Origin of the sequence: Kamptonema animale CS-326 (assembly GCF_028330895.1) — a bacterium.
Taxonomy (GTDB): Bacteria; Cyanobacteriota; Cyanobacteriia; order Cyanobacteriales; family Microcoleaceae; genus Kamptonema; species Kamptonema formosum.
Map to the genome: position 1 here is coordinate 1 of NZ_JAQMUA010000377.1, position 55,193 is coordinate 55,193.

70 protein-coding genes (1 of these 70 running past the window's edge) are annotated in these 55,193 nt (G+C 41.7%); 27 read left to right on the top strand and 43 right to left on the bottom strand.

Annotation, left to right across the window (positions count from 1 at the left end):
• Positions 1-430: 430 nt before the first annotated feature.
• The 3 genes from PN499_RS21935 to PN499_RS21945 all read left to right on the top strand — a co-directional run bounded on the left by PN499_RS21935 (position 431) and on the right by PN499_RS21945 (position 2,376).
• On the top strand, positions 431-1,291 hold the full coding sequence (locus PN499_RS21935; RefSeq protein ID WP_272034599.1) for a GAF domain-containing protein: 861 nt from the start codon (positions 431-433) through the stop codon (positions 1,289-1,291).
• A gap of 437 nt (positions 1,292-1,728) precedes the next feature.
• On the top strand, positions 1,729-2,124 hold the full coding sequence (locus PN499_RS21940) for a nuclease A inhibitor family protein (RefSeq protein ID WP_272034601.1): 396 nt from the start codon (positions 1,729-1,731) through the stop codon (positions 2,122-2,124).
• Between the two features lie 81 nt (positions 2,125-2,205).
• The gene (locus PN499_RS21945; protein ID WP_272034603.1) at positions 2,206-2,376 is read left to right on the top strand and encodes a LysM peptidoglycan-binding domain-containing protein; all 171 of its coding nucleotides are present in this window, start codon (positions 2,206-2,208) and stop codon (positions 2,374-2,376) included.
• Between the two features lie 2 nt (positions 2,377-2,378).
• On the opposite strand, the gene PN499_RS21950 is transcribed toward PN499_RS21945, so the two are convergent.
• Complete coding sequence (locus PN499_RS21950) at positions 2,379-3,251, bottom strand: DNA/RNA non-specific endonuclease (RefSeq protein WP_272034605.1); 873 nt, start codon at positions 3,249-3,251, stop codon at positions 2,379-2,381.
• A 320-nt stretch (positions 3,252-3,571) separates the two neighbouring features.
• Here PN499_RS21950 and PN499_RS21955 point away from each other — a divergent pair, with 320 nt between their 5' ends.
• From PN499_RS21955 to PN499_RS21995, 9 genes are all read left to right on the top strand, one after another.
• Positions 3,572-4,372, top strand: a complete 801-nt coding sequence (locus tag PN499_RS21955) for a ParA family protein (RefSeq protein ID WP_272034607.1) — start codon at positions 3,572-3,574, stop codon at positions 4,370-4,372.
• Positions 4,372-5,493 carry a ParB/RepB/Spo0J family partition protein gene (locus PN499_RS21960; protein ID WP_272034608.1) on the top strand — a complete coding sequence of 374 codons (1,122 nt, stop codon included), beginning with the start codon at positions 4,372-4,374 and terminating at the stop codon, positions 5,491-5,493. Before PN499_RS21955 ends, PN499_RS21960 begins: the two co-directional genes overlap by 1 nt.
• Positions 5,494-5,553: 60 nt before the next feature.
• Entirely contained in the window at positions 5,554-5,790 is a 237-nt protein-coding gene (locus tag PN499_RS21965; protein ID WP_272034610.1) for a hypothetical protein, read from the top strand.
• 219 nt (positions 5,791-6,009) lie between these two features.
• Complete coding sequence (locus tag PN499_RS21970; RefSeq protein ID WP_272034612.1) at positions 6,010-7,023, top strand: type I restriction-modification system subunit M; 1,014 nt, start codon at positions 6,010-6,012, stop codon at positions 7,021-7,023.
• Complete coding sequence (locus PN499_RS21975) at positions 7,020-7,385, top strand: hypothetical protein (RefSeq protein ID WP_272034614.1); 366 nt, start codon at positions 7,020-7,022, stop codon at positions 7,383-7,385. The genes PN499_RS21970 and PN499_RS21975 overlap by 4 nt, the downstream gene beginning before the upstream one ends.
• Positions 7,382-8,605: a restriction endonuclease subunit S gene (locus PN499_RS21980; protein ID WP_272034616.1), complete on the top strand. Its 1,224-nt coding sequence runs from the start codon at positions 7,382-7,384 to the stop codon at positions 8,603-8,605. The genes PN499_RS21975 and PN499_RS21980 overlap by 4 nt, the downstream gene beginning before the upstream one ends.
• Before the next feature lie 2 nt (positions 8,606-8,607).
• Entirely contained in the window at positions 8,608-9,441 is an 834-nt protein-coding gene (locus PN499_RS21985; protein ID WP_272034618.1) for a hypothetical protein, read from the top strand.
• Positions 9,442-9,467: 26 nt separating this feature from the next.
• The gene (locus PN499_RS21990; protein WP_272034620.1) at positions 9,468-11,558 is read left to right on the top strand and encodes a GmrSD restriction endonuclease domain-containing protein; all 2,091 of its coding nucleotides are present in this window, start codon (positions 9,468-9,470) and stop codon (positions 11,556-11,558) included.
• 4 nt (positions 11,559-11,562) lie between these two features.
• Entirely contained in the window at positions 11,563-14,991 is a 3,429-nt protein-coding gene (locus PN499_RS21995) for a DEAD/DEAH box helicase family protein (RefSeq protein ID WP_272034622.1), read from the top strand.
• Between the two features lie 354 nt (positions 14,992-15,345).
• Here PN499_RS21995 and PN499_RS22000 read toward each other — a convergent pair whose 3' ends face one another.
• The 3 genes from PN499_RS22000 to PN499_RS22010 all read right to left on the bottom strand — a co-directional run bounded on the left by PN499_RS22000 (position 15,346) and on the right by PN499_RS22010 (position 18,473).
• Positions 15,346-15,897: a hypothetical protein gene (locus tag PN499_RS22000; protein WP_272034624.1), complete on the bottom strand. Its 552-nt coding sequence runs from the start codon at positions 15,895-15,897 to the stop codon at positions 15,346-15,348.
• Between the two features lie 2 nt (positions 15,898-15,899).
• Positions 15,900-17,756, bottom strand: coding sequence for a 3'-5' exonuclease (locus PN499_RS22005; RefSeq protein ID WP_272034626.1), 1,857 nt, complete (start codon positions 17,754-17,756; stop codon positions 15,900-15,902).
• A gap of 213 nt (positions 17,757-17,969) precedes the next feature.
• Complete coding sequence (locus PN499_RS22010) at positions 17,970-18,473, bottom strand: hypothetical protein (RefSeq protein ID WP_272034628.1); 504 nt, start codon at positions 18,471-18,473, stop codon at positions 17,970-17,972.
• 732 nt (positions 18,474-19,205) lie between these two features.
• Between PN499_RS22010 and PN499_RS22015 the strand changes: the two genes are divergently transcribed.
• The 3 genes from PN499_RS22015 (at position 19,206) to PN499_RS22025 (ending at position 20,637) form a co-directional block, all read left to right on the top strand.
• On the top strand, positions 19,206-19,760 hold the full coding sequence (locus PN499_RS22015) for a hypothetical protein (protein WP_272034630.1): 555 nt from the start codon (positions 19,206-19,208) through the stop codon (positions 19,758-19,760).
• A gap of 261 nt (positions 19,761-20,021) precedes the next feature.
• Complete coding sequence (locus tag PN499_RS22020; protein WP_272034632.1) at positions 20,022-20,180, top strand: hypothetical protein; 159 nt, start codon at positions 20,022-20,024, stop codon at positions 20,178-20,180.
• On the top strand, positions 20,155-20,637 hold the full coding sequence (locus tag PN499_RS22025; RefSeq protein ID WP_272034635.1) for a CAP domain-containing protein: 483 nt from the start codon (positions 20,155-20,157) through the stop codon (positions 20,635-20,637). Before PN499_RS22020 ends, PN499_RS22025 begins: the two co-directional genes overlap by 26 nt.
• Positions 20,638-20,734: 97 nt before the next feature.
• Here PN499_RS22025 and PN499_RS22030 read toward each other — a convergent pair whose 3' ends face one another.
• Positions 20,735-20,932, bottom strand: coding sequence for a hypothetical protein (locus PN499_RS22030; RefSeq protein ID WP_272034638.1), 198 nt, complete (start codon positions 20,930-20,932; stop codon positions 20,735-20,737).
• 406 nt (positions 20,933-21,338) lie between these two features.
• Between PN499_RS22030 and arr the strand changes: the two genes are divergently transcribed.
• Positions 21,339-21,809 (top strand): NAD(+)--rifampin ADP-ribosyltransferase, encoded by a 471-nt coding sequence (gene arr / locus PN499_RS22035; protein ID WP_417063893.1) that lies wholly within the window; start codon positions 21,339-21,341, stop codon positions 21,807-21,809.
• A 150-nt stretch (positions 21,810-21,959) separates the two neighbouring features.
• Here the strand turns inward: arr and PN499_RS22040 are convergent, their stop codons facing one another.
• The 3 genes from PN499_RS22040 to PN499_RS22050 all read right to left on the bottom strand — a co-directional run bounded on the left by PN499_RS22040 (position 21,960) and on the right by PN499_RS22050 (position 25,188).
• Positions 21,960-22,805 carry a 3'-5' exonuclease gene (locus PN499_RS22040; protein WP_272034642.1) on the bottom strand — a complete coding sequence of 282 codons (846 nt, stop codon included), beginning with the start codon at positions 22,803-22,805 and terminating at the stop codon, positions 21,960-21,962.
• 113 nt (positions 22,806-22,918) lie between these two features.
• Positions 22,919-23,869: a tyrosine-type recombinase/integrase gene (locus PN499_RS22045; RefSeq protein WP_272034644.1), complete on the bottom strand. Its 951-nt coding sequence runs from the start codon at positions 23,867-23,869 to the stop codon at positions 22,919-22,921.
• A gap of 281 nt (positions 23,870-24,150) precedes the next feature.
• Positions 24,151-25,188 (bottom strand): NADP(H)-dependent aldo-keto reductase, encoded by a 1,038-nt coding sequence (locus tag PN499_RS22050; protein WP_272034645.1) that lies wholly within the window; start codon positions 25,186-25,188, stop codon positions 24,151-24,153.
• 188 nt (positions 25,189-25,376) lie between these two features.
• Between PN499_RS22050 and PN499_RS22055 the strand changes: the two genes are divergently transcribed.
• The 4 genes from PN499_RS22055 to PN499_RS22070 all read left to right on the top strand — a co-directional run bounded on the left by PN499_RS22055 (position 25,377) and on the right by PN499_RS22070 (position 28,179).
• On the top strand, positions 25,377-26,255 hold the full coding sequence (locus PN499_RS22055) for a GIY-YIG nuclease family protein (protein ID WP_272034647.1): 879 nt from the start codon (positions 25,377-25,379) through the stop codon (positions 26,253-26,255).
• Positions 26,256-26,295: 40 nt separating this feature from the next.
• Positions 26,296-26,538 (top strand): hypothetical protein, encoded by a 243-nt coding sequence (locus PN499_RS22060; RefSeq protein WP_272034650.1) that lies wholly within the window; start codon positions 26,296-26,298, stop codon positions 26,536-26,538.
• A 216-nt stretch (positions 26,539-26,754) separates the two neighbouring features.
• Positions 26,755-27,585, top strand: coding sequence for an ATP-dependent DNA ligase (locus PN499_RS22065; RefSeq protein WP_272034652.1), 831 nt, complete (start codon positions 26,755-26,757; stop codon positions 27,583-27,585).
• 90 nt (positions 27,586-27,675) lie between these two features.
• Complete coding sequence (locus PN499_RS22070; protein WP_272034654.1) at positions 27,676-28,179, top strand: hypothetical protein; 504 nt, start codon at positions 27,676-27,678, stop codon at positions 28,177-28,179.
• Between the two features lie 61 nt (positions 28,180-28,240).
• On the opposite strand, the gene PN499_RS22075 is transcribed toward PN499_RS22070, so the two are convergent.
• The 11 genes from PN499_RS22075 to PN499_RS22125 form a co-directional block, all read right to left on the bottom strand.
• A complete protein-coding gene (locus PN499_RS22075) occupies positions 28,241-28,582 on the bottom strand; it encodes a hypothetical protein (protein WP_272034656.1) in 342 nt (113 codons plus the stop codon).
• Positions 28,551-28,844 (bottom strand): hypothetical protein, encoded by a 294-nt coding sequence (locus PN499_RS22080; protein ID WP_272034657.1) that lies wholly within the window; start codon positions 28,842-28,844, stop codon positions 28,551-28,553. Before PN499_RS22080 ends, PN499_RS22075 begins: the two co-directional genes overlap by 32 nt.
• A gap of 155 nt (positions 28,845-28,999) precedes the next feature.
• On the bottom strand, positions 29,000-30,937 hold the full coding sequence (locus tag PN499_RS22085; protein ID WP_272034659.1) for a Calx-beta domain-containing protein: 1,938 nt from the start codon (positions 30,935-30,937) through the stop codon (positions 29,000-29,002).
• Positions 30,938-31,020: 83 nt separating this feature from the next.
• Complete coding sequence (locus PN499_RS22090) at positions 31,021-31,635, bottom strand: HU family DNA-binding protein (RefSeq protein WP_272034661.1); 615 nt, start codon at positions 31,633-31,635, stop codon at positions 31,021-31,023.
• Positions 31,636-31,762: 127 nt separating this feature from the next.
• Complete coding sequence (locus PN499_RS22095) at positions 31,763-34,453, bottom strand: hypothetical protein (protein ID WP_272034663.1); 2,691 nt, start codon at positions 34,451-34,453, stop codon at positions 31,763-31,765.
• Between the two features lie 87 nt (positions 34,454-34,540).
• Positions 34,541-35,872 carry a hypothetical protein gene (locus PN499_RS22100; protein ID WP_272034664.1) on the bottom strand — a complete coding sequence of 444 codons (1,332 nt, stop codon included), beginning with the start codon at positions 35,870-35,872 and terminating at the stop codon, positions 34,541-34,543.
• Between the two features lie 5 nt (positions 35,873-35,877).
• Positions 35,878-36,741, bottom strand: a complete 864-nt coding sequence (locus tag PN499_RS22105) for a DNA cytosine methyltransferase (protein ID WP_272034665.1) — start codon at positions 36,739-36,741, stop codon at positions 35,878-35,880.
• Positions 36,734-37,045: a hypothetical protein gene (locus PN499_RS22110; protein WP_272034666.1), complete on the bottom strand. Its 312-nt coding sequence runs from the start codon at positions 37,043-37,045 to the stop codon at positions 36,734-36,736. The genes PN499_RS22105 and PN499_RS22110 overlap by 8 nt, the downstream gene beginning before the upstream one ends.
• Positions 37,042-37,563, bottom strand: a complete 522-nt coding sequence (locus tag PN499_RS22115; protein WP_272034667.1) for a hypothetical protein — start codon at positions 37,561-37,563, stop codon at positions 37,042-37,044. Before PN499_RS22115 ends, PN499_RS22110 begins: the two co-directional genes overlap by 4 nt.
• A complete protein-coding gene (locus PN499_RS22120; protein WP_272034669.1) occupies positions 37,556-38,452 on the bottom strand; it encodes a hypothetical protein in 897 nt (298 codons plus the stop codon). The genes PN499_RS22115 and PN499_RS22120 overlap by 8 nt, the downstream gene beginning before the upstream one ends.
• Complete coding sequence (locus PN499_RS22125) at positions 38,449-38,676, bottom strand: hypothetical protein (RefSeq protein ID WP_272034670.1); 228 nt, start codon at positions 38,674-38,676, stop codon at positions 38,449-38,451. The genes PN499_RS22120 and PN499_RS22125 overlap by 4 nt, the downstream gene beginning before the upstream one ends.
• 260 nt (positions 38,677-38,936) lie before the next feature.
• Between PN499_RS22125 and PN499_RS22130 the strand changes: the two genes are divergently transcribed.
• Genes PN499_RS22130 through PN499_RS22140 form a run of 3 tightly spaced genes read left to right on the top strand, consistent with a single transcriptional unit; the run spans position 38,937 to position 40,013 of the window.
• Positions 38,937-39,248, top strand: coding sequence for an XRE family transcriptional regulator (locus PN499_RS22130; protein ID WP_272034671.1), 312 nt, complete (start codon positions 38,937-38,939; stop codon positions 39,246-39,248).
• 30 nt (positions 39,249-39,278) lie between these two features.
• A complete protein-coding gene (locus PN499_RS22135; protein ID WP_272034672.1) occupies positions 39,279-39,542 on the top strand; it encodes a hypothetical protein in 264 nt (87 codons plus the stop codon).
• Positions 39,543-39,545: 3 nt separating this feature from the next.
• A complete protein-coding gene (locus PN499_RS22140; RefSeq protein WP_272034674.1) occupies positions 39,546-40,013 on the top strand; it encodes a hypothetical protein in 468 nt (155 codons plus the stop codon).
• 256 nt (positions 40,014-40,269) lie between these two features.
• On the opposite strand, the gene PN499_RS22145 is transcribed toward PN499_RS22140, so the two are convergent.
• On the bottom strand, positions 40,270-40,686 hold the full coding sequence (locus PN499_RS22145; RefSeq protein ID WP_272034676.1) for a hypothetical protein: 417 nt from the start codon (positions 40,684-40,686) through the stop codon (positions 40,270-40,272).
• A gap of 262 nt (positions 40,687-40,948) precedes the next feature.
• On the opposite strand from PN499_RS22145, the gene PN499_RS22150 reads away from it, so the two are divergent.
• Entirely contained in the window at positions 40,949-41,671 is a 723-nt protein-coding gene (locus PN499_RS22150) for a caspase family protein (RefSeq protein ID WP_272034678.1), read from the top strand.
• A gap of 3 nt (positions 41,672-41,674) precedes the next feature.
• Here the strand turns inward: PN499_RS22150 and PN499_RS22155 are convergent, their stop codons facing one another.
• The 22 genes from PN499_RS22155 to PN499_RS22260 all read right to left on the bottom strand — a co-directional run bounded on the left by PN499_RS22155 (position 41,675) and on the right by PN499_RS22260 (position 52,879).
• A complete protein-coding gene (locus PN499_RS22155; RefSeq protein ID WP_272034680.1) occupies positions 41,675-42,277 on the bottom strand; it encodes a hypothetical protein in 603 nt (200 codons plus the stop codon).
• Positions 42,258-42,815 (bottom strand): thermonuclease family protein, encoded by a 558-nt coding sequence (locus PN499_RS22160; RefSeq protein WP_272034682.1) that lies wholly within the window; start codon positions 42,813-42,815, stop codon positions 42,258-42,260. The genes PN499_RS22155 and PN499_RS22160 overlap by 20 nt, the downstream gene beginning before the upstream one ends.
• A gap of 44 nt (positions 42,816-42,859) precedes the next feature.
• Positions 42,860-43,837, bottom strand: a complete 978-nt coding sequence (locus PN499_RS22165; RefSeq protein WP_272034684.1) for an AcrVA2 family anti-CRISPR protein — start codon at positions 43,835-43,837, stop codon at positions 42,860-42,862.
• Positions 43,838-43,947: 110 nt separating this feature from the next.
• Entirely contained in the window at positions 43,948-44,220 is a 273-nt protein-coding gene (locus PN499_RS22170; protein WP_272034685.1) for a hypothetical protein, read from the bottom strand.
• 79 nt (positions 44,221-44,299) lie between these two features.
• Positions 44,300-45,034, bottom strand: a complete 735-nt coding sequence (locus tag PN499_RS22175; protein ID WP_272034687.1) for a hypothetical protein — start codon at positions 45,032-45,034, stop codon at positions 44,300-44,302.
• A 130-nt stretch (positions 45,035-45,164) separates the two neighbouring features.
• On the bottom strand, positions 45,165-45,647 hold the full coding sequence (locus tag PN499_RS22180) for a hypothetical protein (protein ID WP_272034689.1): 483 nt from the start codon (positions 45,645-45,647) through the stop codon (positions 45,165-45,167).
• A 68-nt stretch (positions 45,648-45,715) separates the two neighbouring features.
• Entirely contained in the window at positions 45,716-46,039 is a 324-nt protein-coding gene (locus PN499_RS22185) for a hypothetical protein (RefSeq protein WP_272034691.1), read from the bottom strand.
• Positions 46,040-46,093: 54 nt separating this feature from the next.
• Positions 46,094-46,240 (bottom strand): hypothetical protein, encoded by a 147-nt coding sequence (locus PN499_RS22190; protein WP_272034693.1) that lies wholly within the window; start codon positions 46,238-46,240, stop codon positions 46,094-46,096.
• A 10-nt stretch (positions 46,241-46,250) separates the two neighbouring features.
• Positions 46,251-46,631 (bottom strand): hypothetical protein, encoded by a 381-nt coding sequence (locus PN499_RS22195; RefSeq protein WP_272034694.1) that lies wholly within the window; start codon positions 46,629-46,631, stop codon positions 46,251-46,253.
• A 47-nt stretch (positions 46,632-46,678) separates the two neighbouring features.
• Positions 46,679-47,185: an SLOG family protein gene (locus tag PN499_RS22200; RefSeq protein ID WP_272034696.1), complete on the bottom strand. Its 507-nt coding sequence runs from the start codon at positions 47,183-47,185 to the stop codon at positions 46,679-46,681.
• A 101-nt stretch (positions 47,186-47,286) separates the two neighbouring features.
• Positions 47,287-47,487 carry a hypothetical protein gene (locus PN499_RS22205; RefSeq protein WP_272034698.1) on the bottom strand — a complete coding sequence of 67 codons (201 nt, stop codon included), beginning with the start codon at positions 47,485-47,487 and terminating at the stop codon, positions 47,287-47,289.
• Between the two features lie 87 nt (positions 47,488-47,574).
• Positions 47,575-47,787, bottom strand: coding sequence for a hypothetical protein (locus PN499_RS22210; RefSeq protein WP_272034700.1), 213 nt, complete (start codon positions 47,785-47,787; stop codon positions 47,575-47,577).
• A 55-nt stretch (positions 47,788-47,842) separates the two neighbouring features.
• Positions 47,843-48,184, bottom strand: coding sequence for a DUF4326 domain-containing protein (locus tag PN499_RS22215; protein WP_272034702.1), 342 nt, complete (start codon positions 48,182-48,184; stop codon positions 47,843-47,845).
• 45 nt (positions 48,185-48,229) lie between these two features.
• The gene (locus PN499_RS22220) at positions 48,230-48,625 is read right to left on the bottom strand and encodes a hypothetical protein (RefSeq protein WP_272034703.1); all 396 of its coding nucleotides are present in this window, start codon (positions 48,623-48,625) and stop codon (positions 48,230-48,232) included.
• A 76-nt stretch (positions 48,626-48,701) separates the two neighbouring features.
• Complete coding sequence (locus tag PN499_RS22225; RefSeq protein ID WP_272034705.1) at positions 48,702-49,106, bottom strand: hypothetical protein; 405 nt, start codon at positions 49,104-49,106, stop codon at positions 48,702-48,704.
• Between the two features lie 248 nt (positions 49,107-49,354).
• Positions 49,355-49,624 (bottom strand): hypothetical protein, encoded by a 270-nt coding sequence (locus PN499_RS22230; RefSeq protein ID WP_272034707.1) that lies wholly within the window; start codon positions 49,622-49,624, stop codon positions 49,355-49,357.
• A gap of 54 nt (positions 49,625-49,678) precedes the next feature.
• A complete protein-coding gene (locus tag PN499_RS22235; protein WP_272034709.1) occupies positions 49,679-49,912 on the bottom strand; it encodes a hypothetical protein in 234 nt (77 codons plus the stop codon).
• An 84-nt stretch (positions 49,913-49,996) separates the two neighbouring features.
• Positions 49,997-50,419 carry a hypothetical protein gene (locus PN499_RS22240; protein ID WP_272034711.1) on the bottom strand — a complete coding sequence of 141 codons (423 nt, stop codon included), beginning with the start codon at positions 50,417-50,419 and terminating at the stop codon, positions 49,997-49,999.
• Positions 50,420-50,525: 106 nt separating this feature from the next.
• The gene (locus PN499_RS22245) at positions 50,526-51,038 is read right to left on the bottom strand and encodes a pilus assembly FimT family protein (protein ID WP_272034713.1); all 513 of its coding nucleotides are present in this window, start codon (positions 51,036-51,038) and stop codon (positions 50,526-50,528) included.
• A 228-nt stretch (positions 51,039-51,266) separates the two neighbouring features.
• On the bottom strand, positions 51,267-51,635 hold the full coding sequence (locus PN499_RS22250; protein ID WP_272034715.1) for a hypothetical protein: 369 nt from the start codon (positions 51,633-51,635) through the stop codon (positions 51,267-51,269).
• Between the two features lie 405 nt (positions 51,636-52,040).
• Entirely contained in the window at positions 52,041-52,430 is a 390-nt protein-coding gene (locus tag PN499_RS22255; protein ID WP_272034718.1) for a hypothetical protein, read from the bottom strand.
• Positions 52,431-52,522: 92 nt separating this feature from the next.
• Positions 52,523-52,879 carry a hypothetical protein gene (locus PN499_RS22260; RefSeq protein WP_272034719.1) on the bottom strand — a complete coding sequence of 119 codons (357 nt, stop codon included), beginning with the start codon at positions 52,877-52,879 and terminating at the stop codon, positions 52,523-52,525.
• A gap of 118 nt (positions 52,880-52,997) precedes the next feature.
• Here PN499_RS22260 and PN499_RS22265 point away from each other — a divergent pair, with 118 nt between their 5' ends.
• The 3 genes from PN499_RS22265 (at position 52,998) to PN499_RS22275 (ending at position 54,064) form a co-directional block, all read left to right on the top strand.
• Complete coding sequence (locus PN499_RS22265; RefSeq protein WP_272034720.1) at positions 52,998-53,324, top strand: hypothetical protein; 327 nt, start codon at positions 52,998-53,000, stop codon at positions 53,322-53,324.
• Positions 53,325-53,402: 78 nt separating this feature from the next.
• Positions 53,403-53,798: a DUF6876 family protein gene (locus PN499_RS22270; protein WP_272034722.1), complete on the top strand. Its 396-nt coding sequence runs from the start codon at positions 53,403-53,405 to the stop codon at positions 53,796-53,798.
• Positions 53,799-53,875: 77 nt separating this feature from the next.
• Complete coding sequence (locus PN499_RS22275; RefSeq protein ID WP_272034723.1) at positions 53,876-54,064, top strand: hypothetical protein; 189 nt, start codon at positions 53,876-53,878, stop codon at positions 54,062-54,064.
• Between the two features lie 226 nt (positions 54,065-54,290).
• On the opposite strand, the gene PN499_RS22280 is transcribed toward PN499_RS22275, so the two are convergent.
• Positions 54,291-55,193: the 3' portion of an AAA family ATPase gene (locus PN499_RS22280; protein WP_272034726.1), read on the bottom strand. The gene runs 69 nt beyond the window's last position; 903 of the gene's 972 nt are visible here — the last part of the coding sequence; its start codon lies off the right edge, out of view; the stop codon is at positions 54,291-54,293.

Genomic DNA, 55,193 nt, shown 5'->3' on the forward strand with positions numbered 1-55,193 from the left:
GCTTTCGACTTATTCGTAAGTCAAATTAATGGAAACAGGCTATTTGTGGCAGAAAAAGATCTAAACTCACCAGGCTTTCGACTTATTCGTAAGTCAAATTAATGGAAACTTGAACCTGTTGACCTTTTCCTTTCAACCCGAATCTTTCGACTTATTCGTAAGTCAAATTAATGGAAACTGAAAGCCGAATACCTGATCATCCCACTCCTCAACTTTCGACTTATTCGTAAGTCAATTAATTGAATAAAAACTAGAACGATCGCATAACCATAGAGCAAACTTTGGCAGCGATCGTTATTTTTTGGGAATTACAAAAATCAAGAAAATTTAGACTAAATATTTTGCTAAACTTAACAATAGTTAATGATGAAACTTAAATTAGCTCCCTTAAAGCAGTTAAACTTTTAACAAACTTCTGAAAATCTCTCAGATGAACGAGAATCCCGCACCAGAAACCAATGAAAGCTATCGAATTAACGCCACTCCCGACTCCAGCTCACCGACAGGGGTTTATATTCCTGCCACTTTTGAGGAAGCGATTACCGAGTTGGACAAAATGCTGCCAGTGGTCTTGAAACTCAAATTGCTGGAGGATTTTATTTGGGATTATCATTTTACTTTAGGATTGTGGCTGAGAAATAATTGGAATTTGTGGAAGCATCCGCCACTCGTTCAGAATTTGGTTGAGATGGGAGCCAGTGCCCACCCGGATGATTTGGGAAGCTTGTTATTGCGGGGCTATCAGAAATATCTTAAGTCCCCTCTCGGCTATATAGATTGGTTAGAGAACTTAGACGAGGCTCATATTAAGATACAAGAACGGTTGAAATTGTTACTAAACTGCGATCGCGCTATTGTCTGGGTACGGGACAATTCCCATCAGCATTTATGGACAAAAATCTTCATTTCCAATAAAATCCAAGAAGTAAGAATGCCACAGAGTTCTGGATTACCTGGGAAAATTATAGAGTCTCAAAAAACTCTTAATATTCCTTTTGATTTGTATGACCATCCCGGAAATGAAAATATGAGTGAAACAGATAAAAAGATTGGATATCGGTCTTGTAATTTATTGGGAATGCCAATTTTTAACACCGATGGAAACATGATTGGCGCTGTGTTGTTAACGAATAAAATCAAGCCGGGGCAGTTTCCACCTTACAATCCCCAAAACTGGCCGGAAGCCCCCGAATGTTGGCAAAATAGCTTTAGTGATGATGATGAGGCCTTCCTAAAGAAATTAAATCAACAAATTGCAACAGTGATTAACCGATTTACAGTAGAAGAATAAAGTACAGATCGCTAAATTATTAGAGATTTATTCCTTATTCACTAATAATTACCAATTCCCCATTAATAAACTTTGTCCCATACGGGCACCAATTGGCTTCAGCATCAAGAGAGTAGGGATTATTGTATTCTTGTAGAGATTCTGGTGTATCAACAGATTCCAACTGGTCAAGCGTAATGGAAAATGTGACTCGTTTGCATTCCTCCACGTTGGGGCATGGAATGAGGGGGCATTCAAGTTTTAGGGGGCAGGAGGTCATAATTATGGCGACATAAGGAAAAAATAAGGATGTCAAGATTAACATCTATCGCGTCTGTGCATCTATGCGATCGCACACAGATTGCTTACGGGCTAAGTCGTAGCGCTGTTGCACTTTTCATCGTTTCTATTCAGTTTGTCTGATGGACAGGTAAGCTGAAATAAAACCTTTTCCCACCATGACCGACAACATCACCACCCAACTCACCCAAGCTTCCAAAGGTCTGCTCTTCCCCAGTGAATCTGACGCGCCCTTCGAGGCGGTCTACTGGAAAGGCGACGGTCAACTCACCCCGGCGCAACTTTTACAACTGACTGACCACCCACCTAACGCCCCCGTGCAGGTGGTGGACATTGACAAATTCTTTGCGACCGCAACAAAGACGGAAGACTGGCATGAGGAAGAGGAACGGGAAACAGTGCAGCGGTTCCGGCAATTGGTCAAGGTACTCAAGGAGAACCTATCGCAGTTGCAGGTTTACCGAGTAGGTCAGCGCACTGTTGATGCTTACATTGTCGGCGTGACTCCCGCTGGCGATTTGGCGGGGCTGTCAACTCAGGTAGTAGAAACATAACAGTTTTTCAGTCTCAAGGTAGAGAAAAAAGCTTGAGCAAATAGTGAAACTTAAGCAGCTTTAATCAACCCAGAGGAATGTATGGCTCAATCTTATACAGTCAAAGAAGGCGATACGCTTTACGGTATTGCCGAACAGTTTTACGGCGACGGCAACGAATGGGAAAAGATTTACCAAGCGAATCAAGCAGTGATTGGAGACAACCCGGATTTAATTGAACCCGGACAGCAATTAACCATTCCTGACAAATAGTTTTACTGACTGTCAACCTTATTTTCAACAGATTGCTGAACCTGTGGCGGGACATTGGACAAGAAATTTAACCCCGTCTCGCGTTCGATTTGCTTCACCGAAACTCGAAAACTTTTCCACCCTTTGCCTTTGACGCTGGCATCGTTGGGCATCATCACCGCGATCGCCCGTGTGCCTGCGGTGACTCCTTTTAATCCTAATCCCGGCTGGTCTAACACTACAATCACTTTCCAAGTTTTTCCAGGCACGGCGATCTTTTGAGTTTTTCCAATACTGCCTTTACTCCCCACCGGCCCGGCAACAAGGTAAAGCTCTTTGCCTTGACTAACCAATTGACGGCAGTAATCCTCTAAGTCACCCCACACGCCGCGATTAAGTTCTGGGACTTGCGGCATCATATTCGACATAAAAAACGTGGCTGAGTTATCCACCTCGTTGCGAGTACGGTCAGCGCTTGGTGCAATGTGTCCCCGGTCGTAGCCACTGCCCGTGTAGTCGCCAGGCCGGACTCGATACCACCCAGTCGGTAAGGAATCATCAGGGCGGAAATTGTCTTGACGGTCAGCATTTCCAATCCAAGAGCGATTCAGTTGCCACGAAACCCAATTGGCAGTGTGAGTTTTGTTGTTGTAGCTCATGGTGTACTGAGACTTCACCATCAGGTAATTGTTAGCGCTGCTCGCGATATTAGGAGCGGCATTGCTGGGATTGCCCAGCAGCAAGTTAGGGTTGTTGGTTGCTGCGGCTGCGGGCTTTTGTGGTGCAACTTGAGGAGGTGGGGATGGTGGTAAAGGCTGAGGAGCTATCTGAGGTAAGCAACCACTTAGAAATCCTGCAATCAAAGCGATCGCTCCCCATTGATAATTCTTCCTCATCCTTTCCACTCCCTTGCTCATTTCTTGTCTGTCATTATGGCATTGAGCTGAGAACTGAGATGAGATAACGTTGCTGAATTACTTAAAATATTTATGTAAGGCTCGTTAAGTGCAATAAAACGCTAGCTTCATCGGCACTCACCAATAATTCGCCTTAGCCTTCCTCTTGTCGCATATCAAAATCCGACAGTCAATGTCACGGTTCTTGTTTAAGTAACCTCGTTTGTCGTATATTAAAATTCGACAGTCAATATACCAGCGTTTTTGTTGAGATGCCTCTGTTCGTCGTATATTGAAATCCGACAGTCAGTGAGTGAATAATGCGTAAACACAAAGTTGTTATAGGAATCTTAGCAAATGCAGGAGGTGTAGGCAAGTCAACGCTAGCCGTGCATTTAGCTCAAGAAGTCAGCCAGCGAGGGGTGAAAGTAGCGATTTTGGATTTAGATCCACAGCGCTCGTTAGATGTATTTTGTGGCTTGCCTGCTGCAAACGCAGAAAACAGCATCGTTCAGGTGCTTGCTAAAGACTTTGATGGCAAGTGGCCGCTGGTATCCGTTTGGGATAATCCCAGTATCGAAATGTGCCAAGGGCATCCGAGTATGGCACAACTAGCAGGCGACCTAGTGATTCGCAGACGCGGAGAGTATGTTTTAGCAGACAGATTGAAAGCCCATCCTCTCCCTCACGACCTAATAATTTTGGATTGCCCCGCCACGCTAGGAATCATCTGCGAGAATGCGATCGCAGCCAGCACAGGATTGTTAGTTCCTATTCAACTAGAGATGAAATCGGTGTCAGGAGTAGCAGACTTAGTGCAATGGCTCATTGGAACGGCTGAAGATTTAATGTTGGAACCACGCCCACCTATTTTGGGATTAGTACCCAGCTTGTACGACAAAAGCCGAGCCATCCATCGCCAGTATTTGCAAGAACTTCCTGAAATTGCAGCCAAGCTTCATGTGAAATTGTACCCACAAATTCGAGATTCAGCCGAGTTCAAAAATTGCAGCGCCAACGGCTTGCCTTTATCCAAATATCGCCCTGCTCACCCAGCTTGTAAGGATTTCAAAGCCATTGTCAATGATATTGTTACCTTAGCTCAGGAAGGACAAGCATAATGGCAAAGCTTCCTAAAATTGGCGATCGCTTCTCCGGCGCTTATCAAGCAACTGAACAAGCAGATCGCATTGCCTCATTGCAAGCAGAAGTGGAAAAGTTGCGAGTAGCTCAATCTCCAGAATTGGAGCAACAAATCGCCACTTTGCGAGAGCAGCTTTTAGCACAGTCGGGCGAACAAGAGATTGCTGTAGAGCAGATTGACCCAAATCCCTATCAACCTCGACAAACCATTACCCAAGAAAGCATCCAAACCCTGGCGCGGAGTATGGAAAAAGACGGACAAATTGTACCGCTGATAGTCATCCCCCAGGGCGATCGCTATCTCCTCTGGGACGGGCAGCGCCGCTTTGAAGCAGCCAAAATCTTAGGCTGGAAAACGCTACGGGCTGTCAGTGCGCCCATGCCCCCGGATTTGCACCGCAAAGCACTATTAACTTTCATCCACCACGAAGACCTCAACTCATTGGACAAAGCTGAGGCAATTGTCAAAGAAATTGCTGCGAATACGGGAATTGATAGTGAAGAAATTCCTACAGTGCTCTCAACAGTGTTGCGCCGTTTGGAACGTTCAGGGCTAGCTAATCAACTGACTGCCCTAGTAACGGCTGCGACAGAGGAACAGCAGGAGGGAGTGAAACGATTGGGAGTCAGTGAAACAGAGGAAAAATTGCTGTTAGCTTTATTGGATTTGGCTTTAAATCCGGCTTCAGTAAAGGCTAACTTGATGCCGATGTTGTCCATGCCCAAGGATTTGAAAGCAGCAATTCGAGAGCAAGGATTGAAAGGAGCACACGCCCTGGCGCTGACGGTTTTATCTGCTAAAACTTTAAAAACTTCAGAGCGTCAGGCCACGAAGGAGAGGATTGAAGCAACTAACCAAGTGGTTGAGAACGATTTATCGGTGGCAAAGACTCGCGAACTGATAGCTCAAATTAAAGCTAAATACCTCAAATCAGATGAATCCAAGGAATCGACGGAATCCAAACAAGTAACAGCCCTTCTCAGAGATGTAGAGAAATTATCACCAACGGTGATGGCTTCTGCTAACTCAGAACAACTTGTACAATTGCGCCAAGCTTTACAGCAGAAACTCTCACATATTAATGATATTCTTAATTAACCGTTTTTGTAACAGACTCAAACTACCAAAATCCTAAATACTGTCAAAAACTGTGGCAAAATGTATATCAAAACCATTGTCTCAAAAATTATGTGGGAAAAAGCAACTGACCTAATTTTCACAGGAGTTGTTCACTTGAAGGGAGATAGCCTCAAACATTTCTGGATAATGGACAAATCGCTCTGTGGAATCGAAGCAGAAGAGTTTAGAGTTGCCGAAGATGCGATCGTTACTTGTCCGCATTGCAGAGAGGAGCAGGGATTTTTCGAGATTCTCCCCTCCCCTAATGAGGTATAACCAAGCTTCTTTGTTAAACTTTACATCGTATTCTATTTTGTCAGTATTCCGGCTGTTCCCCTTACTTGCATAGACTCAGCAGCCTTCGATCGCAAAGATTTTAATTGAATTACAAGCAGTAGATAGATTTGGGCTGCGTATCTCCACCAAAACCATATCCAAGCTAAACTGATAATCGCCCAAATTTTTAGAATTATCTATGGGACAAGAAAGCGCAATATGATATCTGGGGAAATCAAAAGTCAAATAGATAAAATCTGGGATGCCTTCTGGTCGGGAGGTATTTCCAATCCCCTCGAAGTCATCGAGCAGATTACTTATCTGCTGTTTCTGCGTCGTCTCGACGATTTACATACTCTGGAAGAAAACAAAGCTAACCGGCTCAAGCGCCCAATGGAACGCCGGATTTTCCCAGAAGGGGAAGATATCAAAAAACGCTCCTACGATGATTTGCGTTGGTCGAGGTTCAAGCACTTTGCAGCGAAGGAGATGTTTGAGGTCGTCAACGATCATGTTTTCCCTTTCCTGCGGACTTTGGGAGGCGATGGTTCGACTTACGCGCACCACATGAAGGATGCCCGCTTCACAATTCCGACACCGGCCCTGCTTTCTAAAGTGGTGGATTTGCTGGATGGTGTACCGATGGAAGACAGGGACACTAAAGGCGACCTTTACGAATATATGTTGGGCAAGATTGCCTCGGCTGGACAAAACGGACAGTTTCGCACGCCGCGCCACATTATTCAGTTGATGGTGGAACTGACTGCACCCAGCCCAGGCGATGTGATTTGCGATCCAGCTAGTGGGACTTGCGGTTTTCTGGTGGCTGCTAATGAATATCTGCGATCGCATCACCCGGAAATTCTGCGCGATACCAAGATGAAGCAACATTTCCACCATCAGATGTTTCACGGGTTCGATTTTGACAATACCATGCTGCGGATTGGCAGTATGAATATGCTTTTGCATGGAGTAGAAAACCCGGATGTGCGCTATCAGGATTCGCTGGCACAGGAACATTCTGATGATGAAGAATCTTATAGCCTTGTCCTCGCTAATCCGCCTTTTGCTGGTTCGTTAGACTATGAGAACACGGCTAAAGATTTGCAGGCGATCGTCAAAACTAAGAAAACTGAATTGCTATTTCTGGCTCTGTTTTTGAGATTGCTCAAGCCTGGGGGACGGGCGGCGGTAATTGTGCCGGATGGGGTGCTTTTTGGTTCTACAATGTGAATGCTGACGGGTTGAGTTTGGACGATAAAAGAACCCCTTTGCTTTCTGATGAAAAATTAGGTGCTGTGCCTGCTACTCAGTTAACAGCAGAGGAACATACTAAGAATAATCTGCCGGATGTGTTGAGTCGTTGGCAACTGCGGAATACTACAGAACGAGAGCGACTCCGCACGGCTCAGAGTTTCTGTGTACCCAAGGTTGATATTGCGACTCAGGGGTATGACCTCAGTCTGAATCGTTACAAGGAAGTGGTGCATGAAGAAGTGGAACATCGCACACCTAAAGACATCCTCGCTAATTTGGTAAAGTTAGAGGCGGAAATTCAGCAGGGGATGAAGCAATTGGAGGGGCTGCTGAAGTGAGTAGATGGGAAACTGTCACATTGGAAGACGTAACCGTTAATGGGTCACATGGTCTCAAGCGAGGGCCTTTTGGTGGAGCCATAAAGAAGGATTCCTTTGTTTCTGACGGATACAAAATTTATGAGCAAAAACACGCTATTTACGGCGACTTTGACAGTGGCTCTTACTTCATTACTGAGACTCGATATAGGGAATTAAAGAGTTTCGCTGTGGAACCAGGAGATTTGATTGTGAGCTGTTCAGGAACTTTAGGTCGTGTGGCGGTCGTTCCGCCAACTGCAAAGCCAGGAATAATAAATCAGGCTCTATTGCGAATTCGCCCGAAGTCAAACCTTGTATCTCCCCGATTTCTCAAGATGTTGCTTGAGACTCCCGATCTTCAATCCCGTCTATTTGGAAGTGCGGGCGGTTCCGCCATAAAAAATGTCAAACCACTTTCTGAAATACGGCAAGTAAAGTTTCATTTACCAGACTTGCATGAACAGCAACGCATTGCAGAAATACTCGATCTCGCGGAAGAACTCAGGTCTAAACGTCGGGAGGCGATCGCACAACTCGACACCCTCACCCAAGCCGTCTTCCTAGAGATGTTCGGCAATCCAGTTACTAATCCGTTCAAGTTTCCTTTTTTACCTCTTGAAAATGTGATATCTCGCTCATTTCAAAATGGTGCTTACTTTCCAAAAGAAGCTTACTGTAATGAAGGTGGCGTTGAAATGATTCACATGAGCGACGCATTTGAGGGTATCGTTAAGCGTGGCAATTTGAAGCGTGTGGTTTGTTCTCAGCAAGATATAGAAAAATACAAGCTGTCGAACACAGACCTAATAATTGCTAGACGCTCCCTAAACTATGAGGGGTCTGTAAAACCTTGTCTAATACCCTCCTCAAATGAGCCATTAATTTTTGAATCATCGCTGATACGGATTACACCAAACCCTGAAAAAGTAAAAATTCTCTACTTGTTTTATTACATCTTGAATCCGTATGTGCGTGAACGGTTCATTTTCCCGTTTGTTACCCAATCAACCATATCAGGTATTAATCAGGGAAATCTTGCAAAAGTCCTTCTAATGCTTCCACCGATTGATTTGCAAAACGAATTTGCCCGTCGCGTCGAAGCTGTAGAAAAACTCAAAGCAGCACACCGCGCCTCACTGTCAGAACTTGATGCCCTCTTCGCCTCCCTCCAACATCGTGCATTCCGAGGAGAGTTATAGCCATGCGTGGAGAATTCATTGGAGTTTGGTCTGAATCTTGGCGGGAAATATGGAGCAAACTTGCCCGACATACCAAAGCACCTGATGACCTGTTTATCGAGCTTTACCGAGAGTTAGTTAAGGTATTCATTATCCCACCGAATCAGACGAGCGATGAAAAAGTATTGGCTGAGAAAAGATTTGCGGAAATCGTCAGTGATCCAGCACAGGCGAAAAAGGTGTTTATGAAAACAAAGTCTAGCAGCTTATGTGGCGAACGGTTTCTTGTGAAGTTCTTTGAGCGTGCCTATCAGGTCGTAGAAGATTTGGGAGGCGATTTACTTGCCAACCGCTATTTCAATTTAGTTAATGCCTTTATAAATAAGTACAGCCTGCGTTATGACTTGAGACGGCCTTGCTTTCTTCACCCAACACTTTCTGGGATATTTGCAAATCTCATGCGTGACATCAAAACAGCGACCACGCAAGATGCTCACCTCAATAGCCTTATGAAAGACTTCGAGAGCGCAATCCGCGATCTTCGGATTGAATGCTCAGATACTAGAATTAAAACTTGTATTCAGAAACAAATCAATCTGATGGAGGCGATGGGCGCACGCTATCCAGGGGTAAACAAAACAACTTTGGGCGACATCTGCGATCAGGTTGGAACTTGGCCACATGGCGCATTAAAGGAATCCTTGAAAAGGATATATGGATTTGCCTCTGACTATCCTGGAATCAGGCATGGAAGCAATTCTAAGGGTGTAATTAGGGATATTGAAATGCGTGACATGGTAGCAGTGTCTATTCTTCTTGCTGGTTTTACCCTATCTGACAGACCAAATCAACGCTGATATTGTTTACCGAGGAGAATTATAACATGAAAGCCACCGAAGCCAAGCTACTCGCCTTTATCAAGAAGTCCCCGCAGTTCGTTATCCCCATTTACCAGCGTACCTACTCGTGGACAGAAAAGGAATGCCGACAGTTGTGGGAGGACATCCTGCGTACTGGCTCCAACGATGACATTACTGCTCACTTCGTTGGCTCTATTGTCTACATCGAAAAAGGACTTTACCAAGTATCAAGCCAGTCACCACTACTGGTAATTGACGGACAGCAACGCCTCACAACAGTTACATTATTAATTACAGCACTGGCTAATGCCCTTGATGATACTGAGCCAGTAGAAGGTTTTTCACAGCGCAAATTACGAAACTATTATTTACTTAACCCTGAAGAAGATGGAGAACAGCACTTCAAACTGATTCTTTCGCAAACTGATAAAGATTCACTTATAGCCATTCTCAATAAATCCGAGCAACCCAAAGACTATTCCATCCGCGTGACAGAAAACTTAAAACTTTTCGACTCGTTGATTAAAGATTCTAAGGATAAGCTAACGACTATATGCAAAGGACTAGCAAAACTGTTAGTTGTAGATGTTGCCCTTAGCCGAGATCAGGACAATCCACAACTCATTTTCGAGAGTATGAACTCCACTGGTCGCGAGCTAAGTCAAGCCGATCTAATCCGTAACTACATCCTCATGGGACTGGAACCTCAGCTCCAGACTAAGCTTTATGAGCAATATTGGCGACCTATGGAAGTAGAGTTTGGACAAGAGGCTTATGGTACACACTTCGACAGCTTCATGCGCCATTTTTTAACAGTGAAAACTGGTAATATTCCTAATCAGGGAGAAGTTTATGAAGCATTCAAAGCTCATGCCCGATCGCCGAATGTAGCTAAGGGAGGGGTGGAGCCAATGGTAGCTGATCTTCGCACGTTTGCCCGTTACTACTGCGCCATGACATTGGGCGCTGAACCAGACCCTGACCTTAGATTAGCCTTCCAAGACCTGCGAGAGTTGAAGGTGGATGTAGCTTACCCCTTCCTCTTGGAGCTTTATCACGATTATGCTTCGGGTGATTTTCCCAAGGCGGACTTTCTGACAGCAGTACGGCTGGTTGAATCCTATATATTCCGTCGTGCCATCTGTGCCATCCCTAATAACTCGCAAAACAAAACTTACGCCACCCTCACAAAAGCTGTTAAGAAAGATCGCTACATCGAAAGCATTCAAGCTTACTTGCTTCTATTGCAATCATATCGGCGCTTTCCCAACGATGAGGAGTTTAAGCGCGAACTGCAAACCAAAGACCTCTACAAATTCCGCAGTCGCAGTTACTGGATGCGTCGCCTGGAAAATCACAAGCGCAAGGAACAAGTGTTGGTGGACGAGTACACCATCGAACACATTCTGCCCCAGAACGAAAACCTTTCTTCAGCCTGGAAGACAGCACTGGGCGTAGAGTGGCAGCGAATTCAGCAGACTTACCTACACACCATCGGCAACCTGACTCTTACTGGATACAATTCGGAATACAGTGACAAAACATTTGCTCAAAAGCGTGATATGCCAGGAGGCTTTAAAGAAAGTCCACTGAAGCTAAATCAGGGGCTTGGAATGGTAGAACAGTGGGATGAAGATGCTATCCGGCAACGGGCAGACCGACTTTCTACCATAGCTCTCGATGTCTGGGCAGCCCCTAAACTAGAAACCAGCGTGCTTGAGTGCTATAAATCCAAGCCCGCCCAACAAGGCTATACCATAGCAGATCACCCATATTTGGTTTCGGGGCCAATGGCAGAGGTGTTTAAAGTATTCAGGAAAGAAGTTCTTGCACTTGATGACTGCGTGACCGAGGAATTTCTCAAGCTTTACGTTGCCTACAAAGCAGAGTCCAACTTTGTGGATATAGTACCGCAAGCCAAACGGTTACGCATCTCGTTAAATATGCCATTTCCCGAAATCAATGATCCCAAAGGCCTTTGCAAAGATGTATCGAGTGTAGGGCGCTGGGGTAATGGTGATGTAGAGGTTGGTCTGGCATCGCTTGATGAGTTGCCTTATGTGATAGGGTTGGTGCGACAGTCACTTGAAAGACAGATGGGAGGCATAGAGTAGTCCAATGAATAACTTTGCTTTCCTCCAAGCTGAATTCCCTACAATTTATGAATCCGCCAAGAAAGCAGTTGATGCAGTACATCCCGACCCTCGTACTGCCTGCTTTTATGCCCGTCGAACTTTGGAGTTAACCGTAAATTGGTTATATAAATACGATAATTCCCTAGAACTGCCTTATCAAGATAACCTAAGCGCCTTGATTCACGAACCTACTTTTAAAAACTTAGTAGGTGAAGCAATATTTAACAAAACAAGAGTCATTATCAAACTAGGAAATCAGGCAGTCCACAGCGCCAAACCTATCTCTATTAATGATGCTATAAATGCAGTCCGGGAGTTGTTTCACGTTACATACTGGTTAGCACACACCTATGGACGCAGCAGCAAACCAAATGCGGGGCTTACCTTCAACTCTGACGCATTGCCCAAGACTGCACCAGTTCCTAAGCAAACCATTGAACAACTTCAGAAACTAGAAACTCAACTACGAGATCGCGATGAAAAGCTCTCAATACTTCTAGCAGACAAAAACGCAATTGATGAAGAACTGAAACAACTACGGGCAGAATTGGCAGCAGTCAAAAAAGCCAGTATCACCCAGCCAGATACCCACGATTATTCTGAAGCAAAAACCCGCGATATTTTTATAGACCTTTTGTTAAAAGAAGCCGGATGGAACTTAGATCAACAACGCGATCGGGAGTTTCCGGTTACAGGGATGCCCAATTTATCAGGTCAAGGTTTTGTTGATTATATCCTCTGGGGCGATGATGGTAAACCTCTGGCAGTTGTAGAAGCTAAACGTACCCGAAACGACCCCCGCACCGGGCAACAACAGGCTAAATTATATGCCGATTGTTTAGAAACGCAATTCAATCAACGTCCGATTATTTTCTACTCCAATGGTTACGAACATTGGCTGTGGGATGATACTAATTACCCACCGCGACAGGTGCAGGGATTTTATAAAAAAACTGAATTAGAATTACTTACACAGCGCCGGACTACCCGCAAATCTTTAGCAGCAGGCACCATTAACCCTAGCATTGCCGAACGCTATTATCAAACTCGTGCCATCCGTCACATTACGGAAGCCTTAGAGACTGATAAAGACCGCAAAGCCCTGATAGTCATGGCGACTGGTGCAGGCAAAACCAGAACCGCGATCGCCTTAGTCGATCTGCTGATGCGTTGTAACTGGGCTAAACGGGTTCTATTTCTAGCAGATCGTGTAGCTTTGGTAAATCAGGCAATCAATGTATTTAAGAAACATCTCCCCGATGCCGCGCCAGTAAACTTAGTCACAGAAAAAGATACTGAAGGACGAGTATTTGCTTGCACCTATCCAACCATGATGGGATTAATTAATGATACCCGCGACGGTCAGCGTCGTTTTGGCGTAGGGCATTTTGACCTAATTATTATTGATGAGGCTCACCGATCTGTTTTTCAGAAATACCGCACAATTTTCAACTACTTTGATTCTGTCCTGCTAGGGCTAACCGCTACACCAAAGGATGAAATTGACCGCAACACTTACGGACTTTTTGACTTAGAGAATGGCGTACCTACCGATGCTTACTCGCTTGAAGATGCCGTAAACGATGGTTATCTAGTCCCCCTGAAAGCAGTATCAGTGCCGCTTAAGTTTCAGCGACAAGGCATTAATTATGGTGAACTCTCTGAATCCGAAAGAGAAGAATGGGATGCGCTTGAATGGGACACAGAAGGTAATGCCCCTGAGCGCGTAGAAGCAGAAGCAGTCAACAAGTGGTTATTCAATAAAGATACCGTGGATAAGGTACTAGAGCATCTGATGACTAGGGGGTTAAAGGTTGCTGGGGGCGATCGCTTGGGCAAAACCATTATCTTTGCTAAAAACCAAGATCATGCCGATTTTATTGCTGAACGATTTAACACCAACTACCCACACTTTAAGGGTGAATTTGCCCGCGTTATTACCTTCAAAACCACCTATGCTCAAAGCTTGATTGATAACTTTTCCCAAAAAGATAAAGAACCTCATATCGCAATCTCAGTGGATATGCTCGACACAGGGATTGACGTGCCAGAGGTAGTTAATCTGGTGCTGTTCAAAATTGTTCGCTCCAAAACTAAGTTCTGGCAGATGATAGGACGAGGTACGAGGCTATGCCCTGACCTATTTGGACTGGGGCAAGATAAACAATTTTTTTACCTGTTTGATTATTGCCAAAATTTAGAGTATTTTCAACAGAACTCAGAGACTATTAATGCACCCATAACTAAATCCTTGGGTCAGCAATTGTTTACCGCTCGATTAGAATTAATCGGAGAGCTAGATAAAAAAATACCTGAAAATCAGTCAATAAGTCAAGCAAATCTGAACAAGCTTCAAGACTATCAAGCTGCCTCAGAAGAACCCACTACCGATGCAGAATTGCGCCAGGAACTAGCCAATTTACTTAATACAGAAGTTGCAGCTATGAATACTGAAAACTTCATAGTGCGACCTAAACAACGATTCGTAGAGAAATATGCTAATTCCGCAGCATGGGCATCGTTATCGCTCGATGATTTTCTGGAACTTAGTCAAGAAATAGCTGGTTTGCCCTCCCAATTGGAAACAGAAACAGAAGAAATAAAAAGATTTGATGTTCTGATGCTGAAGTTACAATTAGCAATCCTGCGCTCTGACTCTACGTTTAAGCGTTTGCAAGAACAAGTGAAGTCAATTGCTGGGTTACTAGAAGAAAAATCAGCAATCCCTTTCGTACAAGAACAGTTAGCCCTGATTCAGGATGTACAAACCGATGACTGGTGGCAAGATGTTACCTTACCAATGCTGGAGGTATTACGCAAACGCTTACGGGGGTTAATAAAGTTAATTGAGAAACAAAAACGCCAACCTATTTACACCGACTTTGAGGATGTAATGGGGGATGAGATAATAGTAGAGATGCCTGGTTTTACAGCATTAGATAACTTTGAGAAGTTCCGTGCTAAAGCCAGGGCTTTTTTGCGATCGCATCAAGATTATGTGGTTATTTTCAAGCTACGAACTAACAAACAACTCACTGCATCGGATCTATCTGAACTAGAGAAGATACTGCTAGAGAACAAATTAGGGGTTGAGGAGGATATAGTTCGTGCTAAAGAAGAATCGCATGGGTTAGGTTTGTTTGTTCGCTCCTTAGTTGGACTAGAGCGGGAGGTAGCCAAACAGGAATTAGCTAAGTTTATATCTGGTAAAAATCTTAACTCCAATCAGATTGAATTTGTGAATATGATTGTGGATTATCTAACCGCACATGGCGCAATGGATGCAGCAATCCTCTATGAATCCCCATTTACCGACATTACGCCACAGGGGCCAGACGGATTATTTACTTCGACTCAGCTAGATGAATTATTTTCTATTCTTGAAGAAGTTTCTACACGGGCTGCTGCATAAGGCACAGCAGTAAAACCTGGGGCGTTACAAATAATCTTGTCTGAAGCCCAATTATGCCATAAGCCGAGATAGGCATCACCGTGCCAAAACGGGAAAATTGTACGCTAAGGTCGTTGAACTGCACTACTGCTATACCCTTGATGTGAATGTTGAAATTGCTTTTTGGTATGGAGAACCCGTTAAAAGTCCATAACGCCTGAAGTTAGAACCTGAGTTAATCAATACTTCGGACACTTTTTCAGGGGCAACGGTAGAATGAGGGTTTTAGGCTCCCCGATGCCCCAATTTTTAACGTTAGAATAAGGATTCCAGCCGTTTTCCTCAAAACTGTCCGGACTATTGTTAATAACAAATCTAATGATATTCCTCTGGCTCCAACCTATCCTCTGACGGTTGGCGAATGAGGTCAGCGCTAACCCATTGACGGACGGGCGGCGTGCCCATCTCTACGAGGTAAATTCGGCAGAACTGTTTACCAATGCCCGTAAGGAGTTTGAGTTGTCTGATAATTTTGCCTTCCAACCATCGACCGTTCCAAAATACTTCGCAGGGAATGTCGGCTAACTTATCCTCAGTAATAAGTTCATCTGATATATTTTTTAATTCCTGGTCACTCTTTTCAATTTTGATATTTAGCGGTGGCTTTCCCTCTAAATCATAATATTCGTAACTTTTCTCGTAATTCTCCCAGTTTTTGGGAAGCAGAAAATAAAAGCAACTGATGGCAGTCAGTAAACAAACGGCTAAGAAAAATGCTTCTACCAGAAAAAACAGAAAAAAATCTACGTTATGAGGCAAGGGAGCGGCTGCTTTCTCCAAAGCTGTTGTAACGAGAGAAAAACAGCAAAAAATAGCTAATAGTCCTAACATTAGGAAAAAGAATCTAGCACTACTTATCGTTTTCATTTTTATTTAACAGTTAATAGTTTTGCCACGAAAGCAGAAGGACGATCGCCACTCAATTCTAAATAATCCATCGCCCTAGTCATGCCCACGTACAACAGTCTCGCTTCATCAGCAATTGACTGAGATTGAGTAGGCATAAAACCAATGCCGGGAATAAATACTACTGAAAATTCTAGACCCTTGCTGCTGTGTATTGTTAATAATTTTACGCTTTGAGCTTCGGGGTGGTAGTAGCGGCTATTACTATCAGCATTAAGCCATTCTACAGGGATATCGACATTTTTCAAAGCCTGATGAAGGGATTGCCCCATGAATCCTACACGGTAAATAATCGCTATCTCATTCCAAGCTATACCGCGCTCTCTATACTCGCGAATGCGATCGCATATATGCCTTACCTCAGCGGCAAAACTAGAGCAGCGGCTAAATGTGGGTTTTGCTCCATGTCTGCCCACAGTTTCGGGTTGAAGAAGTACGGGCGCATCTTCTTCGCTATCTTCCGTAGGCTGCATGATATTTTTCGCAAACTGATAGGCAAAGTGCAAAATTTCTTCAGTGTTGCGGTAATTGAGTTTAAGAATTGTAGTTCTTCCCCTTGCCTGAATGCCCACACTGGCAAAACTAAACTTACCGAGTTGTTTCTTTTCATAAATACTCTGAGCATCGTCGTAGAGAACCAATAATGAATTAGTTTCGGGGTCAACCATCTGTACGATTAATTTAAACCAACTCGGGTGAAAATCATGCCCTTCATCCAGTAGCACTGCCCCATATTTGCCCTTGGGTATTTTTTCTTGCTCTACCCCTAAAATCACTTGCGATACTAACTGCTCCACAAATTCGTTGCCTCGGTACATGGTGCGATCTGGTAACGGTAGGTTATGGAGTCTTAATTGTTCAGCACACCAACTATGAAAATGCTGTACCATGACTTTACCCTCAGCAATGCCTTTATCTTTGAGCATTTGCCTAAGCTTTGATGCTAAGGAAATATTGAAGCACAGTACCAATATCGGTTTGTCGCTTTGTTCTGCTAAAAACTGACAGCGGTAAACCAGAATTAAGGTTTTACCTGACCCTGCCACACCATGAATTACACGATGTCCACCGCGTAGACTTCGCGCTAACTGCTCTTGCTGCAAGTCCATGATTCTAATCAGGTCAGGTGCGATCGCCACTGGTGTAATTTCTGTATCGTCTTCTGGCTCTGGTAATAGTGATGGTTGAATGGCAATATCAGGGAAAATATGCCAGCGGATGCGATTAATTTGGTGTGGGGTGAGAGGGCGCTCGAACTGATAAGGAAACATATCCCACAAACGTTGTTGAAAGTCACCCTCATCAACGCTTTCCAGCATTTCATCTTTACAAATAACTAGGTTAGATTCGATAACTTCTCCTAAGCCTTGTTTCTCGAAAACTGAGCGCGTAATGTTAGTAAAAACCACGCCGTAACCGTAAGGAATTATGCACTTACCAGCGTAGGGATTGCTGAAGTTGTGGACTAAATCGGCATCGCGTTCTAGCAATTGCACGGCATGAAATACATACTTTCGCGCTTGCTCTAAAGGGTTATTTACTTGTTTGGGATTGTTAGTGTAGCGATCTAAAATTGTCCAACTTGCCCTCGTCACATTGCGGATGGTGTCTAACTTCCAGTCTTTGACTTCTAATACCAATAACCCTCGAATGGGATGCAAGATGATGAAATCGGGGTGTAGTTGCTTTTTTCCAATGGGCACATCATACCAGATGAGGTAATCCCGATCGAGCTTTTGTTCTAACCGCATGGCCAAGCGTCTCTCTCCCGGTGTCATGCGGGATTCGCAACTGTTGAGTGAGGGAATCAGACAGGGCATGGTGGGGTGGGCTAGAGGATATTTGCATTTTATGTCTATATCCTCCAATCTCCTTCTCAACTTCATGAAAAGCGCGGAGTACCCTGTTTTTTAACCATTCAATGCAAAAGCGCATCGCGATGCGTTTTTGATACAGGAGTGAGAGGAAAAGCGCGATCTATCGCGTTTTTGGTGTGGAGGCGATCGCTTTAGTAAGACAGAGACGGTGCAAATTCACCTCAAGATATCCCGCACGTTGTTTAACTCTTTTTGTTCTGAAGGCAAGTTTAACGGATATCCCAGTTGAATCGCACGATTCTTCGTGGCTTCAGAAAAGAAATCGGGCCCTATAAAGTTATGACAGGTTGCCCAGTAAACCGGATAGTCAGAACGGTTATATCCATACCACTCACCTCCTGGATTAAGAAAATGAGCATAGTATTTGTTTTCTGACTTAAAAATGTAAACAGGTCTAATGGTTGAGCAGTAGACATAACCTGTTTTGGAAGGAGCAAAATTCCCTGATGGCTCCGCCCCCATTGGCCAGGAACGGGTTGCTAACTCTACGGAATAGAGAGTTCCATCGCTTCCTTTCTCCAGCAGTGTCTTTCTAAAAAACTTTTGCTCCCAACAGCGTCCCATGTGGCAATTTCCAGGCAGAATCAAATCGGCAAATGCTGGCAGAGCTTGGGAGATGATGGTTATGACAATGGTTAATGGCAGTAATCTTTTTTGCATACTACATGGCAATCGTCCTTACCATTCACAAATTAAACCGATCGCATCTTAAGCCACAGAAAAAATTTATTGAGTTTTTATTCTAGGAGTATAGCCTAAATTCCCCTCTTCTGTCCCTCTCGGCAGAAAATTTTCTGGAACTACTGGTTTTTCAGGCTGGCAAATCCAGAAGCCTAAATTGTTGAGAATGGCTAAAATCCAGCGATCGCAAGGCGAAAGCCTTTTTCTATGCTCGAAGGGACAAAAGAGGGTTCATATCATATCCGGTCGATTACCATGAATAAAAACCTATGGAAATATTGTTACAAAGGGATCGTCATCATGGGCGATCGCGGTTGACATGATATCCGGGGGCGAAAACGAGGCTAAAGTGCTTACCCTATAAGCTTTATGGCTGTCAATCCCTTTTGATAAAATGACTTTTTATTGCAAACCAAACTCAGTATGAACTCGACCCACTCCTGACAGGAGTCAACAGCATTATTAACAAATTAAAAAAATAATTGAGGTGTCCTAGTTAGCGATAGTGACATCTCGGTAATCCCTAGATAGTATGAGTTTATAAGGGTAATTTGAGTCTTGATTAATACACGAGATAATGTTTTTGGCTGGTGAAGTACCAGCAACAAAACCAATATAGGAAAGAGGTGTCCGTATAGCCTCTTTTTCGATCCACTGAAATGTAAAGGGAGAAAAGATGTGTCTCTAAATCTATCGGAAGAAGTCACTATTATGGCAACTTCACAACTTACAGGTCTATACCTTGCCTGGAGAGGAACAGACGAACATCTCAACATCATGTCCTCCTCAGACGGGGAACAGTTCGGAGAGAAGATTGTCCTGTCTGACACTAGCCACGTTGGGTTGGCGCTGGCGGTTTTCAACAGTCGGCTCTACTCTGCCTGGACGGGAACAGATGACCACCTCAACATTATGTCCTCCAGAGACGGGAAAAATTTTGAGAACAAGGTCGTGCTACCTGAAACCAGCAAGAGTGGACTGGCACTGGCTGCTTTCAACAATCAACTCTACATTGCTTGGAGAGGAACAGACAACCATCTCAACATTATGTCTATAGGTCAGGAACAGTTCGGAGAGAAGATTCTCCTGTCTGACACTAGCCACGTTGGGCTGGCACTGGCTGTCTTTAACAATCGGCTCTACCTTCCATGGACAGGAACAGACAACCATCTTAACTTCATGTTCTCCACAAACGGGAAAAATTTCGAGCAGAAAGCCGTCTTGTCTGATACCAGTCTTAGCGAACTGGCATTGATTGGAGTGTAATCAGTGCTTGAGTGTACTACGTTTCTAGGTTCTTTGCTATAGAGAGACGAGTGCATGACGATTGAATTTAGAACCCACAGGGGCGATTGACGCTTCGCGCCAGCGCTCAAAGCGATCGCACTTTTGATCGGAGACTGCGATCGCTCCTTGAACTAGCTTTCACATACTCAGCAAGCGCAACAAGTTTGACGATAGCTACACTATTCTCTTGCAGTTCCTAGAGAAGTTGACAAAACGACCACGCACAGGAGCTGAATGAGGTTGGCAACTCTCATGTTGGGTTTTGAATTAGAGGTGAAAAGTAATGATACTTTCATCGACTATCTCAAAGAGTTGGCAAACAAGCTAAAACTTGCCTTTTCAAAAAGCACTCTATTTTTCAAAGGAGACTATCATGAATATGGCACAAGAAATTCTTAATGCTCACAATTTTTACCGTTTAGAAGTTGGTATTCTTCCTCTGAATTGGTCAGATGAATTAGCAGCACAAGCACAAGAATGGGCAAATCACCTCTCACAAAATACATTATTCGAGCATAGTGGAACTGATGGCCAAGGAGAAAACCTTTGGATGGGTACCTCGCATGGCTTCTCTTTTACTCAAATGGTAGATGTTTGGGGCGATGAAAAAAAATATTTCGTGTATGGAACTTTTCCCAATGTTAGTTCTACAGGGAATTGGGCTGATGTCGGACACTATACTCAAATTGTCTGGAGTAATACTACACAAGTAGGATGCGCTGGTGTTGATGGTGATGATGGAAACTATAGGTTAGTTTGCCGTTATACTGCTCCTGGAAACGTTATAGGTGAAAAACCTTTTTTACGTTCGATGGGAGAAAATATAAGCGTCAGTGAGCGATCGTTCTCCGGGTGAGTTTATCAGCTACGGGGTCAAAACTTCAAGGTAAGGCGCAAAAGTGCGATTATCGCGTTTTTGCGCTTAAAAAGCATAACCAGCCAGAGGTATCGCTCTAATGCTGAGTTGTCTCGTTATCCCAGAGAATTTGAGAGATCAGGGCAAAATCCTTATCCGTAGGTTCTTTACCCAATGTTTCAGTCCAAGATTTTCTCAATTCTTGCCAAGCTTCGGGTGTTGCTGGTTTGCGGGTGAGCAAGGTAATTAATTGAGTATCGGATAGGTTTAATTTTTCAATGGGTGGGTTTGTCATATTTTTCTTATAATGGCATTAGATTGCAAGTCACTACACCTAGCTTTTACTTAAGTCATGTTTAGGCTAGGAAAGTGTGGATGTTGTTTAAGCCAAGCTCTTACGGTACGCTCCAGATTAATTCGATATAATTATGGAATTCAACCCAAACAACAATGTTGTTAAACTCTGTCTTCAAGGTATGGGCATGGAAGAAAAAGGCAAACCTGAAGAAGCAAGTAAACTGTTTCTTCAAGCCTGGAACGAAGCGACATACGACTTTGAAAAATTTATTTCAGCCCATTATGTAGCTCGATATCAAAAAAATGTTTCCGACCAATTAAAATGGCTCGAAACAGCTTTGCAGTTGGCATTAAAAATAAATAACGACACTGTTAAAAGTGCTTTCCCTTCTCTATATTCAAACATTGCCAAATGCTATGAGGACTTAAACGAACCTGACAAGGCAAAAAAGAATTATGAATTAGCAACTTCGTTTAAGGATAAACCTTCTGACAAAGGCCCCTTTTATCATGGGACGAAAGCAGATTTGCAGGTGGGCGATTTGCTGATAGCAGGAGGGAGTTCTAATTACAAACCTGAACTCAAAATGAATCACATTTATTTCACAGCCCTTGTTAATGGGGCGGGACTAGCTGCTGCATTAGCAAAAGGCGAAGGACGGGAACGAGTTTATATCGTTGAACCGACAGGGGAGTTTGAAAATGACCCGAATGTTACAGACAAAAAATTTCCGGGCAATCCGACACGCTCCTATCGCTCACTCGCACCATTAAAAATCGTTGGCGAGGTAACAGATTGGGTGAGACAAACACCTGAAGAACTCCAAAAATGGCGTGAAAAGTTGGCCAGTAACAAAGGAGAAATTATTAATTAATTTCTGAAGAGAATAATTAGTGTATGAGGATGCGCTCGCCTCCCAAGGCCCTAAATATTCTAGCAAGTTAAGCCGTAGGTAAGCAAAAACCCGGAAATCCGCGATCGTGTTGTACGGGGACAAAAGCGCGAAGCTGCGCGTTTTTGATTATTAAGGAAAGGGATTAATGATCGGACAGTCGATTTTATCGGAGTCAGCCGCCATTTTTTTGATTTTCTTTAGTACAGCTAAACAATCTCCCAAAGCCCTGTGTTCTCCATTAAGAGGCTGCCATTTGTAGTTTTTATAGTAGTAACTCCAGTTGCCCACCCACTGAGCTACCCACTCCATTATGCACTCAGAATAACGTAGGTTTATTATTGGTAAGCCGTGAAGGTTACAGCAGTAGTTCAACACCTTAATATCAAAATTAGAATTGTAGATGAAAACTCGTTTATCTGTAAGAGCTGCCACAATATAAGGATAGATTTCAGGAAAAGTGGGAGCCTGTGCCACCATTTCATCAGTTATGCCATGTACTTGTGTGGCTTCAGTGGAAATGGGAATAGTAGGCTTTATTAGTGTGTTTAGCAACGATTGACCTCTGGCATCAACAATGGCTATTTCTACTATTTCAGCCTCATTGAATCCCGTTGTCTCTGTATCCAAAACTACCCAGTCGTTAAGTGTTAATTGTTTCCTTGCCCATTTTACCGCTTTAACTCTATCTTTTTCAATGAATCCTACCTCCTTGTACCATTCGTCGTAAGCGCTCTTGTATCTTGCTTTAGCCCTACTGATTTCTAAAGCTTCTAATTGTTTCTGGGTTGGCTGTCGCTTTGGCTTGCATGACTCTGGATTTGCCGGATCGTAGAGTAATAAATCATACTTGCGAGTGGGGATGATTCCAACTGCTTTTACTGGCTTTAATCCCATTTCTGCAAGCTGTTTTTTGGTTTTTAGGTGTGGCGGTGGTTCGTCTGCTTCCCCCCACCATTTATAAGTTTTAATCTCCATAAGCTGTTAAGCATTTAAATCATTTATTCTGATTGCTATCAAAATTTCGATGTAAACAATTTGGAGTTTTGCTTATACCCAGTTTAAATGCTTAACAGCTTACCCTACTGTCATCAAAACCCCAAATGTTGTACAGCCCGTCGCTTCGTTTCTTCGCCCCGGCGGTCATACTTAGCTGTCGTCACCGGAGAAGCGTGACCCGCCAACTTCTGCACGGTGACGATATCTACCCCAGCATCGAGGAGGTCTGAGCAAAACGTGCGGCGGAAGTCGTGAGGCGAGAAAGAATCCACCCCGGCGAGTTTAGCCCGCCGCTGCAAAATCTTCAAAACACCATCGGGAGTCATCCGCCGAAATTGAATTTCTCCTCCCTTGCGAATTGGAGCAAGCAGCGGGCCCGGTTCCTCTCCCCTCAAGTTAAGCCACTGTTCTACCAAGGCGATCGCCGGCCCTGGGAGGTAAACCGTTCGGTCTTTCTTGCCCTTACCCTCCCTAATTTCCAACGCCCCCGTGTCGCGGTTGAAATCTGCCAGGTCGAGGTTGACTGCTTCAGTGCGACGGATACCACCCCCACGCAAAATAGCAATCAGCGCTGTATCTCTGACATCAACAGAACTATTACCTGAACAGCTTTTCATCAGGGAAGCAATTTCATGGGGTGACAGCGCCCGCCCCCTGGGTTTTCCCGATTGTTTGATACTCTTCACGTCCACCGCTTTACTGTAATCTTGAGAGTCGATTAAATCTAACCGTAGAGCTTCCTTTAACACTCGCCTCAAGGCGCACAGCATTTGATTAACCGAGGCTGGCGCGTACTTTTTCTCCAGTGCCGAGCGCAGCGCCGCCGTGTGCCTGTAGCGCAATGCCGCCCAATTCAAAGTCATCGCGCCGCACTCCCCACCAGTGAGCAGCTTCGCCATGATGTCGAGTCCTGCCACCATCGTTGCTTTTGAGCGATCGCTTCCCAAACTGTCGAGGTACACCACTGCTGGATGCAATGCCAGTGGCACGGGTGAGAGCAGTTTCAAGGTTTCCGGCTGTTGCTCTCCAAGTAGGGTGAGCATTTACTCTTTCTAAGTAATGTTATAAATACTAATTTAGACCAACCAGCACCCTAAATCTCCCACGATCGCCAACTAAATTTCATTCATTGCAGAGCTCCGCGATGAAAGGTGGGGGTTGCATGAAAGTTGCGTAGACCAAGCGGGCCGCAGGCATCGCTACCTGATGACTTGGGTTGGGTCTGGATGGAGGTGATCGCTCACTTGTTAAGAAATGTTTCGCCAACAGTATCGATTGCTACTCAAACGCCACAACCAACAACAAAGCATTAACAACGAATCATTTAAGGAGTAGGATTAGGATAGAGCGCGTGAACTTCATTAATTTCGGCGATAATTTCATCACTGAAATCAATATTCACACTGCTCAGATTTTCCCTTAGTTGTTCGAGGTTGGTAGCACCGATAATGGTACTACTCACAAACCAACGCGATCGCACATAAGCTAAAGCCAACTGTGCCGGAGTTAAACCGTGTTGATGGGCAATATTTAGATATGCTTGTACAGCCGACTTAACATTAGTTTTATCGTAGCGTTGTCCAAAACTCGGGAATAAAGCCAGACGAGTATTTTCGGGAATACCGCTGAGATATTTTCCTGTTAATAACCCAAAACCCAAAGGACTATAAGCCAATAATCCCACATTGTTAAATCGACAAGCTTCTGCCAAATTAATGTGAAATGTCCGATTGATCAAATTAAAAGCATTTTGAATCGAGATGATCTTAGGTAAACCATGTTTTTCGGCTAAATGACAAAACTCACAAACTCCCCAAGCTGTCTCATTACTGAGTCCGAAATAGCGGATTTTCCCCGCCTTAATTAAATCGGCAAAAACTTCTAATTGTTCAAGAATTGGGATGGTTTCACGTTCATTTTGAGGCTCGTAATCCCTGGCTCCAAATGAAGGCACATAGCGGTCTGGCCAATGAATTTGATATAAGTCAATATAGTCTGTTTTTAAGCGTTTCAGACTATCATTTAAAGCGGCTTCGACATTCACGCGATCGATGTGATTTTGCCCTGACCGTAGCCAGGTTAAATGAGCACTCGGCCCCGCCACTTTAGTCGCGAGAATAATTTTATCCCGTTGTTGTTTAACTAACCATTCACCAATATATTCCTCGGTTTTTCCTTGCGTTTCTGATTTCGTGGGGACGGGATACATCTCGGCTGTATCAATAAAATTAACCCCCTCAGAAATTGCATAATCCAGTTGTTGAGTTGCATCTTCAATAGTATTTTGCTGCCCATAAGTCATCGTACCTAAGCAGATTTCTGAGACTAATAAATCACTATCACTAAGTTTTTTATACTGCATCGGTTAATGTTTATCAAACTTTTTTGTCCTATTTTAGCACATTTTTGTCTGAGCCGGATCAACAAAAAAATAAAATGGCTTTACGTGCATGGGAATTAATAGCTACAATTGTCATTAAAGCTTAAAAAAGTCTTAAAATCCAGAAAGCGGGTGCATCTTCACAACCTGCTTTAAGGAGAATTTTAACAATGTGGCTGAAATTTGGCGTGACTCCCGGTGGCGAACTGGTGAGTGTTGATGAAGTTTTGCGCGGAAAAACTAACCTAACTTGCCTGTACTGTGGTGGCGAACTTACAGCAAAAAAGGGGAACATAAAAGAACATCATTTTGCCCACACTGGGGAAACTTGCAAGCCCGTTACTCAGAGAATTAAAATCAAAGCATTCCCCTCCCTGCCCCTCTACGACAACTTTAACATCCAGCTCAAGGGGGATGAATTAGAACAGTTGAAAGTGATCTGGAAAGAGTACGGCATTGCTAACCGCCCCATTCCCAGAGATTTGATTAGTTTTCGGTGGGAATTAAAGGGGTTATTGCAATCAGAAGACGAGCAATTTTATCAGTTTACAAACCTCGGAAAAATCCCCGTCGCGGCGCTTCCCCTGGCGTTGTTCAATCAAGTTCAAGAACCCTTGCTATTGTCGGAGTTGATTAAGTTAGAGCAATCGGTAGAGGTGGCCGTTGCTGCTGGACTTTCCTGTTTGAATGAGCGATTAGCTGATTTGAAGATTTATCGCGCACAGTTAAGACGTATTCTATTAAACTCTCTCTATTTCCTAGAGGTTAAAGCCGATGGTGAAATCTTCTACAAAATCGGTGTGACAACTCGATTAATTGAGGAAAGAATCGCAGAAGTGCAGCGAGATTTGAAAGCTCATTACTCGAATGTAGCTGTTAATTTACTGGGATTTTGGCAACACCGGGGCAATGTTGAACTATACTTTAAGCACCGCTACAAGGCATTTAATTATCGTATCGGTAAGTTGACAGAGTATTTTCAGTTTACCAATGTTAAGCTAATTCTGAATGATTTGTATGAGATGACACCTAATATGGTTAGTTGTTAGTGGTTAACTGTTGACTGTTAAGTACCTGGAAAAAAATAAAATGTTAGATAAATTAATTGAGAGACTTGCTTTACAACTTGCCCAGGCAAAATACTGGAAAATCAACTCAGATGATGAAACTGAGAAGGTAAGTAAGTCTCGACTCAAGCAAGCCAGAAAAATTGCTGAATTATGTCTCCAAGAAATTGAAGATTTTTTGCATGAGGAAAATCTCAATTTTGATGACCTGGGAATTGATGAAAGACGTACTTTATCGAGATTTTTTGACCAATCCGATCCTTAATTTCAGCGCGAACCAAACAGTCAACAGTTAACCAAATTATAATCCCAAGAACGCAGATACTTGTCAACAACCGAGTTGTATTTCGGAGATAAATTCAGTTATGTCCACTGATTTAATGATGTTGACTTTTTCGGCAAAAAGCGGTAATCTTTTAGTGAGTGAGGCCGACGGCTGGCGTAGCTGTGGCAGACTTAATGATACAAAGTACAAAGTTTTATGTTTAACCTTCAACTCGCAAATACCTACAGTCCTAGCAAGAACTACGGCGTTACTCATTGGTACTCAAGCCCTAAGCTTGACGGTGTTCGTTGTCTTTACATTCCAGGTCAAGGTTTAATAAGTCGCACTGGGAAAACTAAATATGTAGGATTAGAACACATAGAAAGTGTGTGTAGTGAAATAGTTGGAAACACTAATAAAATCATAGACGGTGAGTTATACATACCCGGTGAAGGTTTTGATAAAATATCGGGTGTGGTAAGAAAAGTAAAAAATTATGATGTTGCTGAAAAACAACGAGTAAAATTCAATGTTTTCGCCTTTGCCATCCCCGGCTACACTTTCACTAGCACCGACATTATGATTGAGAGTATGCACGAAGACATACCAGATAATCAATCATCTGTAATCGCCTTACCTTATACCTACATTGAAAACAACCCCGTTGCTATTCAAGCTCAGAATCAACTTAATAAGGATTCGGGTGCTTCACTAGAAGGGACAATGCTAAGACACCCGGAGGTGGCGTACTATCAAGGGCGATCGCAGCATCTCCTCAAAGTCAAGAACTTCTTTAAAAGTGAGTTCACGGTAACTGGCTTTGCTAAAGGTACAGGCAAATACTCTAAATCCTTGGGGAAATTAACCGTTCAAGGTACAGTTAATGGAGTCCTGGTTAGTTCTAAGGTTGGTACAGGTTTTACTGATGCTGAACGTCAACAAATTTGGGATAATCAAGATAATTACTTAGGAGTTAAATGTCAAATAATTTATCTGGGTGCAACTACAAAAAGTTTGCGCCTTCCCGTGTTTTGTAACTTTTCTTAACTTTAATCGTTGAGAGAAAAAAATCACCAAAACATATTGACTTTTTCATCATTATTATTTAGGATAGGGAATAAATCAATTTCATCAGTTATGAATCCAAATTCAATGAATGCGGCTGTGGCGGTGAAAACCCTCAAGCAAATTGCCCTGGATTACAACTATTGGGGCGAGAGTGAAAGTGATTCGCCACTAGAAATTAAGCGATCGCGGACACCCTTTGAAGAGAAACGTATTCTGTCGCTGGATGGCTCAATACGTCGAAAACAAAACCCAGGTCAATCAATCCCGACAGATAGAACAATTCGGGTTGAAACCCTAGAAGAAGTCTTCAAACCGTTGGTGACTGGTGCAGCTTCCGAGCTGGAAATGAAAATCTCCGAGTTCAAAACAGGCGGGGCGGCTATTGAATCCTTGGAGATGTCTACTGAAGCTCTTGAGTTTTATACCCAGTTGTACTCGGCTTTCAACTCATTGACTGAAGCTAAAGTTTACTACGTAGACAGCCCTAGCGATCCTTACGTGGGAATGTTCATCACAGGTAAGTCCTCTGAGGGTGAAGCAATTTACGGGCAAAGTTTGTTAGTTCAAACTTAAACTTTAATTAACACGATTAATGGTTTATTTATTTGTTTCTACCAAACAAATAAATAAACCATTAATAACCTATTTTTCTAAAGTCATCTACTAGCTTTGTGTAAAAATCTTCATCAATAGAACCGCCCTCTTTTAACTTCCAAAGCAAACGTAAAATTGCCCCATGATTGTTATATTCTAAAGTGACGGTCGAGATTAATAAATAGACACTTAAGAAAGTTTCCGCCACATTGAAAATACAAAAAGTTATGATGAGAGTATAAATTCCTGAATCTTGTTCTCTTTTCCATAATGCAAGAGCCAAAAGGCAAGAAATAACTAACAGGGAAATTGTCAGAATTATACTGACCGAAACAACCCAATTAAAATTCTTATTTTTTAAGGATTTGGTTTTGGATTTCATGCTGAGAATTTGTTTTGTAATATTCTTCGATTTTATCGTCAATCCACAAATTAATAAATGTGATTAGGAAAACCACACCTACTGCCATTATAGCACTAGCAAACTGGATAACTCCTACAGATTTTTGATAATTTATTTCAATCATCTCAAGCCGACTATTAAGGTCATCACTGGATTTAGAAATAATTTCTAATCTAGTTTCAACGTGCGTTAATCGTGAAATTATCTCAATCAAAAGCTTATGGTTATCTTCTGAGTTCATATTCGTTCACCACCCACAAAACAGGACATTTTTATTATAACTCAAAAAAATCCCTCGCTATCCAATAAAACGAGGGGTTTGTGCTACTAAGTCATTAGTTATTAGTTAGTCATTAGTTAGTGAGACTATTGTAGCATGGTTTGATTAATCAGCATTTAGAAAAATGGTATTGGGTCTATCTGGGGAACTTGGAAACCAATAACTCCACGCGCCCTTAAAATGGCCTGTTGACCAACAAGCCGACTTGGGAACATGACTGATACTTGAGTCATATTACTGGAAAGAGCAAATGCTGCGTGTTCAATTGCAACTGTATTGGGAATAGAACAAACCGCAGCAATATGTTTTGCCGAACTTCCCATAGCTCCATTAATTGCATTAACAGATACAGCCTGAAATCCACCGATCACAAGGGCATTAGACATCATATTTTGAGTTACGGGCTGGATATTAGCTGTGAAATCATACTCAAATAAGCGGAGTGCCATATTGTACCGAATCCACAATGTTGCATTAGCACCAATATAGGATTCTCCCTTAATCCAAGCCCCCCATTTTTCCGTTGGCCCAGGTATGCCTTGTGGCCCTTGTGGCCCTTGTGGCCCTTGAGCGCCTGGAATACCTTGAGGCCCTTGAGCACCAGTTGCGCCGGGTGTACCAGGAATGCCTGGAATACCTTGAGGGCCAGGTGCGCCGGGAATGCCTTGAGCGCCGGGAATGCCTTGTTCACCGCGCTCCCCTTGAGGCCCAGCATCGCCTTTCTCGCCCTTAAGGTCAACGAGTTCGCCCCAAGAACCATCTTGGTTTTCAAATTGCAATGCAGTCCCAACCCACTGATGTTGAAGGCCGGTATCATCGTCGGTAATTGTTAAAATGGCTGTAGCGATCGCACCTGTCTTTGCACCCTTAACAGAGGTTAGTTTAAGGTTGACAATCTCATTACCTTCAATGAGTTCATCTTGCAGAATAATGAAATCAACAAACTTTATGCCATCTTCACCATCAGCCCATTCAATAACTTGACCAGCACCCCAATTACCCGCTGCGGATTTAGCTTCAAAATCTTCATCACGAGCCGCAAAACCATACTTAGTAGAGGTAGAATTACTAACACGAACTGAGGCAATTCCTGACTTACCTTCTGTACGAATCACAGCAACTTTAGCAGTCCGCCAATTACCATTTTCATTGACTACATACTCTGAAGCCGTAAAACTTATTAAGCCCTTCGGCCCAGGAACGGAAACGGGGACGGGTGTAGGAACTGGAGAAGGAACGGGAGAAGGAGCGGGAGAAGGAGCAGGTGTAGGAGCGGGTTCATCATCAACAATGATTAAGGTTGCTTTGGTAATTTCACCTAAAGTTGCGCCCCCTTTGATGCTGGTTAGAGAAAGAGGAATTGTCTCGTCACCTTCGGGGATTGTATCTTGCAAAATCTTAAAGTCTGCAAACTTCACCCCTTCTTCACCATTTTGCCAAGTTAAAGTTTGAGAAGTTCCCCAATTTGCCGTTGCACTTGCGGCGGTATAATCTACATCGCGAGATGCACGACCTTTTGCTGTGGAAGTTGAGTTAGAAACATTAACTGAGACTAAACCATCTTTGCCCTCAGTACGAATCACACCTACACGGGCTGTTATCCAAGTATCATCCTCGTTAACTTTGTATTCAGCTTGAGTGAAACTTAATTTCCCTGATACTGGAGCGGGTTCGTTGTCAACAATAATTAAATTAGCATTAACAATTGGCCCCGGTAATGCGCCTACAAAACTTTGTAAGTACAGAGGTACTGTCTCATCACCCTCTGCGATCGCATCATCTACTATTTTGAAATCAACGAACTTAACTCCACTTTCACCATCAGCAAACTTGACTACATGAGAGGTACTAATGGGTGATGATGGGTCAATTGGTTCGTAATCTACGATACGGGTTCCTCGTCCGGTAGTTGTGCTGCTGCTGTTACTTACCCGTACTTCTACAGCCCCGTCCGTCCCTTCTGTGCGTTCAATTCCTACTTTTGATGTAATCCATGAACCATCTTCATTAATTCGATACTCGGCTGCTGTAAATCCTAATTTTCCGGCTGACATTTTGACCTCTTTTTAATTGGTTAAATTACTCCCTAACTATGACTAACTAAGTTCTTTAACCAATTCAAAGCTGTTTACATTACCTAAGCTATTGCGGGTAGAGGGGGAGGGATTAAATTACCGCCAAATAAATAAGCGATCGCTGGGATATTAGCGGCTTTTTCCCATCCCGACATTCCTTGACTCCAAAGTAAAGTTTCTGGAGTTACGCCATTATTCAACAACGCGGATTCTGGGATTTCTATTGTTTGTCCCGGCAATGCTGCAAACCACATTTTAGATGAATTTACTGGCAATCCGCCTGTCGTTACCCCGTTAAATGTCACTGAATTTGTCACTGAATCCATGAATGCTTTAGTGCTTGATTCAGCCAAAGCCGGGGATACAACCGAAACTGGAGATTCAACCGAACCCAAAAATGTAGATGTACCTTGAATAGAATCTACAAAGGTTTTGGAAAACTTGAAGCTCTGTCTAATTTTCTCTGGAACATGAACAGATGCACCTGTTCTGGGATTTCTCCCCATTCGTGCTGGCGATATTTTGCTAGAAAATACGCCAAATTTTTCCAGCTTGACTTCCCCTGGTTGGCGCAATTCCCGCGCTAGATAGTTTTTGAAGCTATCTAGCACTGCTACTATTGTCTGCTTGTTAAAGCCTGTTGAATTCTCACAAAATTGTATTAGCTCGTTGTTCATTTTCCTGTTTCACTACTTCAATTTTCTCTAGGTAAGCAAATTCAACGATAGGATTTACATTTACCCAGGTTTTTCTATGATACATATCATTTTGAAGTTTGTCTATAGTCAGAGAAAAATTATTTGATTATTTGGCATAGTTTAAATAATCCAGCATTTCCTCATCTGTCATTAAGTTAGGGTCAAAGAGTACGACTTCAGTAGTCACTTCAGGATTGCCCCCAAAACGCCGCGAGTGAATGAGCATAGTGCGAGTTTCACTAGGGGTTACAAATGGCTTATGCTTATCATGGATGATGCCCAAATGTTCCCACCCTGTCTGTTTGGTGGCATCGGGATATTTCATCTCTAGTGAGAAGTATTGCTTATTATTCAATACTTTATAGTAAGCACGGATTTGGACGGTTTGACCGCTCCAGGGGCGAGTTCTGGGTAAAGTCCATTTACCATATTGAACTCCGTAGCAGATAATAAATTTAAGCGGCTCTGGATTCACTCTTAATAAATCCTCAATAATTTCATCAGGAAACATGGTAAATACAAAGCCAGCGCGACCTTCTTTGATGCTGTGCGCTGCTCTCCATGCTGCTGCTGCCCATGAGCGGGGTGTATAAATTCCACCACCGGGTTTAGGATAATTATAAATGGTTGGTAGTAAAGCCTTAAAAGCTTGAGCAACTTCTTTAATTTTACTGGTATCGCCTTGATGTTCTTCTGCCCAAGCAATAGCAGTTCCCATTTCAGAGTTGTAATTATCTTTGATGGCTGTAATGTAATTCTCTTGCTCTGGTTCTACTTGAACATGAGTAAACAAAGCCATTTTATAAGTTGCGGGGTCGGAGTCAACTTGGAGGTCGGGACTTTTCCAATAGGAATTAACTAACTTAATAATTCTGGACACAGTATCTTCTGCATCAGGTTTGACAAGGCAAGGTCTTTTCTTATAACAGTCGGGATGTTTTAAATCGCCTAGCCAAGGAATTTCTGCACCTTGAGAACTTAAGAAAGCTTGAACAGCATCTAAACCTGGTTTGTTGTTTGGGTAAGCAGATTTAATAGAATCAACAGCTATTTGTAATTCCTGAGATAGAAAGTCAATGATTTTCATCTCTACAGGAGTTTTCTGTGCTCCGCCTGCTGGAATCATTAAGACAATGTTTTCGGCACGGGCTGACCTAGCTTTTCCCATCAACGAACTGACAATGCCCGTAATGTCATTCATTGAGTTAATGGCTACTTGTTGTAAACTTCCCTTGAGAGCCATTTTAGGAAATTTCTTAACTATGGGTGATTGCTCAAAAGCGGCGATCGCATCACGCATAGCGGGATAGGCACTACTCCTAATTAATTGAATAAAATCCCCATCTGTATCACGTCCCAAGTTTAAGAGCAATAGTCGAGGTGCAGTCATATAGCCTGTAGAGCCAACAAAAGCACCTTCATGTTTATTTTCCCAGAGTTGAACGTCTCCCCAATGCCGCATCGGGTTACAGAAAATGATGTACTCACCTTCAGCAAAGTCGGGAGCGCAAAACACTTTTCTGCCTTCAATTCTACCATCAGGTAAAACTGTGTGATAATGAGCTAAAGATTCATCAGGCATACACATAACTGAATGAAATCTTACACCAGCAGCTTTTGCTAAATTTAACCAGACTTTTTGTAGTCTCATACTAACTTGATGAACTAACCAAGGATGTAACAAAAGTCTGCCGTGTTTATCAGCCTTGATAATGCGAACCATGAGATTTACATACTCGGCTTCGGATTGTAATTCATCTTTACTCTCGCCTTCTAAGCCCGCATCGGAGTTAATGCTTCTCGCTTGTTCTTGTTCTACTTCTTCTTGGTCAATCCTCAAAATTTCTGCTAAGTCTTTGATTGAATTGTAAGCGATAGCTAATTTCTCGCATTTCTGAATTAAACGGGAAATAATTAAATCATCTTGCAAGGTTTTGAAGTCAAACCATTGAAATAACATCCAGCCTGCTTTAGCTCGACGTTCCTCTGCTTCAAATACTACACCAATTAACAGTTTACTCTCGTAATTTCCCAATGCTGGTTTATTGCCTTTAAGAGAGCTAAGAGGAATTACTAGGTCGTAACCACTCCCATCAAGGTCTGGGTTGTAACCAATTGTTCCTTTAGCTACCCATTTACCAAAATCAGCGGCTCTAAATTGTACGGGTTTTTGCACATCCACGCCTTCGCCTATCTCGTCGCCTGGATTACTACCGGGTAAATCTGGTTGTGCGATCGCTGGTAATCCAATCAGTTGCATCAACTCTGCACTAGCTTTAGCGTGAGAGTCCCCGCTGTTCCAATGCTTGTTGTTTACTGGATCGTCTCGGTAATTACCATTAGCATCACGTAATTCATCATCTACAACGATATATTTTATCACTTTATAAGACATTCTTTTAGTGCCTGTATGCAAAATGCTACCGTAAATTATTCGCTTCCATTGTTCGCTTGGCAACTGTCCAAAGTAATTTTGTCCAATGGTATAATTTTCAATGAAGGTAAAGCGTCCATGATTGCGGCTATTACTGGCAAGGTCTAATCTATAAGGTGATGGATTTCCTGGTGTAACGAATGGATTAAGCATAGCGGGATTCTTCTCTTCTTTGCTTATTTGCCCTATGCAAAAGCCTCTAAGGGGATACAAGGCAAACAGCATCGCATTTCTAATGATTACTGGCGAACCTAGCAACCATCTTTTTTCTTTGCAGTCCCATACTTTCAAATCTGTGACAGTTGTAATGTATCCCATACTCCCATCTTCAAGAATTTTCTTATTTTTAAACTCTGTCGGCATATTGTTATGTCACTCTTCCGCGATTGGTATATAATTCTAACTAATTGAATAACTAACTAACTAACTAATTACTAAAAAGTCAAAACCTTAATAAGGAGGTTTAGAATCATCCATGCTATCAATAATTCTATCCATATAAGGTGCAGAAACTCTAAGGATGTCTTCTTTTTTGGCATATCGAACTGGTAGATCAATTTTTTTCATGTCAACCGCTAGAACTGGTTCTAGCTTACGATTAATTGAAATTCCAATCAGAGTTTGATAGTCTTTTCCAGACTCATCAATCATGGATTTGCCCATATTAATCATTTCATCTTGCATCTCAAGTCTATTAGTTCGGGACAAAATCACAAAACCTGTATCTGGGATAGTTTGAAACTTTGTTAAGCCAAAGATGTAAAGTAATTCACCCAGTTTTATTTTATTTTTCACAGCTTCACCCGTAATCACTGCTGCTAAGAGAATAAAGGGAGCAAATACCATAAGAAACGCCCAACTCCCCGCAAATGTACCCGTTTTGCCGATGATTGCGGGTAATGATTTAATGGCAGCTTTGAATACACTGGCGGCAAAATATCTAGCAGCGATCGCTCCCGAACTGCCTATAAATTTTAAGGCTACGGATGTTGTTGCTTTTACTAATGCTTCAAACATTACTCCCGGTAATGTTCCTGCTGTGAATATGCCGAGCAAAAAACTTGTGATAGCGCTAACTATGGCTATGGTTCCTGCTACCGTAGCAGTTCCTATAGGAATAATAGCTATTGGCCCTTTTTCTCTGAGGGGAGATGAACTCTTAAGTTGAGCAACACCTTTAGAGAAAGATTTACCAATAATTTTATCAATTATTGATTTAATTTTAGTGAGCGCTCTTTGAGCTTTGGCTTTAGCTGCGCCTGTTAATTCAGCTATTTGTTGAATTAAATTGTCTTTAAGGTTGTTAAGGTGGTTGAGGTTTGATTCCACCATCTCATCTAATTCTGCAATAGGTGAGCCGCCAATACCTGGGATTCCACTAAGTTGCATTTTTGATAATTCTGGCAAGTTAAGAGTTTCGTTATGAGCGACAATCACAGACTTATAAAGACTTTCTTGTGGAGATGAGAGGGAGGATAGCATTCTATTACCGACAGCGGCTAAGTCTTTATGTACCCTTGAATTTACTGCTTTGTTAATTCCATAAGCAGTTTCACAAAGGATTAATCCACAATCTTTAACTGTAGCAGACAGGTTTTTAATAGATGCAATGATGTCAGCTAATATCATCATTGCCGGATTAGACATAATGGCTCTCACTGGTGGTAAACTATTAAACCATGCTTCACCGTTATTGATTGCACTAAAAATTGAATAATGGATTTTCAAAAAGTCTTTATTCAGCCAAGTTTCGCCTGTGATTTGATTTTGTAAATCAGTCATTTTGCTTAGTTGATGAGAAGTTCAACTAAGTATTTTAGCCTCATAAGGGCGATCGCTGCTTGAAGCGGAACGATACTTCTGCCATACAAATTTATACATTCCCGCCGCCCTGCGGTTCGAGGTTCAATTCCAGAGTTAACTGGTGGTGAGTTCGCTGCCCACCATCCATCAGCGCGGATTCCAACCAGCCACGCGGGAAGTTCATCATCCAAGCACACACCGCCGGGTTGAGTTTGTGGGTAGGAGAAAGTCTGCCTTGCTGTTTCAATATCAGCTCCAATCGATTCTGACCAGCACTTCCACCCTTGCCGTTGCTGCAAGGATAAGTGGTCGGAGTGGGCAATGATGAAAATTCGGTTGCGTTTATGCGGTGCGCCGAGTTCCTTTGCTGATATGATTTGCGGATTTTCCCAACAATATTTTGCCATTCTAAGTCCTCCAAGAACCGCTCGTAATCCCCTGTGGATAAACCCTTCAGGCTGTTCAATAAGCACAAAGTTTGGCCGTCCAATGATGATGCAGCGGAGGGATTCGTACCAGAGATTTGATTCGGGATGTTCAAGTCCCGTGCGTTTTCCTGCGCTTGATGTTCCCGTGCAAGGGAATGAGACGAAATAAACATCGGCTTCAAATAGAGTGGGTTGATAAGTTTTGATATCCGAATGGATTGGGATATTAGGAAAATTTAATTGCAGCGATTTCTGTGCATTTACATCAATTTCAATAAATCTCTGAGTATTAAATTTTAACCCTCCCTGCTGATTTAATAATTCACAAGCTAATTCCCAAGCTCCTATGCCTGCAAAGAAATCAATACATGATATTTGAGAAATATTCTGAGTGGATTTTATGTCCTGAAATCTAGCCATATTTTACCTCACTAATTGCGGCTTTTAAAGCTTGTTGTGCCGTATCGAATTCTCCTTTTAGATCGCCAAAAAGGGAGTTTTGATAAGCAGTACGGTAGCCGAATTTTTCTGAGTTTCTGGCGCTGAGCCATACTTCTACGTGATGCGTCCCTTTAATGGGTTTTGAGAGCCAGAAAGATTCTTTCAGGATGGGTGTTTGTGTCTGGTTTGTTGACCAGGAATGACCACAACGATCGCACCAAACTATTAAATCATGGGGGTGCTTGCGATAGGTATTAGGATTTTGGCATTTAGGACAATTCATTTATCCTCCGCATATTCATCTAAATGACCATCGAAATATTTTTGACCTTGAGCAATCCATTGTTCATGGGTAATAGCTTCAATTTCGGCTTTACGTTGTTCAACCTCGCGATTGTCATTGGTTGTACGAGTTTTAGAACCTGGCATAGTCTTAGTTTTCACTAAGTTTTCCAAGGACTTTTTTAAAGCAATTTTGCTTCTTTTATCGTCAATATAATTTTGCCAGTTTTTTCGTTCAATTTTGTCCAATTCGACACAAATTGCCGCAATAAATCTTTGGTCATAGTTACAATTTCCCGCAAATAATTTACCGGATTCGCACCGGGGATGTTGACAACGAATAGGCTTATCACGGTTTTTATCGTAGTCAGAAATGATGTGGAAAATTAATGGCAAATGTACAGTACCAAAATCGTGGCAGCAAAAGCACTGCCAATCTGGTTTCCAAATTTCAACCTCAGCACTGGGTTCTTTGTCAGGTCGTATCGGTTCGCGGGGTAATTGGGGCAATTCAGTCATAGCAGACTCCCTCAAAAGCATTTACTTCAAAAGCCCAATCGTGAAAGGCGCTGCGCTGTTCTCGTTCGGCGATGTTTTCCTCTACCCACTCATAGCCCCGTTTATATGTCTCCCAAATCCACTCTGTAAATCGGGGGTCATTCCGCCAGTCACACCTTATAGCTAGAGTCTGCTTCTGAGCAGCCCGACCGACGGGGGACTTTGAAAATTTCCTGTACCAGTTTTGAAAATCGTCCTCACGGGCTAGGAACCTCTCTAAACTGATAATCTCTTGCCCAGCTTCCTTGTTCCGGCTTGTTAACTTCCGCCATTCTTCCTTAACAAAATTTTCAAAACTCTCTCTCTCTGCATCTGAGAGAGAGTCTGTAAAGTCTTTATAAGTCTGTAAAGTCTGAAGAGGGCTAGAATCCTTGTCTGGCAAGGGTTCTGGGCTGTGTTTTTCTGGAATCCCAGATTTTTTTCTGGGATTCCGTAATTTTTTCTGGGATTCCAGAACTTTTTCTGGATTCTCAGAATCCATTCTGGGATTCCGTAATTTTTTCTGGGATTCCAGAACTTTTTCTGGATTCTCAGAATTATCATCTTGTTGAGAATCAGTCCACTCAATTGTCACCTTGCCAGACTTGATAGAGATGGCACGGCATGACTTAAGCTTGGCAATGGCTTCATAGACGCTACTTTCGGGAATTTGCCATCGGAGAGCAAATTCCTTGGGAATCAATGAAATAGGGCGGTCACAGTAAGGGTTTTCAAATCTGAGGGCTAAATGAACAAAAGCAGTGTTGTTAATCAGCTTGGCTTTACGAAGTGTGATTAATTCTGCCTTTTGAATTGGATAAAAATCACCGACCACTTTTCCTTGTTCATCTCTTTCAGGCTTGGGAATCATTGATGTGCCTCCATTGTCATTACGTTCTCCAAACTGACCAACACATCAAAAGCAAGACAGGACGCGGTAATCGCGATCGCATAGATAGCCACACTGGACGCTAATACTTCCTGCGGTGAGGCGATAGGTGGAACCTTATAGCTCAGCTTCCTTCCAGGTGGGTCATCCGAAATCCAAACCTTCCGCTGGTGTGGAGCTAGAAGCTGCTTAACCTTCCACAGCAATAAATTTCGTGATTTGGTGGATATCTTGGATATGGCTGCTATAAGTTGTCGTGATATATTAGAAACGTGGTTCTGCATCTTCAACTCAGTAACATCTGCAATAAATCAAGTACAATCTTGATTAGTGTATACACTGATTATTAAGTCTGGTTAGTCTATATATGGATTGCATAACGAAACTTAACATAATCGAACAAATTTTTGATAGGACGCTGAAAAGGTACAGAATCCAAGCAAAGTCTCTGTCAGCGTTGACGGGAGTGAGCGAGAACCACATAAGCGAGTTCAGGCGAGGACATCTGAAAACAGGGGTAACAACGGATGTGCTTGGCAGATTATTGTTGGGAATGGAAGAACTAGCGCCAGGGAGCCGGGAATATTTTTGTCAGTTGTTGTCGGGTGGAAGCGAGAGCGGGAGCAATTCTGTAGAGCTGGATGAGCCGCCACTTTTAAAGATTGAGAGAGCGCTTGACGAGTTGAAATCTGAGGAAGCAGAGAATCAAGCTATCCTTTTAATGGCCCGTAAACTCCGAAAAACATCAAATCATTCTCTCGTGACGAAAATTTATTGATATGATGTTTCCTTGTTGTCTAAAAAAGCGATGGAAACGATTGTGGTGACTCTTGACGATATTAAAAGATTAATGAGTGCTCTGCCTCCAGAAGAGAGAGAGCAAATAATAACTGAAGAATTAGCAGAATTACCGGAAGAAGTGCGGACTCGCATCCTAAACCGTTATGCACCGCCCATGATTGTTAATTATGGTCAGGGTTCCACTATTAATAGTAACTCATTTCAAATTAATGCACCTGATGCTGCCACAGCTCTTGAATTAGTCGCAAAATTGAAGCAAATTAATCATTAATTAATGTTGAGAGATTTATTAAACCTTTTACCATTAGGTACTAGAGAAACAATATTGTTGGAACAACTTAATAATTTATCTTATGATTCTCAATTGCGAATTATTCAGCAGTTAGGTTATTTCTCAATTAATGCTCCTGATGCTGCTACAGCATTAGAGTTAGTAGTGAAACTCCGGCAACTTCACTCAGGGATAGCAATGATGAAGATAGAAATTAATAATTATCTGCTCACTTTAGATCAAGAACGCCCTGATTTAGAGTTGTTCTTAAGAGCTAGCTTACAATTATTAAATAAACCCTTAACGCTCAGAAAAATCAAATTATTAGCTTGGCAAATCTACGGTCAGCTAACTTTTGATTCTAAAGTTGCCTCTCTTTTAAATCCTACTTTTTTAGAAGAATATTGGCAATTTAGAGAAAATCCACCTCAGAAATTGCTTGATTTATGTCTGGAAATTCTCAAATATTAGGCTAAAATATTAAAACAAAGTGAGCAATTGATGAACTAAAACCTTACTCTATTTGCTATTGGCGAATATAGAATAAAGGAAACACGCGCGATGACTTCGGGTTTGGACTTCGGCATGAGGCTTCGACGGTGAGTCCTTCAAGAGCGTCAGGAACCGCGCTCAGTCGAACGCTGGCTTTGCCACGCATAAAGCTATGCTCAAACCGCAAGATATTATATTGTTACTATACTCAAAGTCCACTGTATGACTAATCTCTTTACTTACTTTTGGGCAACAATTGATTGAGCGCACCACATAAGTATCCTTTCACGGTGTCGCTACTTGCACCCACGCCACTCGGAATGGTAAAGATCATCTCGACAGTTAATAGGTTGTCATCCATTGAGGCAAACACATCAATTGGCAAAGCACGCTGAAATGCTGTTGCGGGATTTTCAGCTTTCATTACACCTGCGTTCACATCGGTGCTGATAGTTTTGATGCTCTCGCGGGCTAAAATGGGTCGTAATTGGGAAAACGCTCTTTCTATCGATAATCCTTCAACCTGAACGCGCGCAGAAAAGGCGGCACCATTCAAAAAGTCTCCTTTTTTTTGAAAGCTTTCTTCGCAGGTTGTGGCAACAGCGGGGGTGGCCAAACACATGAGAGCAAGAGTCAAGAGGAGCGATCGCATATTAGTTGATTTACAAGAATGAAACAATCCCATGATGAACTATCATGGAATTGTTTGGCAAGAGGTGCAAGTGCCTTCGATGGTTTTTAGCATGAGTTGCAGTTCAATTAGTATTCGCTTCTATTTTACCAAGTATAGAAACAAGTTAAACACAGAGGTACGGAAATCATAATGAATCCGCCTGTATTTTTTTAAGCAGTGCATAACCTTAACTGAACCGTATTGTGTTATAATTAAAATTATTAATTGATAATCTAAAACAATGAAAGGTCAGTCACTTCATATCGGTTTAAATCATGTAAATCAAGCGAATTATAATCAAATCATAACCCAGTTGAAAGGATGCGAAAATGATGCTGTAGCAATGCAAAATTTAGCAGAAAATTTAGGTTACTCTCATACCAAAGTTTTATTAAATAAAGAAGCTACACACCAAGCCGTAAAAGCAGCGATCGCAGAAACAGCACATCTACTAGAAGCAGATGATATATTTTTGTTAACCTACAGCGGTCATGGTTCTCAAATCATTGACGTTAATGGTGATGAAGCAGATATGCTAGATGAAACATGGGTTCTCTATGATAGAGAACTCATTGATGATGAACTTTATGAACTATGGTCTAAGTTTGTTCCAGGTGTCCGCATTGTAGTTGTATCAGATAGCTGTCACAGCGGGACAATCACAAAGTCAACAGATAGAGTAAATTATCAAGGGATGGTAAAAGAAGCACTCTTAGAATCTGTTAAGGCATCCGGGATATTAATATCAGCCTGTAAGGATGCACAAAAGGCTCTGGATGGAGAAGTTCACAGCCTGTTTACCAGTAAACTGTTGGAAGTATGGGACGATGGTAAATTCCGAGCAAGTCACAGGAGTTTGAGGAATGCGATCGCGACTAAATTACCTAGAGGTCGCTCACCAAATTATTTTCTATTTGGCAAACAGAATGTTAAATTTAGTCGTCAACAAGCATTTATAATTTAGAGTTTAGAGTTTATCGCCGGGAATGATAGTAGTTGTGAAAATAAAATCAGGGTTGGTTTTATAGCGACAATCAGTTTTAATCAACTTCATAAACTCTTTATGGCCTTGACGAGTCCTACCAACCAGACAGCCAGCCGAAGTTGTATAGATGTCGTCAACGGGATGATTTGAACCATGATGTTGATTGATACCAAATATTCCTTTATCAATGCGATCGCCCGTCCTTATCATATCACGGTTATAATCCCGATGGACTTTAACGGGTGCAACTTGGACAAGAGCCTCATGGGGTTCAGAAATACCATGAATGCCAACTTGCCACGCCCGGTATTGACCAAAAGCAATCCTAGCCGCACCATCAGGGTTCATAGGATTGTCAGTGTAGTAAAAGCCTGGTTCTGTCGTTGCTTCCCAAACTCCTAATACTAAGGGTTTGTTATCCTCAAAGGCGATAACTAGCCTGATGTCGTTGAAATAATTGGGTTTATCGTTGTTTAAGGAAAAGTCTGGGTTCATTCCCTCAACATAGATGATATTCAATTCATCCTTACCTTTGAATATCTGATATTTCTTGGCTTCCATGTAACTAATAATTTTCTGAATCATGTTCCGTTCCTTGGTAATTGATTTTCATAGCCAGTTTCTTGAACTCGTAGGGTATAATAAAGTCTGGGCTTGACCAAATCCCTATCTTTTTCTTGTAAGCATTAGCACAATTAGTAAGAATCCCCTTGAAAAGGTTTAATTCTCTGGATGTACGAAAATTATACAGTTGGAATGGTAAAGAATTAGCGCACATCCCGGCTTTGCTTAATTGGAGTTGAATGTTAACCGCCACTACTATGCGATCGCCCAAGTATAAGTCACATAGCCAGCGATTGTATTGGTCAATTTCATAGGGGATAACTGTTAATTGTTTTCCCCACACTAAATTATATAAGAAAGTTTTAGATTTCTCTCCCCATTCCCAATGATTGAGAATTTTTGGGTCAGCGCTCGTATGGGATTTACGAGTCTCAGGTGCATCAATCCATCGAAGACGGCATTTAAACTCTACACCATCTTTTTCTAGGGTCAGAGTATCACCGTCTGTGACAAATTTGGCAAGTGATATAAATTTATTTCCCGCGATAATATCAGCCATTGTGATAAAAAAAGACCTTCTCCATTATAGGAGAAAGTCTCTACTTAGTTAATAAAAACTGGTTCAATCCAAAGCCGTTTTGATTGTTTCCAGGGTTTACCCTCCCCAGATTCTAGGACTCGCCAGTGTCCGCGCCGCCAATGACTACGGGGACTGGAATGAGTTGATAAATTTAATAGAGTAGAAGGTTCGGAACGAGTTTGATAATTTTTTCCTAACCAACGAGGATATCGGGTATTAGAAGAAGGTGATTTAATAGCAAATCCTCCAGCTTTAGCTCTAGTTTCTATTTCGGTCACATTGCTAAGCAAAGATGGTGAAAATTCAAGAGCTAGTAAGGTGTTGACGACTAAATTTCTAATTCTTCCAATAAACTGCCGATCGTCTGAAGTCATCAAACTTTTTCCTAAGTTGCTATTTTCTTGATAAATTAAGCTATTATCAGGAGCGATGGCAGTTCCCGACATCCAAACTGTTTCTTTAGAATCGACAGTACAGATTTGAAAATGTAGCTTATGTTTAAGCTTAAAGGGTTCTATTTTGATATGTTTCCATTTGGCTTGGTTCCATTCTGGATATTCTGAGTCGTTACAGGAAACTACTAAATAATCAATTTCTCCATCATCCGGTGTATGAATTAATCCTTTGGGTATGGCTAACAAAAAAGTGGGTAGTGAGGGCTTCCATCCCGCTAAAATCCCTGGTTTATGAAGTGCATCAGTATTATCAAATGCCTCAATTAATTCTTTAGTTAAACAATAAATTGGTGCATCTTGGGCAAACCAGAGGGCGGTTCTGTAGCTGTGGAGGAATGTGGAGATATCAACGTATGCGTATTTTAGGCTACAAGTGGAAAGTGATAAGGCAATAATGCCGCTTAAAGTTTTCCATTCAATATAGCCTCTAGGAATCCAATAATCTCGCTCTCGTATTTGACGGAGCAATTTTTTCTCAACTTTTTCAATTGTTAGAAGGCTCCGAGCGCGATTGGGATTGGTTAAGTCAAAATTAATTTCGTTCATCGGTAGAGAAGGTGTTAATATCTAAAACTGATTAAATCTCTAAGCGTAAGTATTAACGGGAAATAAAAAAGACCTTCTCCATTATACTATAGGAGAAAGTCTTAAAATCATCATCTAAAACAGAATAAACAACCTTCTTTGGAATCCTTACAGTATTTGCACCGATATTCTTTAACTGGCTTTCCCTTGGTTTCAATTCCCAGATGAGCCAAATATTGTTTACGCACAGAAAGCCAAATTTTGTAAGGATGATATTTTCTTTCTCCAAAAGGATAAGCTGAATCAATTGCTTTCCGAATCTCTGCTTTATCGCGGCTTGGGCAATTATCAATTGCTTTTTTGATTACAATTTGCGCTGATATTCTCCATTGGGATACTTTCATCTTTTTATCCATAGGTGAGCTAAAAATGACTGGTAAACATTAAAAAAAGTCGAGGATTACTCCCCGACTTTCTTAAAACCTATTTACTTTTTCTCGAATTAGCTACTGGAACTGTCACAGCCGTATTTTCACCCATTGGCAAAACTTTGGAAGTGGTAGCTCCCAGACATTTCATTTCATTTTCAACTAACCGATTATCAGTGCATACCTGATTGCCAGAAATTTGTTGCTGATATGTCTGTTTAGCAACACTAAGAGCCGCGATTTCAAAATCACCTACAGGTGGTCGGTGAGTTGTTTGGATGTAGAAAGACTTGCCGTATTGGGTTTCAACTGCCTCAAATGAAAAGCAGAAAATGTTATTGAAGTAAGCTTCACAAGCTTTACTCGTTGCATACTCATTGGGGTCGCCTATCATTCCCTCATTTACCCATGAGTTGAAGGCTTGACGGCTAAAATTCTCAACAATTCCCTTTAGCTTATCTTGCGAACGCCGATGAATCAAAAATGTTGAAAGTTCCGTACATTTCTCCGCAAAAGCATTCTTGATTTCACCAGCCACAGGAAATCCCCAAATCTCGGTAAATACCTCATTTTCATAGTGAGGTAAGAAGCTCAGTGTCCGCTTATCAATCCATGTTACAGCCATCTCTACGTAATTACCACGCAACAGCCCTGCTTTCTCAGCTTCCAAACAATTCATGTTACCAGTTTCTCCTGTTACGAAATAGCCCCATTCACCTTTGCAATTGGCGCGGTATCGAGAGGGTATTGATGGATAACGAAAAGCAAATCCATTCTCTACAATTATCATGTTTCTTTCCTTGATTAAGGTTCGGTTCGGTTTCAATTTTGGTTTCAGTTTAAGAGTAGGTTACTCATGAAACTCATCAAAAATAAGCGTAAGCATTAATTTAATGAACTTACGCTTAAATGGCGATTAATTACTTAAGAAAAGTTGACAAAGATGGTACTAAGTAAGCGGCTTGTTCGTAAGCAATCTTGTAATGCTTTTTAAGCCGTAATAGATAACTCGATGTCAACTTTATATCTCGCTCTTTTTCCAAAGATTCGATTTGACTTTTTAGCCTCGAAACTTTATCATTAATGGCTTTTAAGTCGGCTTGATTGAGTTTGGACAATCGCATCACTTCAGCCTTAATATCCTCATCAAGCCTCATTACAACTCGGTCTTTAAGGTCAGTACGTTTCTTCAGAACCAGGACGATTTTAGCTTCCTTTCCTTCGTAAACGACTTTTTTACCATTAGGTGAAGAACCGGATTGTAAGACTTGAAATGCCTCAGCAATTGCATCTGGCATGAGAGCTTCAATGTTAGCCTCCATTTTAGCAATTTGCTGTTTCAAATGAGCAATTCTTCCCAGTGTTGAAACTTGGGCTAATGGTTGTGTTTTTGTTTTATTCATGGTAGGATTAAAGAACGTACTACAGCAGATTTCTCCTTGTCAGGGCTAGGTAATCTAGCCCTTTTTAACTAGAGATTGGTAAAATCCTCAATCTCTTCAAATTCAAAAGGTTCAGGCAGATGTTCAGTGAAATGCTTCAAACCATGCTTTTCAATCCACCAATCAGGGTCAGCCTCGATTGAATCGACTAATGATTTGAACCATTGAGCTAAGGCAAATTTGATATCCTCGATCGGAATGCGATCGCAATCACAAAATCCTTTCCTTTGCAGCAGTTCAATGATGGCTAAGCTATCAATTACTGTGAGCTTTTGTAGCCATTCTGGAATTGTTTTTACTTGGAGTTGCATGACTTTCTTAACTAAAAAACTACCGCAATTAAGCGTTAGCATTAATAGCAAAGCAACTAAATGTTATTCTGCTTTCTTGAGTTATCAGAGCTGGAATCAGACTTTACCAAGTAATGTGAGAAGGATAACTGCCGTAGCTACGGTCGTATGCTCTGTGTATTCAGTTTCACCGGGTTTGAGAATGAGATAAAAGTCTTCAGAACCCGGCCAGTCATTGCGATCGCAACTGATTATCAATCTCAAATTAATTGCCTCAGCTTTGAGTTTGGAAATTCGGGAGTGAAGATGAGAAGTGATTATTCGCTTTGACTTTGATTCGGATTGCTTCATAAGCATTAGCGTTTTGTCGAGAAATTTCTGCAAAAACTTTACGGATATCGGAAAGTCGTAAATGTTGCAGTCCTGTACTACCTTTGCTGTAACTTTTCCAAAAGCCAGAATTGTAGAGATAAAGGCAATAATAATAGCCATAATCAGGCCACACTAATACCGGACATTGAACACCGGTGTAAAAACTCTCAAACGTTTTAACGGGATTTCCTAAACTTTTACTACTACCTTTGTTCACTAACCAGAAATCGGCATCTTCAAAGTTATTACGGATAATCCAGTTAAAACATGATTGATTTTCCATTTTTCCAGGTTTGAATAAACATCAAACCTGGAAAGCGTAAGCATTGATTAAAACAAACTTAATTGTTGGTACATTGGTTGATGGAGAAAGAATCTATACTTTGAATTGGTGGGAATTAGGGGATTGAATTGAATGATGGTTAAGTTATGCTCTTTAGCCATACTCACTGTTAAAGCTGTACCACCAGAATCATTACCGCTCCATACCGCTAGACAAATTTGCGATCGCTTTACCATCCAGAGATTTCGTGCTTGCATCACTCCCGGTGAATAGGTTGGGTAAAGTGTCACAGTTCTGTTAGCCGCACTGAGGAGTCGTTTGTAGTGCGAGCGCTGGCGAGGTTTCCATAATTCAGCCTGGTCGCCACAGGGAACTACCGCAGTCCAATTCAATTTACGTTTAGTGAGTATTTCTGCTGCTACTTGGTCACTTCCAAGTGCCATCCCTACGAAAAACTCATTAACATTGCACTCAAGAGCTAAATTAATGAGATGGTTAATTTCTCGGTTCCAGGCTGATGTGATGTAGCGATGCCCAGTAAATAGTGCCTTCATTCTATCTAATTCCTAACTAATGAAATACCACAAGTAAGCGGAAGCATGAATGCCATATCTGACATTCATGCCTCAGTTAAACTAAGTTGATTCTCTGTTTTTCATTTGATGTAATTCATGTGGTTGTTGCTCGTTTCTTTTTCATGTAAGTAAGCCATCTCTTCATAGATAGGTTCAATGTCTATTTCACGCAAATCTTCCGCCATCAATGCTTCATAATCAGCGTCGGAGTTATCTTCTCTATCTTCCCAAGTCTGAATCGCAAGAGCCGATAAAAACTCCTTTGAGTATGTGATTGTCATTGGCATTAGTATTCAAGGTCAAAATTATTAAGCGTAAGCATAAAAAAAACCATTGATAAGTTGTGTTACCAATGGTTTTTCTGCTATCTACCAATTACCTCCAGCCATTGCTCTATCTGCTGCTATTTCTTGATTCCAGCTATGATATTCACGATACCAATCTAGTTCAAGTTCATCCTTTATGTTCTGTTCATCTTTGCGTTGTCGAGCAGAGCTTTCTTGGTTTACACTTTCTGATACTTCTTCAATTTCTTCAATTTCTTCAACTTCAAAACCTTTTTCCCAATTATCACAAGTCATACTTAATAACCAAAATCAACGCTATTTTCGCCGTAAGGCGTTGATTTTGATAAGGTTAATAACCTTGAGCAATCATCCATTTTATGCAACGAATGATTATGTCACCATGACACGGTAACGGATGACACCAACAAGTCAGGGATAGGCTTTCTCCTTTACGAATGCGATCGCAAATTGAAAGAAGTTCTCTACGGGCCGGGGAATCGAATTGAAGCTGATCCCAAAGCCACTTACGGTAGAGGGAAATTACTTGGTTGCGATCGCCATCTATGCCGATTATAAATGGATTAGCTAAGGGGCTTCCTGCTATGGTGGGATACCTATTATGCCTACCGATGTAGATTTTATTTTTGCCAATGAAGCCATGTTGTCTGACGTTAATTACTTGAATGTTCATTTTGTTGTTGTAAGTCGCTAAACTATTACATTTAGCGACAGCGTTCTAATCGTTTGTAAGAATGATTTTGGTTGGGATTTTTAACGTTTTAAGGTGTTCGATGTTGCGTAGTGAACCGCGACTGTGACCATCCCAAATAGCTAAACCATAGTCAGCAATCCAACACATTTGTTTGTCGCGGTCTGTGTAGTTTCCACGTACTCCAAATATGGGATATTTCAGATAAACTCGTGGTCTGCCGTTACCACGAAACAGAGCGTAATAGACTTTAACTTCCTTATACTTAGCTGCTTTGCAACGAATTTGCGTGAGAATGTCAACGCCGGGTGCATCGCCTACAATGATTGTGAATCCTAGCTCCATAATTTTGTCAAGAGATTCAATTGCTGCTGGTGGCAAAGACGAGACAGAACGACTGCCGAAAACTATTACTGTTGTCATGGTTTTAGGGTTAATTTGGTTAATTTGTAGGTCAAGATTGGAAAAAATCCCTAGAAAAGTCTAGGGATTTAAGTTATTAGATTTGCTGTGATAGCCAAGTTACACAATTTCTAATCATTTCTGCATGAGCTAAATCAGAGATGTAGATGAGTTGGATGTCTTGTCCATCTTTAACAAGTTCTGCTAATTGGATGAGATACTCAAAGTAGTAAGTTTTACCATTGTCTTTGACATCAGCTTTATACTTAGGAAGATGCACTTTAATTTCTTCCCAAAATAGTTGCTTAAGTTGCTCCACTGTTTTAAGAGGATGTAGTGGAGAATAACGTAGTTCATCTTCAAGGAAATAGTTTCTAGTTTGTTGAGCTATTTCCCAAGTACCTTCAGATACATTGAATCTATTTTCTCCTAAGTCGAAACTAACTTTTTCAAAGTCTCTAACTAGGGTTTTGTCGTTGAATAAATTAATTAGCTCAATCATTGCTTTACCCAAAATAGTTCAATTTCTTTGCCGATAGGCAGTTATCTTTGCTGTAGTGTCGATGTCCAAATTTGCCAGATGACTAGCTCTGCCCCCGCCCAGGGAATTTGCAATTTACGAAGATGCTTGTTTGAAGGGGGCTGAGCGGGTTGGATGAGTGATAAGGTGGCTGTACTTCTTGATTTGTGTGCGTAGGTGTAGCTAACCGTAGGCATCGCAACAAACGAGGATTGATAAGCGATTAACTGTTACATTTTTGCTAGTAGTTGACCAATGCGATCGTAATCATCATTCTTGCTGGATGAATAATTGTATCCGTTGCCGATATATATCCCAGCATGAAAGATTACGCATTCGTCACGATACAGAGGATACAAATCACCCAAAAAGGGCTTAATGTTTTCTTGTTCGTACTTCAACTTTGCATTAAGACGAGCGAAAATACTTTCAGTTGGTGCGGGATTGTGTTCAGGTTCGGGATTTCCTGAATTAAACTTAGGTAAGATTCTGATTGGCATGATTGCTTTGATTAAAACATCACTATTATTGCCGTAAGGCATTCACACGAAAAGTTAGCAACGAATAATTTTGGTCTTTTTAACCCGTGCATGGACGTGACGATAGTTTGCAGCCCGTAAGTAGTCTACAACTAAGCTATCAATCCCCGGCGCATCACCAACTAGCACTAAAAACTTCAATTCCATGATGCGATTGATGGATGCGTAGGCGAAGCCAGCCGAAGGCATCGCTTCTGATGGTAATACTTTAATATAGCGACTGCCGGAAATTACTACTGTTTTGCTCATGTAACCTTTCCTTAAATTATTAAAGAGCAGAAGGAAAAGACTCAAAGATTGCTCCTTGAGTCTTGGCTATTAACTAATTAGCTATTAGCAATTGGCCGTGTACCAATCAATGAAACGCTTGATGAGTTGAGCAGTTTCTATGTCATACTTGCTCAAATACCACAAAGTTATCGTCTTTCCTGCTTTGGATTGTTTGATTAGAAATTGGAGAATCGGTTGAATTTTATTCTCGTTGACTTCCTTCCAAAGAATTGTCCGTTTTTCTGAAATTGTTTTTCCATCAAGGCTCAAAATGGTCAAGCCTCGTGCTGTTTTCCGAGCCCAAGAATTTAGTTTGTAATCACTGCCTATATAACCAACTGCAAAATTAGTCGAAATAAATTCTCTCTGCTCTTTATCGAGCATTAACACAAATTGGCTGTTAATCTTTTTGAAGAAAGTGCCTTCGCGGATATGGGTATCAAAAAGGTCTTTGGAATCCTTGATGTGTTTGATGATAATTGTCATGGTTTTTATGAGTGAAAGGTTAGCATTCTCGCCGCTAGGCGTTAGCTCACGAGGTTTATTGGATAAAACAAAGCTCTCCAACCAATGATGATTAGAGAGCTTTTTATTATTTTCTCAGACAGTTCTTACCTTGACGAACTTCAATTTCACCGATGATATTCTTGAGGAAAACACATTTACGTTTATTACCAGCAGTAATAGTAATTCTACCTAGTTGCCCCCAACTAGCACCATATCCTGCTGCTGTCTGTGCCCAAGAAGCTCGATAGATAGAACCACCGTTGCCTGCAACACCGCTCGAAGTTCTTAAAGATGAATTGTTCGTGTCAATACGAACACCGCTTAGAGTTTTCCAGACCGTTACTTCGTCACAATCTCCACCGCTAACATTACCTATTTTGACTGTTCCCAATTGTTCTTTAATACAAAATGTTTCAACCTGACCAGATGTGATAGATTCAATTCTAGAAAATTCCATTGATTTCTGAATTTGAAGAATGGCTACATCCAAGCGAGTTCTATTGATAACACCTAGAAATGTAGACAAACCAATTGATGAAAGAATGCCAATGATTACTACGACAACGAGTTTTTCGCTTAATTTCATTTTATTACCCAAGAAACTTCATTACTTTCGCCGCTAGGCGTTAGACTGGGTAATAAGCGACATTCTTGAGTAAGATTGAGAGAAACTAGCTCTCTCTCCGCCCCGGAACTTTGCGATCGCTGACAACCTTCGTTTTAGGGGAGAGAGCGGGTAGAGTGGCGATCGGTGAACTTTACTCTAAAAAAAAGCCCAACTCCCTTATGAGGAATTGGACTTTTCTTTCAAACTAAGAATTGAGGATTAGTAAGGGATGGCATCATTGCCAACTTGAGTGGCAAAATCAGTAACTTGATGATTGCCAAAATCACCAGGAATGACATTACTTTTCTCATTCTTGGGATAATTGTTGTTACGAGCAATGTAGTAATCAGTTCTTACCTTCAAGATATCAGCCAATGAATAACCCAAATCTTTGATTAGCTTGAGCAATTCCTGCTCATTCATTGCTTGAATATCGTGAATTTTCCATTCAGCCTCAAATACCTCGTAGCCTTCTAATCCCTTGATTTCGGGATTGTCAGACTTGTACTGTTGCCAAGCTAGAATCCGCAAAGCATCACGTAGTTGAGAAGCATTCTTTTCTGATTTGGAAGGAATTAAGATAGCCATGATTGTCACCTATTGAGCGATTAAAGAACACTATCCTCGCCGCTAGGCGTTATCTGCTATAACCGATAACCTAACTGTACTCCGGGCGGATGGTGAATTTTTAAATGTGTAGGTGTAGCCAGCCGAAGGTATCGCTACAAATTTGTGGGGCTAGCTCTCCCACCGCCCAGTCAACTCTGCTACGAGCCGAGAAACTTGGTTTTAGGTGGGAGAGCGGATTGTCATAGCGAGAAACTGTTGCAGGCTAATGTAATTTGCGATTCTCATAGTTGACCAATGCCTTTAGCTCAACCATTGGAGAATTAAAAAAGGCGATCGCATCGTTCACCATTCTCGGCAATAACTCATCGTATTATACATCAAGTTTAGTTAAGAGTCTGCGATAATAAACCGCAGACTTTATCATCATTCGCAAAGATGAACATAAGCAAGGGTTAATGCCAGGATGAAATTAGAATCTGTTCCCTTCCCTTCCCAACGAGAACCACGAACGCCTACAATATGCGAACATTTCTCTAACCAATCAACGCCACCATTTTGTTTGATGGCATTAAACAACCGGGGATGTTGTTGTAATTTTGCTAAAATTACTTCCGCCATTAATTCAACATCTGCTTTCATTTCACCAACCTTAAACTTTTTAAACGCCGCTTCAGCATCCGGGAAAAGTTCACCTCGGAACTCAACAGGATAATGATTCTTTAATTTTCCCTTACGGAAAGCCAATTCAGTAGGATTAGTTAAGGCTGCACCCAAACCATTTTCACATCCAGACCAGATATTGATTCCTTCCATGTTCCAGATTCGATTATCATCACAACACTATTTTTAAGCGTCAGCATTCATTAATAACGCTATTGATAGAAAATCAATAGCGTTATCATTTGTTATTTTTCCACTAACTCAAGAACAGCATCAGCCGATAAACCACGAACTTTGATTTCTAAGGGAAAAGCATCAACACGCTTAGCACTGCGCGGTATAGCTTCGTCATCAGTCTTGAAATAACCGCCCAGTTCTATCGCTAATTGCCGCCAGTTTTCTACTTCTGAGTCACTTTCCAAGCCAATGTAAGTAATGAAAGATTCAAAGCCAGATTCGATTTCTGGCGATTCTTCCCACAAAAATTGGTTAGAAAAAGTACCACAGATGGTAATGCGATCGCTCAATTCGACAACAAGAAAGTTGCCATGAGGAGAAGTTTTTTTGATTCTTCCTTTAATTCCAGCAAATGTGATAGCCATAACAAAATTACTAAATTATCATTACAAATAAGCGTCAGCATTTCTTTAATATGATAACCTAAAATAGTCTTTAATAAATGCTGACGCTTACTAAAATTAAGGATTATTGAGGAGAACCATGATAGGAGAATATTACTTTGCAACTGGGATACAAATTTATCAATGTGGTGATGATTGGATAGCTAAAGTCGAATTTGAGGATTTGGGTCATGCAGAAATTGGCAGCATAAAAGGCTCACTGTCAACTAAATACAAAACTAACTTACTTGACAGTGCAAAAGTTGTTTATGATGATTCTCGAAAACTTGGTATTCAAATCAAATTGATTTCGGGTAATAAGCCGTATTTGTATGTCAAACAGTTGGAAGTAAACACTCCCGAAGTTTGGCACGAAATAAGAACTGTTGGGAACGAATTAGGCTTGGAAATTGTTAACTGTTTGTAATGAATTGCCTAGCATTGATAATTTGATAATGCTATTAATGCTTACGCTTAATTGTGTTAGTTGTTTGGGAAATTAACCATGTTAACTAAAGAAGAGTTAATCGATTTACTAGAACACTGCGTAGGAGGCGATGAATACTACAGACATTTGTTAGGAATGCTCTACACCGATGGCGTGAAAGAGTTGGCTGACAATGCAGAATGCTATTGGTTATTGGATGCGATCGCTGTTCATCAGCCTAAATTGCGTCAAAATCCAAGGCTACGAGATTTCCAGTTGTGGTTATTGGTAGTAGGAAACGAACATGAGTTAATTAAGCCCAAACATTCTGCGGTGTTGACTTGTTGGGAAGATACACCAGTTTTGGGGGTAAAACCAGCAGTTAGTCAAGAAATTGAATTTACCGATTTTCCCTTGCCAGAAATGAAACTCTATCTCGAAAATGGGGTTTTATTATTGCCAAGCGAAAGGTAATTAGTTGGAGGCGATCGCAGCATCTGAAACTGCGATGCCTTCACCTGGGCTTTTAATGATGTTTAAGGATTGCAAACATGGATAAAATTAATCAAGTAATTACCCAACTTATTCCTCATGTAACAGAGGTTGAAAATGGTGTGGCTGAGGCAGCAAAAATTTATCAATTCAAAGACGGAAAGTTTGTAGTACATCTTCGAGTTGGATTATTAGGTGTAGCGAACTGCAAAAAGCAGAGGTCAAAACTGCAAAAAGGGGATTTTTGAAACCACATTAACTGCCAAAAACAGGGGTGCCAAAACCACATTCAGTGCAGAAGAAACCACATTCAGTGCAAATAAACTGCAAACAGAAAATTGAAACCACATTAACTACAAATAGGCTACAACCAATAACTAGCAAAGGTTTCAGAGGCTCGACTGAACTCGCCGAACGTATGTATGACAGTGGAGGTGATACCAGGCTCTAGGGTTCGCCAACGGCGATCGCGCCTCAGACAGGAATGCCTTGTCTCAACATTTGCTCTTTTAAGTCCTGGGTGCGACTTGAAGGGAGTTGTCCTTGGAGTAAAGAGCGGACTTCATTAGGTTTGATATTAAGAAGATTAGCTAAAACTTTAGTATTATAACCCTGTCGAATCAGACGAGGCTCTAAATCATCAATTGAAGCTGCTATTACCATTTCAGCAATCTCTTGAGTCACTGGCTTCGCACCAAGTCTATAAGCTTCTTCAAAAGCTAACCGCAAATAATATTTGATTTGCAACGGTGTGACGAGCTTTTGTACAAAAACTTGCAGAGCTTCTTCACTCAACAACTCTTCTGACAAGCACTCATCTTTAGCGCAGTCTTTCAACAACCATTGAATGTAATCTCGCTGATAACCTTTAATTCCTTCTAAAGTAAATACAATAGCTCTAGCACCAATCTCTTCTAAGTTTGGCTGACGCAAATCGTTAGTTAACTTAGGATGTCCCGCTAAAATAACAGATAAGCTTCCTCCATTGTCACGAACTAACTCAATGAGTCGTTTGAGCTTCACTAAGGTTTTATTATCTAACTCGTGCGCTTCATCGACAAAAAGTGCAATCGGTTTCCGACATTTTTGAATCAATGACAGCAGTTTCCGTTCCCGTTGCTCTGCCATGCTTGGCAGTTTGGGATTCTTCTCAGGGGACAGGTCGCAAAACAAAGCTACGATCAACGTTCCTAAACTGACACGCTCTTTTTCGACGGCTAAAGAACGAGAAACAACAATATCTTTATCGACCGATAATTCTTTCATCAATCGCTGTAAAGCTGTAGTTTTTCCACAGCCGACCATCCCTGATAAAGCGATTAAACCTCCCTGGCGAATCACCGTTTTGACTTCTTTAAATAATGTCACTTGTTCGGC

Bases quoted from the DNA above. Each gene is read 5' to 3' on its own strand.
- PN499_RS22175 (WP_272034687.1), bottom strand. From the start codon at position 45,034: ATGATAATTGTAGAGAATGGATTTGCTTTTCGTTATCCATCAATACCC.
- PN499_RS22120 (WP_272034669.1), bottom strand. From the start codon at position 38,452: ATGATTCCCAAGCCTGAAAGAGATGAACAAGGAAAAGTGGTCGGTGAT.
- PN499_RS22070 (WP_272034654.1), top strand. From the start codon at position 27,676: ATGAATCCAAATTCAATGAATGCGGCTGTGGCGGTGAAAACCCTCAAG.
- PN499_RS22230 (WP_272034707.1), bottom strand. From the start codon at position 49,624: ATGCCAATCAGAATCTTACCTAAGTTTAATTCAGGAAATCCCGAACCT.
- PN499_RS22225 (WP_272034705.1), bottom strand. From the start codon at position 49,106: ATGATTGAGCTAATTAATTTATTCAACGACAAAACCCTAGTTAGAGAC.
- PN499_RS22000 (WP_272034624.1), bottom strand. From the start codon at position 15,897: ATGAAAACGATAAGTAGTGCTAGATTCTTTTTCCTAATGTTAGGACTA.
- PN499_RS22080 (WP_272034657.1), bottom strand. From the start codon at position 28,844: ATGAACTCAGAAGATAACCATAAGCTTTTGATTGAGATAATTTCACGA.
- PN499_RS22185 (WP_272034691.1), bottom strand. From the start codon at position 46,039: ATGCTAACGCTTAATTGCGGTAGTTTTTTAGTTAAGAAAGTCATGCAA.
- PN499_RS22065 (WP_272034652.1), top strand. From the start codon at position 26,755: ATGTTTAACCTTCAACTCGCAAATACCTACAGTCCTAGCAAGAACTAC.
- PN499_RS21985 (WP_272034618.1), top strand. From the start codon at position 8,608: ATGCGTGGAGAATTCATTGGAGTTTGGTCTGAATCTTGGCGGGAAATA.
- PN499_RS22180 (WP_272034689.1), bottom strand. From the start codon at position 45,647: ATGAATAAAACAAAAACACAACCATTAGCCCAAGTTTCAACACTGGGA.
- PN499_RS22105 (WP_272034665.1), bottom strand. From the start codon at position 36,741: ATGGCTAGATTTCAGGACATAAAATCCACTCAGAATATTTCTCAAATA.
- PN499_RS22115 (WP_272034667.1), bottom strand. From the start codon at position 37,563: ATGACTGAATTGCCCCAATTACCCCGCGAACCGATACGACCTGACAAA.
- PN499_RS22265 (WP_272034720.1), top strand. From the start codon at position 52,998: ATGATAGGAGAATATTACTTTGCAACTGGGATACAAATTTATCAATGT.
- PN499_RS21935 (WP_272034599.1), top strand. From the start codon at position 431: ATGAACGAGAATCCCGCACCAGAAACCAATGAAAGCTATCGAATTAAC.
- PN499_RS21965 (WP_272034610.1), top strand. From the start codon at position 5,554: ATGTATATCAAAACCATTGTCTCAAAAATTATGTGGGAAAAAGCAACT.
- PN499_RS21990 (WP_272034620.1), top strand. From the start codon at position 9,468: ATGAAAGCCACCGAAGCCAAGCTACTCGCCTTTATCAAGAAGTCCCCG.
- PN499_RS22275 (WP_272034723.1), top strand. From the start codon at position 53,876: ATGGATAAAATTAATCAAGTAATTACCCAACTTATTCCTCATGTAACA.
- PN499_RS22260 (WP_272034719.1), bottom strand. From the start codon at position 52,879: ATGGCTATCACATTTGCTGGAATTAAAGGAAGAATCAAAAAAACTTCT.
- PN499_RS22100 (WP_272034664.1), bottom strand. From the start codon at position 35,872: ATGACTGATTTACAAAATCAAATCACAGGCGAAACTTGGCTGAATAAA.
- PN499_RS22250 (WP_272034715.1), bottom strand. From the start codon at position 51,635: ATGGCTATCTTAATTCCTTCCAAATCAGAAAAGAATGCTTCTCAACTA.
- PN499_RS21955 (WP_272034607.1), top strand. From the start codon at position 3,572: ATGCGTAAACACAAAGTTGTTATAGGAATCTTAGCAAATGCAGGAGGT.
- PN499_RS22255 (WP_272034718.1), bottom strand. From the start codon at position 52,430: ATGGAAGGAATCAATATCTGGTCTGGATGTGAAAATGGTTTGGGTGCA.
- PN499_RS22110 (WP_272034666.1), bottom strand. From the start codon at position 37,045: ATGAATTGTCCTAAATGCCAAAATCCTAATACCTATCGCAAGCACCCC.
- PN499_RS22025 (WP_272034635.1), top strand. From the start codon at position 20,155: ATGAATATGGCACAAGAAATTCTTAATGCTCACAATTTTTACCGTTTA.
- PN499_RS22135 (WP_272034672.1), top strand. From the start codon at position 39,279: ATGGAAACGATTGTGGTGACTCTTGACGATATTAAAAGATTAATGAGT.
- PN499_RS22075 (WP_272034656.1), bottom strand. From the start codon at position 28,582: ATGAAATCCAAAACCAAATCCTTAAAAAATAAGAATTTTAATTGGGTT.
- PN499_RS22090 (WP_272034661.1), bottom strand. From the start codon at position 31,635: ATGAACAACGAGCTAATACAATTTTGTGAGAATTCAACAGGCTTTAAC.
- PN499_RS22200 (WP_272034696.1), bottom strand. From the start codon at position 47,185: ATGAAGGCACTATTTACTGGGCATCGCTACATCACATCAGCCTGGAAC.
- PN499_RS22040 (WP_272034642.1), bottom strand. From the start codon at position 22,805: ATGGAGATTAAAACTTATAAATGGTGGGGGGAAGCAGACGAACCACCG.
- PN499_RS22270 (WP_272034722.1), top strand. From the start codon at position 53,403: ATGTTAACTAAAGAAGAGTTAATCGATTTACTAGAACACTGCGTAGGA.
- PN499_RS22195 (WP_272034694.1), bottom strand. From the start codon at position 46,631: ATGGAAAATCAATCATGTTTTAACTGGATTATCCGTAATAACTTTGAA.
- PN499_RS22165 (WP_272034684.1), bottom strand. From the start codon at position 43,837: ATGAACGAAATTAATTTTGACTTAACCAATCCCAATCGCGCTCGGAGC.
- PN499_RS21940 (WP_272034601.1), top strand. From the start codon at position 1,729: ATGACCGACAACATCACCACCCAACTCACCCAAGCTTCCAAAGGTCTG.
- PN499_RS21970 (WP_272034612.1), top strand. From the start codon at position 6,010: ATGATATCTGGGGAAATCAAAAGTCAAATAGATAAAATCTGGGATGCC.
- PN499_RS22050 (WP_272034645.1), bottom strand. From the start codon at position 25,188: ATGCAGTATAAAAAACTTAGTGATAGTGATTTATTAGTCTCAGAAATC.
- PN499_RS22235 (WP_272034709.1), bottom strand. From the start codon at position 49,912: ATGAGCAAAACAGTAGTAATTTCCGGCAGTCGCTATATTAAAGTATTA.
- PN499_RS22055 (WP_272034647.1), top strand. From the start codon at position 25,377: ATGTGGCTGAAATTTGGCGTGACTCCCGGTGGCGAACTGGTGAGTGTT.
- PN499_RS22095 (WP_272034663.1), bottom strand. From the start codon at position 34,453: ATGCCGACAGAGTTTAAAAATAAGAAAATTCTTGAAGATGGGAGTATG.
- PN499_RS22140 (WP_272034674.1), top strand. From the start codon at position 39,546: ATGTTGAGAGATTTATTAAACCTTTTACCATTAGGTACTAGAGAAACA.
- PN499_RS21960 (WP_272034608.1), top strand. From the start codon at position 4,372: ATGGCAAAGCTTCCTAAAATTGGCGATCGCTTCTCCGGCGCTTATCAA.
- PN499_RS22170 (WP_272034685.1), bottom strand. From the start codon at position 44,220: ATGAAAGTATCCCAATGGAGAATATCAGCGCAAATTGTAATCAAAAAA.
- PN499_RS22045 (WP_272034644.1), bottom strand. From the start codon at position 23,869: ATGCTCACCCTACTTGGAGAGCAACAGCCGGAAACCTTGAAACTGCTC.
- PN499_RS22205 (WP_272034698.1), bottom strand. From the start codon at position 47,487: ATGACAATCACATACTCAAAGGAGTTTTTATCGGCTCTTGCGATTCAG.
- PN499_RS22010 (WP_272034628.1), bottom strand. From the start codon at position 18,473: ATGCAAAAAAGATTACTGCCATTAACCATTGTCATAACCATCATCTCC.
- PN499_RS22060 (WP_272034650.1), top strand. From the start codon at position 26,296: ATGTTAGATAAATTAATTGAGAGACTTGCTTTACAACTTGCCCAGGCA.
- PN499_RS22160 (WP_272034682.1), bottom strand. From the start codon at position 42,815: ATGGCTGATATTATCGCGGGAAATAAATTTATATCACTTGCCAAATTT.
- PN499_RS21945 (WP_272034603.1), top strand. From the start codon at position 2,206: ATGGCTCAATCTTATACAGTCAAAGAAGGCGATACGCTTTACGGTATT.
- PN499_RS22220 (WP_272034703.1), bottom strand. From the start codon at position 48,625: ATGACAACAGTAATAGTTTTCGGCAGTCGTTCTGTCTCGTCTTTGCCA.
- PN499_RS22215 (WP_272034702.1), bottom strand. From the start codon at position 48,184: ATGAACATTCAAGTAATTAACGTCAGACAACATGGCTTCATTGGCAAA.
- PN499_RS22005 (WP_272034626.1), bottom strand. From the start codon at position 17,756: ATGCCCTGTCTGATTCCCTCACTCAACAGTTGCGAATCCCGCATGACA.
- PN499_RS22085 (WP_272034659.1), bottom strand. From the start codon at position 30,937: ATGTCAGCCGGAAAATTAGGATTTACAGCAGCCGAGTATCGAATTAAT.
- PN499_RS21995 (WP_272034622.1), top strand. From the start codon at position 11,563: ATGAATAACTTTGCTTTCCTCCAAGCTGAATTCCCTACAATTTATGAA.
- PN499_RS22240 (WP_272034711.1), bottom strand. From the start codon at position 50,419: ATGACAATTATCATCAAACACATCAAGGATTCCAAAGACCTTTTTGAT.
- PN499_RS22015 (WP_272034630.1), top strand. From the start codon at position 19,206: ATGGCAACTTCACAACTTACAGGTCTATACCTTGCCTGGAGAGGAACA.
- PN499_RS22150 (WP_272034678.1), top strand. From the start codon at position 40,949: ATGAAAGGTCAGTCACTTCATATCGGTTTAAATCATGTAAATCAAGCG.
- PN499_RS21950 (WP_272034605.1), bottom strand. From the start codon at position 3,251: ATGAGGAAGAATTATCAATGGGGAGCGATCGCTTTGATTGCAGGATTT.
- PN499_RS22145 (WP_272034676.1), bottom strand. From the start codon at position 40,686: ATGCGATCGCTCCTCTTGACTCTTGCTCTCATGTGTTTGGCCACCCCC.
- PN499_RS22210 (WP_272034700.1), bottom strand. From the start codon at position 47,787: ATGACTTGTGATAATTGGGAAAAAGGTTTTGAAGTTGAAGAAATTGAA.
- PN499_RS22155 (WP_272034680.1), bottom strand. From the start codon at position 42,277: ATGATTCAGAAAATTATTAGTTACATGGAAGCCAAGAAATATCAGATA.
- PN499_RS22030 (WP_272034638.1), bottom strand. From the start codon at position 20,932: ATGACAAACCCACCCATTGAAAAATTAAACCTATCCGATACTCAATTA.